General features: G+C 69.9%; 52 protein-coding genes, 6 pseudogenes and 1 riboswitch. Of the genes and pseudogenes, 20 read left to right on the top strand and 38 right to left on the bottom strand.

From position 1 onward, the window contains the following. Positions 1–100: pseudogene (locus tag ACWC9T_RS27445) on the top strand (proton-conducting transporter transmembrane domain-containing protein); the annotation flags it as partial. Positions 101–503: 403 nt separating this feature from the next. Here the strand turns inward: ACWC9T_RS27445 and ACWC9T_RS27440 are convergent. The 7 genes and pseudogenes from ACWC9T_RS27440 to ACWC9T_RS27410 all read right to left on the bottom strand — a co-directional run bounded on the left by ACWC9T_RS27440 (position 504) and on the right by ACWC9T_RS27410 (position 5,490). After that, positions 504–737, bottom strand: coding sequence for a hypothetical protein (locus ACWC9T_RS27440; RefSeq protein ID WP_449823721.1), 234 nt, complete (start codon positions 735–737; stop codon positions 504–506). Positions 738–753: 16 nt separating this feature from the next. Continuing rightward, positions 754–957, bottom strand: coding sequence for a hypothetical protein (locus tag ACWC9T_RS27435; protein WP_449823727.1), 204 nt, complete (start codon positions 955–957; stop codon positions 754–756). A gap of 157 nt (positions 958–1,114) precedes the next feature. After that, positions 1,115–1,621: a hypothetical protein gene (locus tag ACWC9T_RS27430; RefSeq protein ID WP_449823720.1), complete on the bottom strand. Its 507-nt coding sequence runs from the start codon at positions 1,619–1,621 to the stop codon at positions 1,115–1,117. 17 nt (positions 1,622–1,638) lie between these two features. Then, positions 1,639–2,169 carry a hypothetical protein gene (locus ACWC9T_RS27425; protein ID WP_449823719.1) on the bottom strand — a complete coding sequence of 177 codons (531 nt, stop codon included), beginning with the start codon at positions 2,167–2,169 and terminating at the stop codon, positions 1,639–1,641. A 1,236-nt stretch (positions 2,170–3,405) separates the two neighbouring features. Continuing rightward, positions 3,406–3,942: pseudogene (locus ACWC9T_RS27420) on the bottom strand (transposase); the annotation flags it as partial. A gap of 59 nt (positions 3,943–4,001) precedes the next feature. After that, a pseudogene (locus tag ACWC9T_RS27415) lies at positions 4,002–4,319 on the bottom strand (hypothetical protein); the annotation flags it as partial. Positions 4,320–4,581: 262 nt separating this feature from the next. Continuing rightward, on the bottom strand, positions 4,582–5,490 hold the full coding sequence (locus ACWC9T_RS27410) for a transposase (RefSeq protein WP_449823726.1): 909 nt from the start codon (positions 5,488–5,490) through the stop codon (positions 4,582–4,584). Positions 5,491–5,851: 361 nt separating this feature from the next. Between ACWC9T_RS27410 and ACWC9T_RS27405 the strand changes: the two genes are divergently transcribed. After that, the gene (locus tag ACWC9T_RS27405; protein ID WP_449823725.1) at positions 5,852–6,022 is read left to right on the top strand and encodes an IS3 family transposase; all 171 of its coding nucleotides are present in this window, start codon (positions 5,852–5,854) and stop codon (positions 6,020–6,022) included. Between the two features lie 208 nt (positions 6,023–6,230). Here ACWC9T_RS27405 and ACWC9T_RS27400 read toward each other — a convergent pair whose 3' ends face one another. From ACWC9T_RS27400 to ACWC9T_RS27390, 3 genes are all read right to left on the bottom strand, one after another. Continuing rightward, positions 6,231–6,968, bottom strand: a complete 738-nt coding sequence (locus ACWC9T_RS27400; protein WP_449823718.1) for a LysM peptidoglycan-binding domain-containing protein — start codon at positions 6,966–6,968, stop codon at positions 6,231–6,233. Continuing rightward, positions 6,953–7,075, bottom strand: a riboswitch (cyclic di-AMP (ydaO/yuaA leader). Its footprint overlaps the gene before it by 16 nt. A 349-nt stretch (positions 7,076–7,424) precedes the next feature. Next, positions 7,425–7,799: a DUF7586 domain-containing protein gene (locus ACWC9T_RS27395; RefSeq protein ID WP_449823717.1), complete on the bottom strand. Its 375-nt coding sequence runs from the start codon at positions 7,797–7,799 to the stop codon at positions 7,425–7,427. Continuing rightward, positions 7,796–8,341: a serine hydrolase domain-containing protein gene (locus ACWC9T_RS27390; RefSeq protein ID WP_449823724.1), complete on the bottom strand. Its 546-nt coding sequence runs from the start codon at positions 8,339–8,341 to the stop codon at positions 7,796–7,798. The genes ACWC9T_RS27395 and ACWC9T_RS27390 overlap by 4 nt, the downstream gene beginning before the upstream one ends. Here ACWC9T_RS27390 and ACWC9T_RS27385 point away from each other — a divergent pair. Then, positions 8,325–8,529: pseudogene (locus ACWC9T_RS27385) on the top strand (GH25 family lysozyme); the annotation flags it as partial. The gene ACWC9T_RS27390 and the pseudogene ACWC9T_RS27385 overlap by 17 nt on opposite strands. 82 nt (positions 8,530–8,611) lie before the next feature. On the opposite strand, the gene ACWC9T_RS27380 reads toward ACWC9T_RS27385, so the two are convergent. Both ACWC9T_RS27380 and ACWC9T_RS27375 read right to left on the bottom strand, forming a co-directional pair. Then, the gene (locus ACWC9T_RS27380; protein ID WP_449823716.1) at positions 8,612–8,956 is read right to left on the bottom strand and encodes a hypothetical protein; all 345 of its coding nucleotides are present in this window, start codon (positions 8,954–8,956) and stop codon (positions 8,612–8,614) included. 99 nt (positions 8,957–9,055) lie between these two features. Next, positions 9,056–9,685: a maleylpyruvate isomerase N-terminal domain-containing protein gene (locus ACWC9T_RS27375; RefSeq protein WP_449823715.1), complete on the bottom strand. Its 630-nt coding sequence runs from the start codon at positions 9,683–9,685 to the stop codon at positions 9,056–9,058. 201 nt (positions 9,686–9,886) lie between these two features. Here ACWC9T_RS27375 and ACWC9T_RS27370 point away from each other — a divergent pair, with 201 nt between their 5' ends. Both ACWC9T_RS27370 and ACWC9T_RS27365 read left to right on the top strand, forming a co-directional pair. Next, a complete protein-coding gene (locus ACWC9T_RS27370) occupies positions 9,887–10,510 on the top strand; it encodes a LysE family transporter (RefSeq protein ID WP_449823714.1) in 624 nt (207 codons plus the stop codon). A 219-nt stretch (positions 10,511–10,729) separates the two neighbouring features. Further along, entirely contained in the window at positions 10,730–11,452 is a 723-nt protein-coding gene (locus ACWC9T_RS27365; RefSeq protein WP_449823713.1) for a TetR/AcrR family transcriptional regulator, read from the top strand. A gap of 783 nt (positions 11,453–12,235) precedes the next feature. Here ACWC9T_RS27365 and ACWC9T_RS27360 read toward each other — a convergent pair. Beyond that, positions 12,236–12,862 carry a TetR/AcrR family transcriptional regulator gene (locus tag ACWC9T_RS27360; RefSeq protein ID WP_449823712.1) on the bottom strand — a complete coding sequence of 209 codons (627 nt, stop codon included), beginning with the start codon at positions 12,860–12,862 and terminating at the stop codon, positions 12,236–12,238. Between the two features lie 235 nt (positions 12,863–13,097). Here ACWC9T_RS27360 and ACWC9T_RS27355 point away from each other — a divergent pair, with 235 nt between their 5' ends. The 4 genes from ACWC9T_RS27355 (at position 13,098) to ACWC9T_RS27340 (ending at position 16,740) form a co-directional block, all read left to right on the top strand. Continuing rightward, positions 13,098–13,856, top strand: a complete 759-nt coding sequence (locus tag ACWC9T_RS27355; protein ID WP_449823711.1) for an SDR family oxidoreductase — start codon at positions 13,098–13,100, stop codon at positions 13,854–13,856. Beyond that, on the top strand, positions 13,853–14,638 hold the full coding sequence (locus ACWC9T_RS27350; protein WP_449823710.1) for an SDR family NAD(P)-dependent oxidoreductase: 786 nt from the start codon (positions 13,853–13,855) through the stop codon (positions 14,636–14,638). The genes ACWC9T_RS27355 and ACWC9T_RS27350 overlap by 4 nt, the downstream gene beginning before the upstream one ends. After that, positions 14,635–15,612: an NADPH:quinone oxidoreductase family protein gene (locus ACWC9T_RS27345; RefSeq protein WP_449823709.1), complete on the top strand. Its 978-nt coding sequence runs from the start codon at positions 14,635–14,637 to the stop codon at positions 15,610–15,612. The genes ACWC9T_RS27350 and ACWC9T_RS27345 overlap by 4 nt, the downstream gene beginning before the upstream one ends. 186 nt (positions 15,613–15,798) lie before the next feature. Beyond that, the gene (locus tag ACWC9T_RS27340; protein ID WP_449823708.1) at positions 15,799–16,740 is read left to right on the top strand and encodes an ADP-ribosylglycohydrolase family protein; all 942 of its coding nucleotides are present in this window, start codon (positions 15,799–15,801) and stop codon (positions 16,738–16,740) included. Here ACWC9T_RS27340 and ACWC9T_RS27335 read toward each other — a convergent pair. Then, positions 16,724–17,542: an NAD(P)H-binding protein gene (locus ACWC9T_RS27335; RefSeq protein ID WP_449823707.1), complete on the bottom strand. Its 819-nt coding sequence runs from the start codon at positions 17,540–17,542 to the stop codon at positions 16,724–16,726. The two genes, ACWC9T_RS27340 and ACWC9T_RS27335, sit on opposite strands and share 17 nt — an antisense overlap. An 81-nt stretch (positions 17,543–17,623) precedes the next feature. Here ACWC9T_RS27335 and ACWC9T_RS27330 point away from each other — a divergent pair, with 81 nt between their 5' ends. The 3 genes and pseudogenes from ACWC9T_RS27330 to ACWC9T_RS27320 form a co-directional block, all read left to right on the top strand. After that, on the top strand, positions 17,624–18,037 hold the full coding sequence (locus ACWC9T_RS27330) for a winged helix-turn-helix transcriptional regulator (RefSeq protein ID WP_449823706.1): 414 nt from the start codon (positions 17,624–17,626) through the stop codon (positions 18,035–18,037). A gap of 377 nt (positions 18,038–18,414) precedes the next feature. Continuing rightward, positions 18,415–18,894, top strand: a complete 480-nt coding sequence (locus tag ACWC9T_RS27325) for a ricin-type beta-trefoil lectin domain protein (RefSeq protein ID WP_449823705.1) — start codon at positions 18,415–18,417, stop codon at positions 18,892–18,894. Between the two features lie 70 nt (positions 18,895–18,964). Further along, positions 18,965–19,303: pseudogene (locus ACWC9T_RS27320) on the top strand (hypothetical protein); the annotation flags it as partial. Positions 19,304–19,443: 140 nt separating this feature from the next. Here the strand turns inward: ACWC9T_RS27320 and ACWC9T_RS27315 are convergent. The 7 genes from ACWC9T_RS27315 to ACWC9T_RS27285 all read right to left on the bottom strand — a co-directional run bounded on the left by ACWC9T_RS27315 (position 19,444) and on the right by ACWC9T_RS27285 (position 26,309). Next, the gene (locus ACWC9T_RS27315) at positions 19,444–20,280 is read right to left on the bottom strand and encodes a polysaccharide deacetylase family protein (protein ID WP_449823704.1); all 837 of its coding nucleotides are present in this window, start codon (positions 20,278–20,280) and stop codon (positions 19,444–19,446) included. A gap of 233 nt (positions 20,281–20,513) precedes the next feature. After that, entirely contained in the window at positions 20,514–21,791 is a 1,278-nt protein-coding gene (locus ACWC9T_RS27310) for an alpha/beta hydrolase family protein (protein ID WP_449823703.1), read from the bottom strand. A 189-nt stretch (positions 21,792–21,980) separates the two neighbouring features. After that, positions 21,981–23,192 (bottom strand): acyl-CoA dehydrogenase family protein, encoded by a 1,212-nt coding sequence (locus ACWC9T_RS27305; RefSeq protein ID WP_449823702.1) that lies wholly within the window; start codon positions 23,190–23,192, stop codon positions 21,981–21,983. A gap of 3 nt (positions 23,193–23,195) precedes the next feature. After that, a complete protein-coding gene (locus tag ACWC9T_RS27300) occupies positions 23,196–24,224 on the bottom strand; it encodes a phosphotransferase family protein (RefSeq protein ID WP_449823701.1) in 1,029 nt (342 codons plus the stop codon). 266 nt (positions 24,225–24,490) lie between these two features. After that, positions 24,491–25,006: a DinB family protein gene (locus tag ACWC9T_RS27295; RefSeq protein WP_449823700.1), complete on the bottom strand. Its 516-nt coding sequence runs from the start codon at positions 25,004–25,006 to the stop codon at positions 24,491–24,493. A 265-nt stretch (positions 25,007–25,271) separates the two neighbouring features. Continuing rightward, entirely contained in the window at positions 25,272–25,481 is a 210-nt protein-coding gene (locus tag ACWC9T_RS27290; RefSeq protein WP_449823699.1) for a DUF397 domain-containing protein, read from the bottom strand. Between the two features lie 3 nt (positions 25,482–25,484). Further along, on the bottom strand, positions 25,485–26,309 hold the full coding sequence (locus ACWC9T_RS27285; protein ID WP_449823698.1) for a helix-turn-helix domain-containing protein: 825 nt from the start codon (positions 26,307–26,309) through the stop codon (positions 25,485–25,487). Between the two features lie 106 nt (positions 26,310–26,415). Here ACWC9T_RS27285 and ACWC9T_RS27280 point away from each other — a divergent pair, with 106 nt between their 5' ends. From ACWC9T_RS27280 to ACWC9T_RS27270, 3 genes are all read left to right on the top strand, one after another. Next, the gene (locus tag ACWC9T_RS27280; protein ID WP_449823697.1) at positions 26,416–26,763 is read left to right on the top strand and encodes a recombinase family protein; all 348 of its coding nucleotides are present in this window, start codon (positions 26,416–26,418) and stop codon (positions 26,761–26,763) included. Continuing rightward, positions 26,760–27,128: a hypothetical protein gene (locus tag ACWC9T_RS27275; RefSeq protein ID WP_449823696.1), complete on the top strand. Its 369-nt coding sequence runs from the start codon at positions 26,760–26,762 to the stop codon at positions 27,126–27,128. Before ACWC9T_RS27280 ends, ACWC9T_RS27275 begins: the two co-directional genes overlap by 4 nt. A 115-nt stretch (positions 27,129–27,243) precedes the next feature. Then, on the top strand, positions 27,244–28,482 hold the full coding sequence (locus ACWC9T_RS27270; protein ID WP_449823695.1) for a hypothetical protein: 1,239 nt from the start codon (positions 27,244–27,246) through the stop codon (positions 28,480–28,482). 102 nt (positions 28,483–28,584) lie between these two features. Here the strand turns inward: ACWC9T_RS27270 and ACWC9T_RS27265 are convergent, their stop codons facing one another. Beyond that, the gene (locus ACWC9T_RS27265; RefSeq protein WP_449823694.1) at positions 28,585–28,950 is read right to left on the bottom strand and encodes a hypothetical protein; all 366 of its coding nucleotides are present in this window, start codon (positions 28,948–28,950) and stop codon (positions 28,585–28,587) included. A gap of 103 nt (positions 28,951–29,053) precedes the next feature. On the opposite strand from ACWC9T_RS27265, the gene sigJ reads away from it, so the two are divergent. Further along, complete coding sequence (sigJ, locus tag ACWC9T_RS27260) at positions 29,054–29,950, top strand: RNA polymerase sigma factor SigJ (protein WP_449823693.1); 897 nt, start codon at positions 29,054–29,056, stop codon at positions 29,948–29,950. A gap of 141 nt (positions 29,951–30,091) precedes the next feature. Here the strand turns inward: sigJ and ACWC9T_RS27255 are convergent, their stop codons facing one another. After that, positions 30,092–32,095 carry a transglycosylase domain-containing protein gene (locus ACWC9T_RS27255; protein ID WP_449823692.1) on the bottom strand — a complete coding sequence of 668 codons (2,004 nt, stop codon included), beginning with the start codon at positions 32,093–32,095 and terminating at the stop codon, positions 30,092–30,094. 177 nt (positions 32,096–32,272) lie between these two features. Between ACWC9T_RS27255 and ACWC9T_RS27250 the strand changes: the two genes are divergently transcribed. Next, positions 32,273–33,382: a hypothetical protein gene (locus ACWC9T_RS27250; RefSeq protein WP_449823691.1), complete on the top strand. Its 1,110-nt coding sequence runs from the start codon at positions 32,273–32,275 to the stop codon at positions 33,380–33,382. Positions 33,383–33,490: 108 nt separating this feature from the next. Here the strand turns inward: ACWC9T_RS27250 and ACWC9T_RS27245 are convergent, their stop codons facing one another. The 10 genes from ACWC9T_RS27245 to ACWC9T_RS27200 form a co-directional block, all read right to left on the bottom strand. Further along, positions 33,491–34,390, bottom strand: coding sequence for a Gfo/Idh/MocA family protein (locus tag ACWC9T_RS27245; RefSeq protein ID WP_449823690.1), 900 nt, complete (start codon positions 34,388–34,390; stop codon positions 33,491–33,493). A 27-nt stretch (positions 34,391–34,417) separates the two neighbouring features. Then, the gene (locus ACWC9T_RS27240) at positions 34,418–35,098 is read right to left on the bottom strand and encodes an O-methyltransferase (RefSeq protein ID WP_449823689.1); all 681 of its coding nucleotides are present in this window, start codon (positions 35,096–35,098) and stop codon (positions 34,418–34,420) included. Between the two features lie 135 nt (positions 35,099–35,233). Beyond that, positions 35,234–35,908, bottom strand: a complete 675-nt coding sequence (locus ACWC9T_RS27235; protein WP_449823688.1) for a DedA family protein — start codon at positions 35,906–35,908, stop codon at positions 35,234–35,236. Positions 35,909–36,219: 311 nt separating this feature from the next. Further along, the gene (locus ACWC9T_RS27230) at positions 36,220–37,614 is read right to left on the bottom strand and encodes an alpha,alpha-trehalose-phosphate synthase (UDP-forming) (protein WP_449823687.1); all 1,395 of its coding nucleotides are present in this window, start codon (positions 37,612–37,614) and stop codon (positions 36,220–36,222) included. Positions 37,615–37,798: 184 nt separating this feature from the next. Next, positions 37,799–38,890: a sugar phosphate nucleotidyltransferase gene (locus ACWC9T_RS27225; protein ID WP_449823723.1), complete on the bottom strand. Its 1,092-nt coding sequence runs from the start codon at positions 38,888–38,890 to the stop codon at positions 37,799–37,801. Between the two features lie 75 nt (positions 38,891–38,965). Then, complete coding sequence (locus tag ACWC9T_RS27220; protein WP_449823686.1) at positions 38,966–39,919, bottom strand: Gfo/Idh/MocA family protein; 954 nt, start codon at positions 39,917–39,919, stop codon at positions 38,966–38,968. Then, positions 39,916–41,163 (bottom strand): MGH1-like glycoside hydrolase domain-containing protein, encoded by a 1,248-nt coding sequence (locus tag ACWC9T_RS27215; RefSeq protein WP_449823685.1) that lies wholly within the window; start codon positions 41,161–41,163, stop codon positions 39,916–39,918. The genes ACWC9T_RS27220 and ACWC9T_RS27215 overlap by 4 nt, the downstream gene beginning before the upstream one ends. Before the next feature lie 90 nt (positions 41,164–41,253). After that, entirely contained in the window at positions 41,254–42,432 is a 1,179-nt protein-coding gene (locus tag ACWC9T_RS27210) for an MFS transporter (protein WP_449823684.1), read from the bottom strand. Further along, the gene (locus tag ACWC9T_RS27205) at positions 42,429–43,571 is read right to left on the bottom strand and encodes a zinc-dependent alcohol dehydrogenase (RefSeq protein ID WP_449823683.1); all 1,143 of its coding nucleotides are present in this window, start codon (positions 43,569–43,571) and stop codon (positions 42,429–42,431) included. Before ACWC9T_RS27205 ends, ACWC9T_RS27210 begins: the two co-directional genes overlap by 4 nt. Positions 43,572–43,751: 180 nt before the next feature. Next, the gene (locus ACWC9T_RS27200; RefSeq protein ID WP_449823682.1) at positions 43,752–44,474 is read right to left on the bottom strand and encodes a GntR family transcriptional regulator; all 723 of its coding nucleotides are present in this window, start codon (positions 44,472–44,474) and stop codon (positions 43,752–43,754) included. A 379-nt stretch (positions 44,475–44,853) separates the two neighbouring features. Here ACWC9T_RS27200 and deoC point away from each other — a divergent pair, with 379 nt between their 5' ends. Further along, positions 44,854–45,504, top strand: coding sequence for a deoxyribose-phosphate aldolase (gene deoC, locus ACWC9T_RS27195; protein WP_449823681.1), 651 nt, complete (start codon positions 44,854–44,856; stop codon positions 45,502–45,504). Between the two features lie 578 nt (positions 45,505–46,082). Here deoC and ACWC9T_RS27190 read toward each other — a convergent pair. The 3 genes from ACWC9T_RS27190 to ACWC9T_RS27180 all read right to left on the bottom strand — a co-directional run bounded on the left by ACWC9T_RS27190 (position 46,083) and on the right by ACWC9T_RS27180 (position 48,947). After that, positions 46,083–47,015 (bottom strand): MBL fold metallo-hydrolase, encoded by a 933-nt coding sequence (locus ACWC9T_RS27190; protein ID WP_449823680.1) that lies wholly within the window; start codon positions 47,013–47,015, stop codon positions 46,083–46,085. A 49-nt stretch (positions 47,016–47,064) separates the two neighbouring features. Next, entirely contained in the window at positions 47,065–48,285 is a 1,221-nt protein-coding gene (locus ACWC9T_RS27185) for an MFS transporter (RefSeq protein ID WP_449823679.1), read from the bottom strand. A gap of 77 nt (positions 48,286–48,362) precedes the next feature. Then, a complete protein-coding gene (locus ACWC9T_RS27180; protein WP_449823678.1) occupies positions 48,363–48,947 on the bottom strand; it encodes a TetR/AcrR family transcriptional regulator in 585 nt (194 codons plus the stop codon). Between the two features lie 313 nt (positions 48,948–49,260). Here ACWC9T_RS27180 and ACWC9T_RS27175 point away from each other — a divergent pair, with 313 nt between their 5' ends. After that, positions 49,261–49,731 (top strand): hypothetical protein, encoded by a 471-nt coding sequence (locus ACWC9T_RS27175; protein WP_449823677.1) that lies wholly within the window; start codon positions 49,261–49,263, stop codon positions 49,729–49,731. Positions 49,732–49,777: 46 nt separating this feature from the next. Further along, a pseudogene (locus ACWC9T_RS27170) lies at positions 49,778–49,921 on the top strand (mycothiol transferase); the annotation flags it as partial. Here ACWC9T_RS27170 and ACWC9T_RS27165 read toward each other — a convergent pair. Both ACWC9T_RS27165 and ACWC9T_RS27160 read right to left on the bottom strand, forming a co-directional pair. Next, entirely contained in the window at positions 49,873–50,070 is a 198-nt protein-coding gene (locus ACWC9T_RS27165; protein WP_449823676.1) for a hypothetical protein, read from the bottom strand. The pseudogene ACWC9T_RS27170 and the gene ACWC9T_RS27165 sit on opposite strands and share 49 nt — an antisense overlap. 9 nt (positions 50,071–50,079) lie before the next feature. Beyond that, the coding region (locus ACWC9T_RS27160; RefSeq protein ID WP_449823722.1) for a DUF7144 family membrane protein at positions 50,080–50,248 on the bottom strand (169 nt) is incomplete at its 5' end.

Raw genomic sequence — 50,248 nt, 5'->3', positions numbered from 1 at the left:
CAAGCGGCTGTTGGCGTACTCCTCGATCGCGCACGCCGGGTTCATCCTGACGGGTGTGATCGCCGTCAACAAGCAGGGCCTGTCCTCGGTGCTGTCCTACTGCTTCTACTCCTAGAGAGTCTCTATCGAGAACTCTCCCAAGAGGTTCAGCACGATCCTCTCGAGACCTGGGGAATTGACTCGCCGAAATCTGGACAGGTGACTGTCAAGCATATCGGCCAGCACGCACGTTCGAGCATTCCGACCGGCCTCAAGAAACCACAGATAGCATCGGAATGACCGCTCCCCAATCTCCGCACTGAATCCATTCTCAAGAAATGGCATCACGATGTGGAAGCCACGCCGGTCAATCCTCTCAGAAGAAACCAGTGAGTCCACCCCGGTGCGGAACGACGCACTTCTCGGATCCCGGAGCACCTCCACCAGATCCTCGTACGTTGCAGCCCTGACCCCGTAAGCTCCGGGATCCACTTGAGGAGCACGCATCCCAAACCGCCAATCCGTCAGAAGAGATCAAACAGGTCCTTGACGCCGCCGCCCCGGGGGCCACTCCCGCCAAAGTCGTCGAACATACTGTGATCCGCTTGATGCCGCACTACCGACACCTTCGCGGTCCAGTCGATCTTGGAATCAGGGTCATCTGCCCTTCGTTTCAGCTCAGCCACACGGCGATTTCCCTGAACGACGGTGTTGTTCTGGTTGATCGTAATGAACTCACCAGCACGCGGATTGTTCACGGCTTTCAGGAATTCCTCATCCGAAAGATTCCGAAGCGGCACAGAATGCGCCCCTTGTACCGCGCCCAGGCTTGGTCATGCTCAGCTCATGAACCGTTGCCGTGTCGCAGTTGTGAACCAGGACCGGCGTGGCGCCCGCCAGCTCATAGTACGTGTGGAGCTGGTCGACCGTGAGGTTGTAGGCGGTCTGGTGATCGGCCGGTACCTCAACGCCGGCCAGCCCAGCAACCCGTGGAAGGGTGCCGTCGCGAACGCCGCGGTGTACCCGAGCTTCTCAGCAGACGATCTCCGAGGCCGGGTCACCGACTCCGGGCCCAGGCATCGGCGCGGGGCTGGGTGCGCCGCCACTGCGGACCCAGCCCGTTATTGCGAGACCGCTACATGTCCCAGCGATCCTCATTGGCGCGACTGTTCGGCCCGAGGCCACGGACATCGCCCGGTTCCTCGTTCCCCCACAGGTCGGCTGCCCCGTCCAGGAAGCCGCCCGCGTACATCATCGCCTCGACCACCAGCCGCATGGCGGTCTCGTCGAGCTCGTGGAGGAGATCCCGGAGTCTTGCGGCCGTCTTCCCGGCCAGACTCGCCGCCAGGACGAGCACTCCACGGGCCGACTCGCTCAGCTCAGGCCTTTCCTCACGGAAGCCGGGCGCGCCAATCTCATGGTCGTACGCGACCGCCGCCTCCAGGTCGACTTCCAGGCGGTCGAAGTCCTTGCCCGAGACGAGCTCGACATATCCGTGCCGCAGGAGCCACCCCCAGAGCTCCTCGACCTGGAACAGCAACCGATAGGCCGCCTCCACCTGCGTCACCATGCAGGCACCCCGCATCAGCGGCTCATAGAGATCCTCACGATCCGCCGAAAGATTGACCCTGACGTTCTTCACTTCATCTTTCCTTCCGGTTAGTAAGCGGGATCCATCTCGGGGCCCAGCCCCTCCTCAGGGGGACCGGCGCCCGGCGTCGACTCAAAGCCTTCGAACCACCTTTGAACCAGCTCTGGAAAGTCACCTTGGAATCCTGAACTCTGATTCGGATTTCCTTCCCCAGATACCCGCTGGGACCACTCCCGACCGTTCTCCGTGTGAACCTTCTTGGAAGGCTGCGCCTTCACAAAGGGCCCGTGGTGCACATCTCCGGGCTTGATCTTCGGGTCGTTCGGATCTCCCGCCTCGTACATGAACGCGAGCCACTTTTCGCCCGGAATCCTGTACAGGTCTCCGGCGTCCTTCTCCCCGAACTTCCCGGTGGCGGCCCGCTCGTTCAGCGGCGCCCACTCGAATCCGACTGCTTCGGCCAGCGCCCTGAAATCCCCTCGGGAAACTCCGCGCAACGACTGGAAGTCCTTGAGGCTGCGAACCATCCCGGTGGCGGCGCTGACCATTATCGCATGGTGCAGGAAGGTCTGGTTGTCCTCCTCCTTCTCCGGGGTCATCCCGAGCGTAGCCGCCATCTTGCCGTCACAGAACCCGGTGCTGTCGGTCCTGCAGACGGACCGCCGCAAGTGGCATTCCTCCACCGGGTTCCTCGGCTCGTGGCCGAAGCGCTTGAGCTCGGAAGCCCATTCCTGGAGAAATTGTCAAAACCTGTGGATCTGCTAGCTGGTCTGGCGCGGAAGTGATGGTTCGGTGTCGGTGGGTGGGGTCAGCATTGTGGCGAGTCGGTCAACGCCGAATCCGCTGATCAGGAGGCGTTCTTTGTGGCTTCCGGTGAGGCGCTGGGTCCAGTCGACAAACCCGCCGTCCGCGATCTCCAGTTGCTGACCGTGGATGGTTGCGTAGATCTTGTAGCACAGGTCGGTGTAGTAGCCCCGTCCGGTCACCCGGTTAGGATCATCGATGATGTCAATGCCCGGTGTTCCGGCCAGCTCTGTACGTGTGCGGGCCAGGATCGGAGCGGCGGACTCGTCGAGGCAGGTGATGCGGATCTCGGTCTGGCGCACTCCAGCACGTGCCATCGCCCGGACGGCGAAATGTAGGTGCTCGACCAGGTGCTGTTGCTCGAAGGCCCGGCTGCCAGTGTCCCGGCCGGCGGTCACCAGGGCGAATAGTTGGAAGTGGGCGAGCATGCCGGGCGCGTCGAAGTGCTGGGCACGCACGACTCGTTGGCTGGCGGCCATCCGGACCGGCACGGCCGAGCGGGGATCGGCGGCCAGGGCCTGGGATCTCCGCTGGGCTGCCTCCAGGGCCAGGGCATTGGTCGGGTCGGCTGCGACCTCGCTGCCACGAATGGTGGCGACGACCTTGCGCGGGTCGACGGTCGCGACCGCCGTATGCGCTGCCAGGGGGACGAGCGGGGCCAAGGTGAGCATCTGGAAGTCATCCGGCAGCGCCGAGAGCAGGAAGTCTTCGGCTCGTCGTATTTGCGCGAACCCTGTCGGGGCCGGGGTCACGAACCGGTCGGTGCGATAGCGCCGCATCACCTCGGCCGGGGTGAGCCGATCGGCGCGGCGTCGGAAGACTTCCAGGAGTAGTGTGGTCAGATCCGTCCCGGTCAGCCCCTTGGCCAGCAGGTCCAGCAGTTCCGGTCCGCCTGCCTTAGCCAGAACTCGGCGCAACGCAGGACCGGCCGAGTATTCATCGCTCGTCATGGCGGACCAGTATCGCCTGGCCGGAATCGGCGAGACCATCGATTTCCGCGCATCGTGGCAATTATGCCGCGCTCGGTCAGGCTCCATCAGGGCTCCGCGCTCGAAGCGGGCTCCAGCGCGGACGAGCGGGACGAGGTGGGCGCCGTTGACGGCCCGCCAACGGGCCTGGGCCGACTCGACGAGCTTGAACACCATCGCCAGGCCGGCGGCGCGAGAGCCGGCGCCCTTGGTGACTTTCGTGCGGAGCCGGACGGTGGCGAAGGTCGACTCGATCGGGTTGGTGGTCCGCAGATGGATCCAGTGCTCCGCCGGGTAGTCGTAGAACTCCAGCAGCACGTCCTGGTCGTCGGTGATCTTCTTGACGGCCTTGGGGAACTTCGCCCCGTAGAGCTTGGCAAAGGTCTGGACGGCCTGTTCGGCGTGCTCGCGGTCCTCGGCGTTGTAGATGTCCTGGATCGCCTTCTTCGCCGCCGGCTGGGCCGACTTCGGCATGGCGTCCAGGGCATTGGCCGTTTTGTGGACCCAGCATCTTTGTTCGCGCGTGTCGGGGAAGACCTCGCGCAGGGCCTTCCAGAACCCGAGCGCCCCGTCGCCGACCGCCAGCACAGGCGCGCGCATAAGGCCGACCATGTAGGCGTAGTCGTTCCGCTGCTGGGGTCGGAACCCTTGAGGAGTGGGTCGGGGTTGAGGAAGCGTCCGTGGCCGGGGGCGTACTCGCGCGCTCCGAGGTTGGTCAGTCCGGTGGCGGTGTCCAGGGTGCCACCGACGAAGCCCTTGTCACCGGCCCAGCTGCTCGGCGCGGGCTGGGTGCCGCGCGGGTTGCCGAACGGATCGGTGGGACGGCGGGCAGTCGTCTGGGCGGCGTCGGTGCCGGTCTGCACACCGTTGGTGCCATGCGGGTCGGCCGCCTGGTGGACGAGGGCGCCGCCGCCGGTGGCCGTCACCCGGGTGATCGTCAGACCGCCGGGCGAGTTGTAGTACCGGACGTCGGACATCTACCCGGTGCCGGTGCCGGTGTTGAGGGTGAGTTCGTCCGCTCCGAGTTCGAGCGTGGTCGCGCCGGGATCGCGGCGGATCAGCTGGTTGCCGTCCGCGCCGTACAGGTACGACGTCCCGGAGGGCTGGCCGGTCTTGACGACGGAGGCGAGCTTGTCCTCGCCGTTCCAGGTGAGGGTGGTGGTTCCGGTGTTCTCGGTGATCGAGGTAATGTTGCCCAGTGAAGTTCCCCCAAGGCCGGGTAGTTAGCGTTTCCGCAGGTCACGCAAGGGATCTGCGGTCTTGGGCGATAGCCGTGTAGCGGCCTGTGCGGACTCTCTTGATCATTCCTCTCTCAGTCCAGCGGGCGAGTTGTCGGTAGGTGGCGACGAGGGTGACGTCGCCGAGCAGCTCGGCGATCTCCCGTGCGCGCCACAGCCGTTCGGGCTCTGCCTGCAGGATGGCCAGGACGCGAACCATGCGGCTGCTGGTCTTTCCGGGACCGGCGTACTGGGGGACGGTCGTTGTGGGCAGCGCGGGCTGCGGTGGCGGAGGCGGCAGGAGAGTGATCGTCGTCGAGGTCACGGCCCGGCTGCTGTCAGGGCGGCCGTCCAGTTTCCGTTCCGCGTAGCGCGAGATGGGTGACTTCACCTTGCGGGTGCTGACGCGGGACCGCCGGGTGAGCGATAGCGTCGACAGGACGCGGCGGCCGATTGCTCCGATGCCCTGTCCGAGGATTCCTTCCGCGCATACCAGCAGGTCGCGGGCAGTTTGGAAGGCGATGGTGAAGCCGCAGCGGTCGGGATCTGTGCCGGGCTGGGACTCCGCGGCCTCGACCATGGTGCGGCGCAGGAGCTGGTAGAGGGTGAGCAGGGCCCACATCTCCTGCTCGACGCCGGCGGGGTCGTGCGAGCGCAGGACGCGTCCGTGCAGGATGGTGTGGCGCAAGGCGTAGTAGGCACTCTCGTGCTCCCACCGCTCGTGATAGAGACGCACGAGGCGGTCGGCCGGGTAGTGGCGGGCGTCCAGGAGCGTGGTGGCCAGACGGCAGGAGCCCTCGAAGGTGCTGCCGTCCGTGCAGGTGACGCTCACCCGGGCTTCGATGACGCGCACCGGGACGCCGCCGATGACCGAGAGGTAGGAGGAGTCAGCGAGCGGCTTGAGGACCGGTGGCCGGCGGCGCTGGTTGATGCGGCTCAGGACCTGATCGGCGTCAGCGCTCCCAGATGTCCGGGAGCGAACCGGCCCGCGGCCACAGTCACCGTACGGGTGATGGCCGACAGCGCTGGCTGCGAGACAGAATGAACAGGCAACGGAGCTCCTTGCGGGACAAGCTGTCTTGGACGACTGCCTGTACCAACGAGCTCCGTTGCTCTATATCAAGAAACCTTCAACTCCCTTGCGTGACCTGCGGAAACGTTAACTACCCGGCCTTGGAAGTTCCCCGCTGAACTGGACAGCCTGATACTGGGACGGGCTCCCGAGGGCCAGCTACTACGCCTGGCTCGCCGGTCGGCCGGCTGCCGCCGAGCGGCAGCGGACAGAGGACGAACTGGCCGAGGAGATAAGGGAGATCCACGCCTCCTCGCGCGGTGCCTACGGCGCCCCGCGCGTGCACGCCGCACTGCGGCGCAAGGGCCGTGCGATCAACCGGAAGAAGGTCGAGCGGATCATGCGCGAGCGCGACATCCAAGGCGTGACCGCCGCAAACGCCGCCACCTGACGAAGCAACCGCGCCGCGGTCCCGTACGGACCCCGGGTACGCCGACGGCCCGGCTCACGCAGCGCAACGTGAACCGGGCGAGTCAGGTGGCCGCTTGGCAGCCCGTCAGCCGCCGGACATCCGGCTGGCGGGCGGCACTCGCTCAGACCCATCGGTTCGAACAGGCCGATCAGGTCCGATCAGGCCGTACTGATCGGGAGAAGTCCGATCAGTACGCCTGGTGCACCTGCCAGAACGCCCAGGCGGCGTTCGGGCTGCCGTAGACGGTGTTCATGTACTGCAGGGCCCACTTGAGCTGGGTGGCGGGGTTGTTCTGCCAGTCGGAACCGGCCGAGGCCATCTTGTTGCCGGGCAGCGCCTGCGGCAGGCCGTAGGCACCCGAGCTCGGGTTGGTGGCGTGGATGTTCCAGCCGCTCTCGTGGCTGATGATCTGGTCGAACGAGGCCAGCTGGTTCGCCGGGACGATCGAGGCGGCGAGCGCCTGCAGCGCGGCCGGGGTGTTGGCGACCGGGGCGACCGGGGTGGCGGCCGGCTTGGCCGGAGCCGCGGCGGGCTTCGGCGCAGTCGGGGCCTGTGCCGGGGCGGCCACGCCCAGGGTCAGGTGCTGGCCCGGGTAGATCTTGTCCGGGCCGTTGGTCAGCACGGACTTGTTGAGGGCGTAGAGCTTCTGCCAGCCACCCTGCACGTTGTGCGTGGTGGCGATCTTGGTGAGGGAGTCACCGCTCTGGACGGTGTAGCCAGCGGGCGCCTGAGGGGCGGCGGCCTTGACCGAGTGCACAGGGGCGGACTTGACGGGGGCGGCGTTCGCGGCGGTGGCGGCGACCACCGGGATGCCGGCGCCGACGCCGACGACCACGGCGGCCGCGACGATGCGCTTGATGGAACCGGCGGCGAACAGGCTGGGGCGAGCGTTGACGGGCAGCATGAAGTGCGATTCCTCTCCCACGCCTGCGAGGTGAGCTGTCGGGTTCGGGCTGGAGTTGCCCGGCCGCGCAGAGGCGCGGCTTTACCCCTAGCCCCGCCGGAACCAGTCCGGTGAGGCGACTTACCTGTGGGTCCCCCGCCCCTGCCGTGGTGCTTCATGGGTGCACGTGCCCGCCCGATCCGGCGGCAGGATTCGGCGTTCCGGAGAGCGGGGTTCGTTTCGTACAGAGACGAACGAGAAGGACCGTAAACGGCACGGAGCCATCAGCACAAGCCATCGTGAGCTGGGTCACGACTCGGCCGGATTGTCCGAATGATCCACAATGGTGCTTGATAACGATGTGGTTACGACCCTATGAGTGCGCGCCAGCGCCGCCCGCCGGGCTCAGTGCGGCAGCCACCGCCCGATGGTGCGCCGTGCGGGTCGTGGGTTCGGGCTGGCGCGCCCGCCCTTTGGGCATGCCGACCTGAGCGGTAGTCAGCCTGCGTGCCAGCCCTGCGCATCGACGCCGCCCGGCACCCCGGCTGCCGGATCGTACGGGGTGCGGGTGTGGACGAAGCCGGCCTGGTCCACGTCGTCGACCGTGCCGTCGGCCCGGCGCACCACGCGCAGCGGCTCGCCCACGTAGGAGCCGTCCAGCCCGGCCCAGGTCCCGTCCGGCTCGGACTGGAACCGTGAGGTGCGGGCCGCGCCACCCAGCGCTGTGAGCTCCATCACACGGCCGGCTCGCAGGTGCTCGACCGCGCTGGTGCCCCAGTGCCAGGGGCCGATCCGCGCCAGCAGTTCCGGGTCGGCGTCGACGAAGGGCCGCCGGGGCTCGGGGATCCGCAGCTCGTGCTCGGCGATGATCACGTCAGGTCGCGCGGGCCACCTGGCCGAGGCTGAGGCCGGCCGTGGTGCTGGCGAGCGTGACGGCCGCCACATCGTCCTGCTCGCTGACAAGAGCGAGGCGAGGAAGCCGGGCATCGAGCCGCCGTGGCCGACCCGCAGCCGGCCGTCCACGGCTGGAGCTGCAGGCCCAGGCCGTAGCCAGCCGACCCGTCGCCGTCCGACGCGGCGGCCGGCCGGCGTATCTCGGCCGGCACCTTCTCACCCGCGCCACCGGCGAGGAAGGCGGCCCAGCGGCAGAGGTCGGCGGCAGTGGACCAGAGCCGGCCGGCCGGCGCTATCGCGCCGGTGTCGGTGAGCGGCTCGGGCTGCATCACGCCGGCCCACGGGTGCACCGCGAAGCCGCTGGCGTGCGGGGTCTGCGGCAGCGGTGTGATGCGGGTCATACCGAGCGGCTCCAGCACCTCGCGCTGCAGCACCTCCTCCCACGGCTCGCCGCGCAGCTTCTCCACCAGTGCGCCGAGCAGGGCGTAGCCGGGGTTGGAGCACTGGTGGTCGAGCTGCATCGGCAACTACGGCGGCTTCGGCGCCACCAACCCCCCTGTGGATCGCCCGTTACTCCTCGACCGTCGGCACCTTGCCGAACGGCTGGGGCTACCAGACCTTCTGGCAGTGCTCCGACACCGGCACGTTCCCCGGCGACCAGGACCTGTTCAACGGCGCCTCCGACCGCCTGAGCGCGCTCGCACTCGGCTGGAGCCGCGCTCTCGTTCGGCCGCAAAGCCGAAGCGGCTCCCCGCACCCACCGGGGTGCGGAGAGCCGCCCGGCCCGAAGCTCAGCGCGGGTCGACCAGCTCCGGGGCGAACACCGTGCCCAACGGCTCGGGGCCCACGTACTGCTGGCAGTTGCAGGGCCGCGGCTCGTAGCTCAGCGGGCGGCGGTCGGCGTCCCAGGCGGTGGGCGTCTCGACCACCTCGTGGCACCGGCCCTGCTTGTCGTGCTTGGCCAGGTGGTGGGTGCAGCCGCAGACCGGCTCCGGCGGACGGTTGGCCGTCTCCAGGGCGAGCTCCCGGCGCTGGGTGGCGTCGAGCAGCTCCAACTTGCGCTCGTGGCGGACCTTCAGGGACCGGCGGACCTTCGCGGTGACCGACCCACTGCCGTAGAGCACGGCGGGCACCAACCACCACAGGTTCCACAACGAATCCACTGACGCCCCCACTGCTACCGATTCCTGGCGCTGATCATACGACTGACCAGCACGAGCGACCGCCGCCGGGGGTCAGCGGATCACCGGCAGCACCGGCGCCGAACTGCGGCCCGCCGCCGCCTCGATGAAGGCCACCGGATCGGCGACCTCCGCCAGCAGGTCCCGGGTGAAGTCCAGCGCCCCCTCGGCAGGCGCCGGACCGCCGACCGCCGCGATCAGGTCGAGCAGGTGGACGGTCGCCTCCATCAGCGCCACCTCGCCCAGCGCACCCACCGTGACACTGCCGAGCAGCGGGTGCGCCACCACCGTGGAGGGCGGCAGGTCCGCGAGCCCGGCCAGGGCGGCCGGGCCCTCGACGCCGAACCGGGTGATCAGCACGGCCGGTTCGGCCGCCTCGGCCGTCTGCCTGGCCGTCTCGGCGATCTGCCCGGCGGCGGTGTGGGCGATCCCGCCCGGCCGGTTGTACGCCCGCAGGATGCCGGCCCCACTGCTCACCTCGGCCGGCCCGTCCTGCACGGCCGCGCGCAGCCCGGTGAACATCTCCGGCACCGGCGCCACGTGGGCGTACAGCTCCCGGACGGTCCAATCGGTCAGCCGGGTGGCCCGGCCCCATTCCTCGGCGCCCAGGGCCGCGCCGCGCTCCGCCCAGGAAGCCCAGGTGTCGGCCAACAGACTGCGCACGGGGTCGTTCTGACTGCTCATCTACTCTCCTCGGAACGATGGCCACCGGAGTGCCCCACGCTACCCGGCAGCGCCGGAAAACCGGTTGCGGGGGTGCCACTCCGACCCTCACCATCGGCCCGTGACCGACACCCCCGCCCGCCCGCTGACCGTGAACGCCGCCCTTCCCGTCCCGGCCCAGCAGCAGCCCGGCCGTCCCCGGAGGCCCGACCGCGCCCACGCGTGAGCGCCGCGCTGATCGCGGGGCTGCTCGCCGGATACGGCGTCGCCGTACCGGTGGGGGCCGTCGGGGCCTACCTGGTATCGCTCACCGCGCGCGCCTCGCTGCGCACCGGCGCCTGCGCCGCCCTCGGCGTGGCCACCGCGGACGGGCTGTACGCGCTGCTCGCGGCCGTCAGCGGCACCGGCCTGGCACCGCTGCTCGAACCGGTGGCCCGGCCGCTGCAGCTCGCCTCGGCCCTGGTGCTGCTCGCCCTCGCCGTCCGGACCGCCGTCACCGCCCTGCGCAGCCGCCGTACGGCCGCCGCCCTGGCCGCCGAGGCACCGTCCGGGCCCCTCCGGGCCTACCTCACCCTGCTCGGGATCACCCTGCTGAACCCGCTGACCGTGCTCTACTTCGCCGCCCTGGTGCTGGGCAGCGGCCAGGACGGCACCACCTCGGGCCCGCTCGCCCGGACCGTCTTCACCGCCGCCGCCTTCGCGGCCTCCGCCAGCTGGCAACTGCTGCTCGCCTCCGGCGGCGCGCTGCTCGGCCGGGCGCTCACCGGTACCCGCGGCCGTCTGCTCACCGCCCTCGGCTCGGCAGCGCTGGTCGGCTGGCTCGCGGTCCGCCTGCTTCTCGGCTGAACCCGCGACCGACCGGACCTCCCCCCAGGGCGCCGCCGCCGACCACCACCGCCGCCGCCGCTGATTGCGCTCCGTCGCCGACCACGCCCCGGCCGACGCCTGTTTACGCCCTATTCACACCTTGTATCCTGGTTCTGTATCCGCTGCGCTACCTGCCCATCCGCCCGACCGGCCCAGGCACGGCCGACGGGGTTGGCACCGACCCGGAGGAGCGCGGACATGGTTGAGCGGGACGGCCCCGAGAAGCGGGGGCGCCTGAGTCGGCCGCTGGTGCTCGACGCCGCCGTGACGCTGGTCGACCGCGAGGGCCTGGCCGCGCTGACCATGCGCAGACTGGCGGCCGAGCTCGGGGTCGAGTCGATGGCCCTGTACCGCTACGCCCCGGGCAAGGAGGGCCTGCTCGACGGCCTGATCGAGGCCTACTTCGCCGAGGTCAACGCCCGACTGCGGACCAGCGCCCACACCGGCCCCCAGGAGTCCGAGTGGCGCCTGGAACTGCGCCGGATCGCCCGGGCCTTCGCCGCCGCCGCGCACGCCCACCCCGAGATCCTGCCGCTGGTGGCGACCCGCCCGCTCGCCGTCCCGATGGCCCGACGGCCAGCACCGGTGCTCGAACTCACCGAGCACATCCTCTCGGTGCTCGGGCGGGCCGGCTTCGACGACGCCACCGCACTGACCGCCTACCGCACCTTCGTCGCCTGGAACCTCGGCTGCACGCTGGTGGACAAGCGCCAGGTGGTCGACAACCCGGACGAGCCGGACCCCCTCCTGCGGCTGGGCCTGCACCGGCTGCCCGCCGCCGAGTACCCACGGCTGCGCGCCCTGGTGCCCCGCTTCGCCGACTTCGACGACGAGCGCGAGATGCTCGCCGGCCTCGACAGCCTGCTGAACGGGATACCCGAGCCACCCCTTGACGCGTTCTACGGCGACGGCACATCCTGAGGTATACGAGGTACACGTCGGACATATCCGCTCAGACGAACGGCGCCGCCCGGGCCGGTGTCGGCACCAGTGACCGCTTCGCCGCCGCGGTCCCGCACGGCGTGGCCGCCGGTCGGCAGCCCGTGCCGGGAGTTACGTATGTCTCATGTCGTACGTCAACCTGGCCCGGCCTGATGGTCCGGGTTGCGGACGGGTGCGGGTGGCCGCATGGGCCTCCCGCGTCTGAGAGCCGCCCTCAGACCGGCTCCGGGACGCATGACCGACGCCCCGCCCTCCACGCGGCCTCGCCCTTACGGGCGATCCGTCGTCCACCGCCCGGAACACCCACAAGCCATAGTGCCCGACAGCGGGGCGCCCGCCACGAACGGTCGTGGCGGGCGCCCCAACTGCTGCGCTCAGGCGGCCCGGTGGAAGAAGCTCGATTGCCGGAAGGGCATCACTGCGCCTCCCCTTCTCCGACCGCCCGGGTCGCGCCGCGACGCGCGGCACGCGCGTCCCCGTGCCGCCGCACGATGGCGGTGGCACGACCCGACCCGACCCGGTCCGGCCCGGGTCGGGGGTGTGCTCCCGTCGGCGCCGCCGGTCGGTGGCATGGCCGCCGCGGGAGGGGTGCTCTGCTTCGATCCGCGGTGTCGGGACCGCGGTGGGACTGCGCCGGGCGGGCCCGCGGTGTCGAGCGCGTACGAGGCACACATACTTCGTACGCGGGTCTCCTCGCACTTCCAGTGCAGGTCAAAATCGGGACCGGCCACAGCGCCCAGACCGGGCCGGGCCTGACCCGGGTCAGACCCGGGCGCCGAGCATCCGCAGCACCAACTCACCGTAGCGCCGGCCGAGTTCCTCCGGACTCTCGGAGGAGCGCTCGGTGTACCAGCGGGAGACGTCGATGCCCAGCGAGGTGACGGCTCGGGCCGCGGTGCGCACCTCCGAGACCTGGAACTCGCCCGCCGTCACGCCCGCCTCGATCAGCGCGCTGACCTCCCGCTCGATGTCCAGGCGCAGCGCCGCGACGACCGCGTAGGCGTCCTCGGGGAGCGCGTGCAGCTCGTAGTTGACCACCCGGCCGACGGTCCGGGCCCGAGCGTGCCAGATGGTGAACTGGTCGACCAGGCGCCGCATCCGCTCGGCCGGGCCGCCGTCTCCGGCCGCCGCCGCCCGGACCAGTGCGAGGGTGGCGGCGTGCCCGGCCTGGCTGATCTCGGCGAGCAGGGCGGCCTTGGACTGGTAGTGGATGTACAGCGCGGCCGGGCTCATCCCGGCGGCGGTGGCGATGTCCCGGGTGGTGGTGGCGTGGAAGCCGCGCTCCGCGAACGACTCGACGGCCGCCTGGAGCAGCCGGTACGCCGCCTCGGGGCGGGTGTCGGCGCCGGGCAGGGTCGGCCAGAGGTCGGCGATGGGCGTGCTGGTCATGGCGTCATCCTCCCAGAGAACTCGCACAGGCATTCCCGCCGACCGTTCGTCGGGCCGTCGGCCGGTGGCCCGGGGCCGCCGGACCGTCGGGTCGATGGCCAGTGGACCGGCGGGCTGCCGCGTCCGCCGACTGTTGACAGGTTCCCGCACCGACAGCATGCTGAGCAAGCGCTTAGTCAGCGACCGTCCTCAGGATTCGGGATTCAGGATCCTCGCGCGAAAGGCAGGACCCTCCGTGGTGCACTCCTTCAAGGGCCGGGTGGCCGTCGTCACCGGATCGAGCCGGGGCATCGGCCTCGGCATCGCCCGCGAGCTGGTCGATCGCGGCGCCAAGGTCTGCCTCACCGCCCGCAACCCGGAGCCGCTCGCCGAGGCCGTCCGCGACCTGGGCGGCCCGGACAACGCGATAGCCGTCGCGGGCAAGGCCGACGACCCGGCCCACCAGGAGGAGGCTATCGCCCGCACCCTGGAGGCGTTCGGCCGACTCGACCACCTGGTCAACAACACCGGCATCAACCCGGTCTACGGGCCGACGCTGGAGACCGACGACGCGGCCGCCGCCAAGATCATGGCCGTCAATGTGCTCGGCCCGCTGGCCTGGATCCGCCGGGCGCACGCCGCGTGGATGGGCGAGCACGGCGGCGCGGTCGTCAACGTCGCCTCGATCGCCGGCATCCGCTCCTCCGCCGGGATCGGCATGTACGGCGTCAGCAAGGCCGCGCTGATCCGGCTGACCGTCGAGCTCGGCGCCGAGTTGGGCCCGCAGGGCATCCGGGTCAACGCCGTCGCCCCCGCCGTGGTCAAGACCAAGTTCGCCGAGGCGCTGTACGAGGGCCGGGAGGAGGAGGTCTCCAAGGCCTACCCGCTGGGCCGGCTCGGCGTCCCCGAGGACATCGCGGGCGCGGTCGCCTTCCTGCTCTCGTCCGACGCCGGCTGGGTCACCGGCCAGACCCTGGTGGTGGACGGCGGCGTCACCCTCGGCGGTGGCCTGTGACGAATCCACTCGAAGACCAGGGCGTGGTGGTGACCGGCGCCGGCCGGGGCATCGGCGCCGCCCTGGCCAGGGCCTTCGCCGAGGCCGGTGCCCGGGTGGTGGTCAACGACCTGGACGCCGAGGCCGCCCGCAAGGTCGCCGAGGACTGCGGCGGCACCGCCCTGCCCGGGGACGCCGCCTCCGCCACCGGCCTGGCCACCCTGGTCGGCCGGGCCCGCGTCACGCTCGGCGAGATCGACGTGTGGTGCGCCAACGCGGGCGTCGCCCCGGTCGGCGGCGCCGACGCCTCCGCCGCGTCCTGGGCGAGCGCCTGGGAGGTCAACGTGATGGCGCACGTCCGGGCCGCCGAACTGCTGCTCCCCCGCTGGCTGGAGCGCGGCAACGGCCGCTTCGTGGCCACCGTCTCCGCGGCCGGGCTGCTCACCATGCTCGGCTCGGCCCCGTACGCGGTCAGCAAGCACGGCGCGCTCGCCTTCGCCGAGTGGCTCTCCGCCACCTACCGCCACCGGGGCGTCAAGGTGCACGCACTCTGTCCCCAGGGCGTGCGCACCGACATGCTGGCCTCGACCGGACCGGTCGGCGAGGCACTGCTCGCGCCGACCGCGCTGGATCCGCAGGACGTCGCCGAGGAGGTGATGGACGCGCTGCGCCACGAACGCTTCCTGGTCCTGCCGCACCCCGAGGTCGCCGACTACTACCGCGTCCGGGCCACCGAGCCGGAGCGCTGGATCGCCGGGATGAACCGGCTCCAGCAGGGACTGGAGAGGAGCGAGGCGCTGTGAGGGCCTGGCAGGTGGGTGAGCTCGGCGAACCGGCCGCGGTGATGCGGCTCGCCGGGGACGTGCCGCAGCCGGTGTCAGGACCGGGTCAGCTGCTGGTCCGGGTCAGGGCGGCGGCGGTGAACTTCCCGGACGCGCTGATGGTGCGCGGGCACTACCAGGTCCGCCCGCCGCTGCCGTTCACGCCCGGCGTGGAGCTGTGCGGCGAGGTCGCGGACGGCGCCCGGCGGGGCGAGCGGGTGATCGGCAACCCGGTGCTGCCGCACGGCGCCTTCGCCGAGTACGCGCTGCTGGACGCCGCGGCCTCGTTCCCGGCGCCCGAGGCGCTGGACGACGCCGAGGCGGCCGCACTGCACATCGGCTACCAGACCGCCTGGTTCGCGCTGCACCGCCGGGCCCGGCTGCGGGCCGGGGAGACCCTGCTGGTGCACGCGGCGGCCGGCGGGGTCGGCAGCGCGGCGGTCCAGCTCGGCCGGGCCGCCGGGGCCCGGGTGATCGCCGTGGTCGGCAGCGCGGCGAAGGCGGACACGGCACGCTCGCTGGGCGCCGACCTGGTGGTGGACCGGACGGCCGAGGACTTCGTCGCCGCCGTCAAGCAGGCCACCGGCGGGCGCGGCGCGGACGTGGTCTTCGACCCGGTCGGCGGCGACGCCTACACCGGCTCCGCCAAGTGCGTCGCCTTCGAGGGCCGGATCGTGGTGGTCGGCTTCGCCGCCGGCCAGATCCCGGCGCCGGCGCTCAACCACGCCCTGGTGAAGAACTACTCGATCCTGGGTCTGCACTGGGGCCTCTACAACACCCATGACCCGCGCGCCGTCCGCTCCGCGCACGACGAGCTGACCAAGCTCGCCGAGCAGGGCGTGGTCCGGCCGCTGATCAGCGCCCGGGTGCCGCTGGCCGGCGCCGCGGACGCCGTCCAGCGGGTCGCCGACGGGCTGAGCACCGGCCGGATCGCCGTCCTGGTGCCGCAGGGATAGCCGCTGCCACGGGGCGGGGGAGTAGGGCGTGGCTGACACGCCCTACTCCCCCCGCCCTGCGGCCGTTCCGGGAGCCCCGGCCCGGTGCAGCGCCCGGGAGACAGGTCCTGGCAGGCCTGACGGTGCCGCCTCCGTGCGGCCGGGAATCCGGCTGCACGAGGGCCTGGGCCCTGCCAGGATGCCGGGATGACATCGTTTTCCGCCGCTCGCGACTCATTGGAGGGCCTGGCCCTCGGGGATGGATTCGGGGAGCGCTGGTTCCCGCTCTTCCGGACGCCCCGGGAGGCGTTCGACCAGATCCGGGCCCGGCGCACGCCGCAGGAAGGGCCCTGGCACTGGACCGACGACACCGCGATGGCGCTGTCGGTGTACGGGGTCCTCACCGCCTTCGACGCGGTGCACCAGGAGCGCCTCGCCAAGGCCTTCGGGGCTGCCTACCTGGCCGACCAGGGCCGCGGCTACGGCTACGGCATGCACCTGCTGCTGCCCAAGCTGGCCGAACAGCCAGGGAATTGGCGCACCGAAGCGCGCGAGCTGTTCGACGGTCAGGGCAGCCTCGGCAACGGTGCGGCCATGCGGGTGGCACCGCTGGGTGCCTGGTTCTGCGCGGATCTCGACGAGGCGGAGGAGCAGGCGGCGCTGTCCGCCGAGGTCACCCACGCACACCCTGAGGGCGTGGCCGGGGCCGTCGCCGTCGCCCTGGCGGCGGCCCTCGCAGCCCGCGGCCGCACCGGGTCCGCGCCCACCGGCACCGAGCTGCTGGCAGCGGTGGCCGACCGCACCGCCGCCGGCGCCGTCCGCGACGGGCTGCACCGCGCCGCCGAGCTGCCCGCGGACACCGAACCCTGGCGGGCCGCCGACCTCCTCGGCAACGGACAGCGGATCAGGGCCAGCGACACCGTCCCCTTCGCCCTGTGGTCCGCCGCGCACCACCTGGACAGCCTGACCGACGCATTGTGGACCACCGCCGAGGGCCTCGGCGACGTGGACACCACCTGCGCCATCACCGGCGGCGTGGTCGCGGCCCGCACAGGACTGGCGCACGTGCCGCAGGTCTGGCTGGCCTGCCGCGAACCGCTACCCGACTGGGTCGCGAAAGCCGCCGCCGAGGTCAGCACCCCGCGATGACCTCCAGGGCCGGGCGGGGTGGGCGACCGAGCAGCGCCGCCAGGTCGCCCGGCCCGCCCGGCCCGGCCAGGAAGCCGTGCGCGATCGCCGAGTAGGTGCCCACCACCATCGGTACCTGGAAGTCCAGCGCGTCCGAGGCCGCCACCGCCGCCCGGGCCTCGCCCAGCCGGCCCGGGCGGTACTCGGCGCCGAGCACCTCGGCCACCTCCGCGCCGCCCACCGCCCGCTCCCCCACCAGCTCGTACATCCGGCCCGCGTGCGCGGCGGGCGCCAGGGCGACGTTCACCGCCACCTCGGCGAGGTCCGCCCGGGCCACCGCCGCCAGCCGCCCGTCGCCGAGCGGCGCGGTGATCACCCCGTCCGGGCCGGGCGCGGCGATCGCGGCCAGGAGCTCCGCGTAGAGGCCGTTGCGCAGCACCGTCCAGCGCAGCGAGGCGGATTCGCGCAGTCGGCGCTCCGTCCAGCGGTGCGCGAGGGCGTACGGCAGGTGGTCCCCGTCGCCGGAGAGGCTGGTGTAGACGACGTGCTCGACGTCCGCCTTCTCCGCCGCCTCGATCGCCGCACCGTGTCGGGCGACCACCACGTCGTCCTCGGCGGCACCGGCCGAGATCAGCAGCAGGGTCGTCACCCCGGCGAAGGCCTCCGCCAGGGTCGCTGGCCGGTCGAAGTCCACCAGCCGGCAAGGGATTTCGGCCGGCACCCGCTCGGGTGTGCGGCTCCCGGCGACGACGCCCGCGCGCCCGGCGAGGCGCTCCAGCACGAGGGCGCCGAGCCCTCCGTTGACACCGGTGACGAGCAGCATGGTTCCCCTCCGGGGATGATCGGCCGTTGGCTACGCGACCATCCTCGATAGCCTGGGTGTCAGGCGTAAGGAGGCACTTCCATGTCAGTAGGGCACACCGCGGTAACCACCCCCCGTCCCGTCATCTGGTGCGAGGACGGCGTGGACTGCGGGATTCGCGACCTGCTGAACCGGCTCGGCGACAAGTGGTCGGTGCTGGCCGTGGTCGAACTCGCCCAGGGCGTACGGCGGTTCCGCGAGCTACAGCGGGCGCTGCCGGGGATCTCCCAGCGGATGCTGACCCTGACGGTGCGCCGGCTGGAGCGTGACGGCCTGGTGTCGCGGACCGTCCACCCGACCGTCCCCCCGCAGGTCGAGTACGAGCTGACGCCGCTCGGGCACAGCCTGACCCACCTGGTGCGGGCGATGGTGGACTGGTCCTACGACCACCACGACGCGATCGTCGACTCGCGCCGGGCCTGGGACGAGGCCAACCCGGACTCGGAGCTGCGCTAGTACCGTGAGCGCGAGGCGTCGCGTGGTCAAGTCGACGAGCCACACCTTGATCTGGTGACACTATCCCCATGCCATGTGGTCGGTCGCGCGGAGCACCCGACCGACCACACGGCATCGAGGCAGCGTGCGTTGATGCCGCGACTTGAGAGAGAAGGAGAAACGCATGGCGACGTTCGTCCTTGTGCCCGGCGCCCTGGGGCGCTCCACTTGATAAACGCCAGATCGCCCATGATGCCCCGTTCGAATGAATGCACCGCACGCGCCATGAGGTTCGCCGACGAGCAATGCTCCAATTGCCATGCACTCGGGCCTGAGCTGTGACACCACCCATGGTCGTGCGCGAACCGCACGGCCCGCAGCGAGAACGGAACTGCCCCATGGCAATCGCCATCCGCAAGACGCTCGCCGTCGCCACGCTGGCGCTGACGGCCTCCTTCCTGCCCGCCGGTCAGGCGGGGGCCGCCGACACCGCCCACCCGTCCCCGCGCACCCCGGGCCTCTACTGCCTCGCCAACGCCTGGCAGACTCCGGGCGTCTCCACGAAGCCGTGCAACTCCAGCGACCTCGGCCAGCACTGGACCGTCTCGGGCGAGCAGATCTCCCTCAGCAACGCGCGGGGCTACTGCCTCGCCAACACCTGGGGCACCCAGAGCGTCTCGACGAAGCCGTGCGACCCCGATGACCAGGGGCAGTACTGGACCGTCTCGGGCGAGCAGATCTCCCTCACCTTCGCGCCGGCCTACTGCCTCTCCAACGCCTGGCAGACCCCGAACGTCAGCACGAAGCCGTGCAACCTCGCCGACCCCGGGCAGCACTGGGTGATCTTCAACGACCAGATCAGCCTGGCGCTCGCCTGATAACCCACTGCCGTGCCACTGTGCGGGAAGTCGGCCGGGCCGACTTCCCGCACAGGGCTGCGCACGTCCGCTGGTAGTCGCATGGCTGCGGTCGGCGTTCGAACAGCACGACGAGGACGTCGTCGAGTACGTGGTGCCCACCCTGGTGGCCACGATGCGCATGATGTCCAAGACCTTCCGTCCCGAGGTCATCCCCACCATGGCCGGCCTGCTCATCGCTGCGGGCACCGGCCTGAGCCCGAACCTGTGGCGCGCGCAGTACGGCCCGTGGACCGCCGCCGAGATGAATCCCCTGGAGGCCACGGCCGTCCTGCTCGCGGAACACGTCAACCGGGTGTCCGGCAGCAACGATCCCAGCTTCGCCACGCGCTTGATCGCCGAGGCCCTGTCCGAGGCGGATCATGGCTGATCGGCGTTCCACGTTCACCTCCGTGTTCACGGCCCGGGCGGGTGAGCCCGCACCGCACGCAAGACCGCATGGGCTCGCGATCGAGACGACGTCGAGAAGACACGGCAAAGGCCATCGGCCGTTCGCCATCGGACGACGTGTCACGGGGTGGTTCGGACCGGGAAGCCGGTGGGGCGGCCCTGCGCCTTCAGCCAGCCGAGCACCTGGCCGAGGGCCTCGACGGTCTGCTGACGGTCGCCGCCGCCATCGTGGAACAGGATGGTCGGGCCGTTGCCGATCTCCTTCTTGACCGTGTCGACGATGGCAGCCGTGCCGGGCTCGGTGAAGTCCTTCGAGTCGACGTTCCAACCGAGCGGACGCATGCCGTTCGCGGCGGCGATGCGCCGGCTGTCGGGGGTGAACGAGCCACCGGGAGCCCGGTAGTACAGCACCTTGGCGCCGCCGCCCGCGGCGTCCTCGATCATCTTCTTCGCGTCCAGGATCTGCTTCTCCTGGTAGGCGACGGGCTTCTTGTCCATGGACGTGTCGTGGTCCACGGTGTGATCGCAGAGCCGGTGGCCACCCGCGATGACCTGCTTGACCAGGTCGGGGTGGGCCTTGGCCTGCGGTCCGATCATGCAGAACGTCGCCTTCACCCCGTACTGCTTGAGCACATCAAGGACCTTCGGGGTCCAGACGGGGTCAGGGCCGTCGTCGATGGTGATGTTGACGGCGCTGCCTCCGGCCTCGGAGGCGTGGGCTATGCCGTCCGGTATGTGCTCGTGCTGCGTACCGCCACCGTTGCCCTGGGCGCCGTCCTGGCTGCCGTGGCCGCCGGCGGTCGCGCCCCCCTCATGTGCGACGTTCTGAGGGTGGGCGGAAATTGACCCGGTGACCGTCGGAACCGCCCAGGCGGTCGCCGCCACGGCGACGACCGCTACGGCGACGGCCACCCGCGACCGGTTGCCCTGATTCCCCATGCGCGCCTTGAAGTCCATCGACGACCACTCCCCCCGACTACAACTGCATGGTCTCCAAGGTCAATGACGTGAACTGAATCGGAAGGGTTCCCTCGGTTCAACGCGCGCAGCCGATCAGTGGCGACCCGCTGTTGTGATCTCGGGCGGTTGCGTCTCGGCACCACTCACCGGGGTCGTGTCGGGTCCTTGCGGAGAAGCTCTTCAGCAGTGCAAGTCCGATCAGGCCCCGGACGAGACAGGCACCGAAACCTTTAGCGCTCGTACACCATCTCCGGGAAGCGCGCCGAGGGGCCGTCCAGCAGGTGGTCGTCGTGGCCGCGCAGCCAGCGGTCGAAGAAGGAGGCGACGTAGCTGCGGGTGGCCAGCTCGGCGCGGTCGGGTCGGACGTCGCCAACGTCCTCGGCCAGCTTCTCCGGGCTGATCGCGCCCTGCCGGGCGAGCTGCGGGAGCAGGGACTGCGCGTCGGTGTACGACCCGTGCCGGGAGCCGTCCATGGTCAGGTCGGCGTGCCAGCCGGTGCTGTGCTGCCACAGGGCGTCCCAGCCAGGCTGCTGGTGGTAGCTGCCGGAGTCGTCGCTCCGGGTTCCCATCAGCAGGAAGGGGCGGTCCAGGCCGTCCTTCGCGACGCTGGGCAGGAAGACACCGTTCTTGCCGTCCGGTCCGGGGAAGTGCAGCTGCCCGTCCAGGTTGATCCCGGCCGCGATCCGCGGGTCGTCGTGCATGGTTTGCAGGGCGGTGAAGCCGCCCGCCGAGTGGCCGACCATGCCGATCCGGTCGAGGTCGAGCGAGTCGGCGAGCCCGGCCGGCAGGCTCCGGTCGCGGCGCAGCCCGGCGAGCTGGTCCAGGACGAAGCGGGTGTCGTCGACGCGGGTCTGCAGCGAGGTGCGCAGCACCGCCCCGATGTCGAGGTCGGGCTTGCCCATCAGCTCGGGGAAGACGGAGGTGGCCAGGTCGCCGCCCGGGAACTGGACCTCGGAGGCCTCCCAGGTGTGGTCGACGGTGACGACCACGTAGCCGCGCGAGGCGAGGTCCTCGACCAGGGCGGTGCCCCAGGTGCGCGGGTCGCCGAGGCCGGGCGAGTACAGCACGACGGGGCGCTTGCCACCAGAAAGGGCTGGCGCGTCGGCGCGGGCGTGGGTGCGGACGTCGGCCCAGTCGGTGCGGCCGGCTTCGAAGCCGTAGTTCGCCCGACCGACGCTCCCGGCGCTGCCGAAGTGCGCGGCCGCGGCGGGCTCCATGTAGCGGGCACGGTCGCCGCCGGTGGCCGGACGGGCGGTCGGGTACCAGAAGCTGATCGCCAGCTCGCGGGGTTTCCCCGGCTTCAGCGGGTACTCCCGGTCCTCGTCGGTCAGGTGCAACGAGGTGGTGCCGATCGGGTACGGCCCGGTCGGCCGCGGCAGCCACGCCGTGGCCTGCCGCTGGCCGCCGGTGTCCTCGGATGCCGCCACCGCCCCGGGCGCGCCCGCCACGCCCAGGGCCGCCGTCGCCGCCAGCAGTACCGCCGCCACGGCCCGTCCACGCCTGCCCATTGCCGTCTCCTCGTTCTGATCCGTTGACGCAGGAGACGCTAAGGGCGGGGACGGGCCGAAGCCGTCATACCGGGGAGCCAACTCACCCATGAGTACCCAGGTATGACATCCGTTGCCATCCGGACGCACGACGGCCGTCGGCGGGGCCCGGCCCGGGCAGTTGGTGCCCGGGCCGGGCCCTTCCCCGCCCTAGCGGTACTTCTTGAGCTCCCGGCGGGCCAGCGAGCGCTTGTGCACCTCGTCCGGCCCGTCGGCGAGGCGCAGGCTGCGGACGCCGGCCCAGAGCTGGGCGAGCGGGGTGTCCTGGCCGGTGCCGCCGGCGCCGTGGGCCTGGACGGCCTTGTCGAGGATCCACTCGACGGTGGTCGGGGTGGCGATCTTGATGGCCTGGATCTCGGTGTGCGCGCCGCGGTTGCCGACGGTGTCCATCAGCCAGGCGGTCTTAAGCACCAGCAGTCGCAACTGCTCGATGCGGACCCGGGATTCCGCGATCCAGTCCTGGATCACACCCTGGTCGGAGAGCGGGCGGCCGAAGGCGACCCGCGCACTGGTCCGGCGGCACATCAGCTCCAGCGCCCGCTCGGCCATGCCGATGGCACGCATGCAGTGGTGGATCCGGCCGGGCCCGAGCCGGGCCTGGGCGATGGCGAACCCCGCACCCTCCTCGCCGATCAGGTTCTCCACCGGCACCCGGACGTCCTCGAAGAGCACCTCGGCGTGGCCGCCGTGGTCGGAGTCGTCGTAGCCGAAGACCGTCATGCCGCGCTTGAAGGTGACGCCCGGGGTGTCGCGCGGGACGAGGATCATGCTCTGCTGGCGGTGCGGCTCGGCGGTGGGGTCGGTCTTGCCCATCACGATGAGAATCCTGCAGTCCGGGTTCATCGCCCCGGTGATGTACCACTTCCGGCCGTTGATCACGTACTCGTCGCCGTCGCGGACGATCCGGGTGGCGACGTTGGTGGCGTCCGAGGAGGCCACGTCGGGCTCGGTCATCGCGAAGGCGGAGCGGATCTCGGCGTCCAGCAGCGGGCGCAGCCAGCGCGCCTTCTGCTCGGCGCTGCCGAACTCGGCGAGCAGTTCCATGTTGCCCGTGTCGGGAGCCGCACAGTTGAGCGCGGGCGGGGCCAACTGGGGGCTGCGGCCTGTGATTTCGGCGAGCGGGGCGTACTGGAGGTTAGTGAGACCGGCGCCGTGCTCACCGGGGATGAAGAGGTTCCAGAGGCCCTGCTTGCGCGCCTCGGTCTTGAGTTCGGCGATCACCCGCGGGACGGCCCAGGGCTCGCGGGCCGGGTCGGCCAGCTGCGAGGCGAGGACGGCCTCGGCCGGGTGGACGTGCTCGTCCATGAAGGCGAGCAGCTGCTCGCGGAGTTCGTTCGTCCGGGCGTCGTAGGCGAAATCCATCGGTCAGCTCTCCTTGAGGGCGCTCAGTCCGTGTCGGGCGAGGATCGGGGCCATCTCACCGGCCCGCTCGAAGCCGGCGCCGAGGGTGCGGCCCTGCTGGAAGCGGAAGTAGATGCCCTCGGCGACGGCGGCGAGCTTGAAGGATGCGAAGGCTACGTACCAGTCGAGGTCCTCGGCCTGTCGGCCGGTCAACTCGGCGTAGAGGGAGACGATTTCGTCGGGCTTCGGGAAGCCCGGGGCGGTCATCGCCGAGGGGATGATGCCGCCGCCGACGCCGGCGAGTTCGGCGTACATCACCAGCAGGCCGATGTCGGTGAGCGGGTCACCGAGGGTGGACATCTCCCAGTCGAGGACGGCGGTGATCGTGTCGTTGTCGTCGACCAGGACGTTGTCCAGCCGGTAGTCGCCGTGCACCAGGGCGGGCGCGGGCGAGGTCGGCAGCCGCTCGGCGAGCAGGGCGTGCAGCCGGTCGAGCTCGGGCAGGTCACGGCTGCCGGAGGCGGCGAGCTGCTTGGACCAGCGGCGCAGCTGGCGCTCCAGGTAGCCCTCGGGGTGTCCGAAGTCGGCGAGGCCGACGGTGGCCGGGTCGATCCGGTGCAGGGCCGCGAGCGTTTCGACCAGGCGGCGGCCGAGCGCTCGCACCCGGTCCTCGCCGAGCTCGGCGAGGGTGTGGACGTCCCGGTGCGCGGTGCCGGTGACGTACTCCATGAGGTACCAGTGCGCGCCGAGCACGTCTTCGCTCTGGTCGATCAGCAGCATCCGGGGAACGGGTACGCCGGTGCCCCGGAGGGCAGACATGACGCGGTGCTCGCGGCCCATGTCGTGGGCGGTCGCGAGGACGTGCCCGAGCGGGGGACGGCGCAGGACCCAACGGGAGACGCCGTCGGTGAGGACGTAGGTGAGGTTGGAGCGGCCCCCCTCGATGAGGTCGGCCCGCAGCGGGCCCTGGACGGTACCGGGCAGCTCGCGGCCCAGGTGGGTGCGGAGGCGAGCCAGATCCAGGCCGGGCGGGTCGGCGGGGGTCTCGGGCATCGGGCGACTCCTCGGGATCCTGAGTGACTAAGCGCTTGCTTAGCATTCCGCCGCTGGAGGCCCCTGTCAATGGCACCCTGCACGCGACGAGCCCCCGAACCGTGCGGCTCGGGGGCTCGTCGGGTGGGTCGAAGCGGCTGGGCCGGCATTCGGTTGCGCTCAGACAAGGCACAGCCCCGCGGTCCGACAGGAGCCCAGCACGCCACAACACCGCGCTGCCGTGCGGAGCGGAGGCCTCACCGGAACCGCACAGCAGCTGGCGGCTACTAGCCGGTGACGCCGTCGGTGAGCTCTCGGACGATGTCCAAGTGGCCGGCGTGACGGGCGTACTCCTGCAGGACATGGAACAGGATCCAGCCCAGGGTGGGCCGCGGGGCGCCGTCGTCCGGGAAGCGGCCGCCGGCCTCGGCGATGGTGGACAGCGGCGTACCCGACGCGACGGCTCGGGTGTACTCGCCACCCGCGTGCAGCGCGGTGAGCAGATCGGCAGCCGTCTCCTGCGGGCCGACGTACCAGCGGTCCGCCGGGCCGCGGTCGCCCCAGGGTGCCGGGACCGGCTCGGCCCGGAAGCCCCAACGCAGCCACCGCTGCTCCATGTGTACGAGGTGCTTCAGCAGTTCGAGCAGGGTCCACCCGGAAGGGAGCCGACTGACGCGCAGCTCTGCGTCGGACATTCCCTCGATCTTGGCGCCGATCACGGAACGGTAGTAGTCGAGATAGTCCAGCAGCAGCGCGCTGGGATCGGAGAGTTGCTGGTCCGGCTCGGGTATGGCGGAAGTCATGGCTCCGAGTCTGTCACTGCGCGGGCCGAACCCCGGAGAACTCTCCGTTTGTCGATTGGCTCCATGGCCATCGCGGGGCGCGCATCGAGTCTTTGACTACGGGGCGGGTGGGCGCCGTGAGGAGCGAGCCCCGGGTCTCCGGCCCGTGTCGGCGCGACGCCGCTGCGGCCCCGAGAAAGCGACGGAGGCCGCCGCCCCTGTGGGATGGCGGCCTCATGGAGAGGGATTCGAGGGTGACGCCAGCTGATACGGCTTCCCGTTTCCCCTAGATGTCGCCGAACTCACCGGCGGCGGTCGCCGCGACGAAGGACGTCCACGCCTCGGCCGGGAAGACGAGCGCGGGCCCTTCCGGATCCTTCGAGTCACGCACGGGCACGACGTCGGGGAAGTCTGGCGAGACCTCTACACAGGAACCGCCGTTACCGGAGTGCGACGACTTGAACCAGGAAGCTCGGGACAGGTCTGGGCCGGTCATGGGTCAAAGTTCCTTTCGGGCCTTGCGAATCAGATCGAGGGAAGCAGCTCGAGTCAGCGCTTCCACCTGCAACCGATCGTAGGCCCTTTCCCATGCCCTGACAGTCCCGTCCTCCCGCACGACATAGCCCTGATCCGCAGCCTCCGTGTAGCCGACCACAGACCGGTCAGCGAACGTCAACAAGGTGACGAAGGAACGGAATGGGGTGTGCTCAGCCAAGCCGAACGGCGCCACCTGAAAGATGACGTAGGGCTTGGACGCCATATCGGCCAGGTGATCAAGCTGCGCGCGCATGGTCTCGGCGCCGCCCACCGGGCGACGGATACCACTCTCATCTATCACCGCGTGAATGACCGGTGGCTCGGCACGCTTCAGAAGCCGCTGTCGCGCGACGAGGAACCTCACTCGCTCCTCAGCCTGGTCTGACGTACTGCTTCCACGCTGCACTGCTGCCGCTTCGATCGCTGAAGCGTAGGCCTTGGTCTGGAAGAGCCCAGGGATGAGGTTTGGTTCGAAAATCCTGATCTCAGACGCACGGGCCTCCTGCCCAGCGTGCTCCGGGAAGCCCTCCAGAAACCCCTTCCGTCTCATCCCGACCCACATCAGCTCAAGCGTCTGCCCCGTCCCGAGCGCCTTGTCGGCCGCTCTGACGAAGTCTCGGCTGGTGGATTTGCGGCCTGTTTCCACCGCCGAGATATAGCTGTCCGAGTACCCCATGGCTGCGGCCAGGTCCTGCTGGGTCCAGCCCAACGCCTCCCGCGAGCTGCGAAGTAGCGCGCCGAAGGACTCACGCGGAGACGACGTTGGATCAAGCTCTCTGCGGTTCACAGCACACGCCCAATTCCACTTGAAACACAGGCAAGTTGAACGATTGCCAAGCTTAGCCGACAGTAGGCACCATCGGTAGTCGTATCGCTACAGAGAGGAGCGAGCGGTGAGCTGCCCCACGCCCCCGCAGACCTTGCACCGCCCCCAGGTGGTCATCTACCTCGCCAAGACCAACTCCCGCTTCCCCGAGCGCGAGTTGCGCCAGTGCGAGGCCTACGCCCACGCCTTCCGCTGGGACATCTCACTGATCGTCGTGGACGACGAGGTCGACGCGAAGGGGCCCGAGCACCGGCCCATGCTCCAGGCCGCCCTCCAGCGCCTCCTGGAAAACCGCGCCGGCGCGATCCTCATCCCCAGCAAGGCGACCATCTCCCCCATCGACGGCGAGTTCAACGATTTCGCCGAGCGCGTCGAGAAGGCCTCCGGCTTCATCCAGGTGGCGACCCGCCGATGACCAGCCGCTACACCGCCATCCCCGCCGAGGCCCCTCACGGTGCCTCGTACCAGGTCTGGGTCATCCGCGACCGCAGCACCGACCTCCTCGTCAAGGCCCTGCCGCCGGCCGACGAGCCGCTGCGCTTCTACTCCTACGCCCACGCCCAGGCGTGGATCCGCAGGAACGAGCCGCGCAGCACGTTCGAGATCCGTCTCATCGACTCCAAGAGCCCGCACTTCCTCCAGCTGGAGTGCTGGGGGCTCTGGGACCTCGACCGGCACGACTACCTGCGCATGCCCGGTTCCACCCACCGGATCCGGCGCTTCTACACCCGCGCCGGCGCGGAGGCCTTCGAACGGCATCTCAGGCATCGTGCTACGTAGAAGAGTTCACAGTCGGCCGATGCAACCTTATGTGCCCCGTCAGTCATCGATCTAAGTGATCCACCGATCGAACTGTAGGGCTATTTGCGGAGGTACTGTGCGGAATGCTCGCGGCATGACCGGTCTGCTGGCGGTGGGGGTCCTCGCGGCCCTCACCCTGGCCACGGGAGGGCCCGACTCTCAAGGCAGACCCACCGCCGCCGGCACCACTCCCGCGAGCCCCGACCCCAGCCCGACCGAGGACAACGCTCCCTCCCCCACCCCGACCGCGACGCCGACCTGGGACGGCCAGGTGAAGGTGCTCGGTGACGGCTCCACCTCGTACACCGGCCCCCAGCCCAAGCAGCCCACGCCCGAGAAGCTCAAGCCGGGCGAGAAGCCGCCGCAGTTCGTCGTCTTCTCCTGGGACGGCGCACTGGAGGGCGACGACCACCTGTTCTCCCGCTTCCGCAAGCTCGGCGGGGAGAACAACGCCCAGATGACCTTCTTCCTCAGCGGCATCTACACCCTGCCCAAGTCCAAGCGCACGCTCTACCACCCGCCGCAGCACGACGCCGGCGACTCCCTCATCGACTTCGCCACCAACGACCACATCAAGGACACCCTGGAGCAGCTGCGCCTGGCCTGGCAGGACGGCAACGAGATCGGCACCCACTTCAACGGGCATTTCTGCGGTCCCAAGGGCGGCGGAGACTGGAACACCGCCGAGTGGAAGAGCGAGCTCGACCAGTCCATCTCCTTCGTCACCAACTGGAAGACCAACACCGGCTACAAGGACCTCCCTCCCCTCCCCTTCGACTACACCAAGGAGTTGGTCGGCGGACGCGCCCCCTGCCTGGAGGGCCAGAAGGCCCTGCTCCCGGCGGAGAAGGCGGCGGGCTTCCGGTACGACGCCAGCTCACCGGGCGAGTTCCAGGTCTGGCCTGTCAAGAAGGAGGGCATCTGGAACTTCCCGCTGCAGATGCTGCCCTTCCCCGCCAAGTCCTCCCAGGGCCTCTCGATGGACTTCAACTTCCTCGCCGGCCAGTCCGGGAGCAGCACCAAGGGTGACCCGAGGAAGTACGCCGACTGGGAGAAGGAGGCCCGGGAGAGCTATCTCGCCGGCTTCGAACGGGTCTACAACGGCAGCCGGGCCCCGCTCTTCATCGGGAACCACTTCGAGGACTGGAACGGCGGCATCTACATGCAGGCCATCGAGGACGTGATGAAGAGCGTCTGCAAGCGGGAGGGCGTCCGCTGCGTCTCGTTCCGCCAGGTCGCCGACTGGCTGGACGCCCAGGACCCGAAGGTCCTCGACAAGCTGCGCGCGCTGGACCCGGGGCAGCCGGGCGACTGGTCACGCCTGGTCAAGTGAGCGGTCCCGGGCGGCTGCGGGCGCCGCAGCCGCCCGGGAGACTACGGTTTCGGCTCAGCAAAGTTGATGATCATTGATCACATTGCCAGCCGCAATCGCTGTTCAGCGTCGCGCCAGCGCCAGCATGCTCAGCCCGAACATCAGGACCCCCAACGGGAGATGGACCGCCGGTACGTGCGCGATGCCGAGCACGACCTGCACCGAGGCGAGGACCAGGAAGCCGGACGCCTGCCAGACCGGCCGGAGCGAGCCGCCGCCCGGCTTCCACGCCAGTACCGCCGCCAGCACGTACAGCATCGACGCCCCGTACATCACGCGGGCTCCGACGCTGTGCAGCGTCTCCCCGTAGGACGAGGTGAGCAGCAGCCCGGCGGAGACCGCTTGCAGGAAGATGGTCAGGGTCTGCAGGGTGATCGCGATCCGCAGGAACGGAAAGCTGTGCTGCGCCGTCGTCGCCTGGGTGGCCATGTCGCGGTCCTCTTTTCCGCCCGGTGGGGGCAGTGGATCGATAAGGTCTCACCAGCCCGACGACGCGGGCCTGCGAAAGGTAAGGCGAGGGGCGGCCGGGGGCATGGCACCAGCTGATACGGGCGGCAACGGGATAGCCGGCGAGCGGCGTCAACTGCTCAACATCGCCTACCGGTTGCTCGGTTCGCTGGCCGAGTCCGAGGACGCCGTCCAGGAGGCCTACGCGCGCTGGTACGCGCTGCCGCAGGCCCGGCAGGAGGAGATCCTGTCCCCCGGCGCATGGCTGACGACGGTGACCGGACGCATCTGCCTGGACCTGCTCGGTTCGGCGCGGGCCCGGCGTGAACGCTACGTCGGCGCCTGGCTGCCCGAGCCCCTGCCCGACCATGCCGAGCGGGTCGGCGACCTCGCCGACCACATAGTCCTGGACGAGTCGGTGACCATGGCCTTCCTCGTCGTCCTGGAGACGATGACGCCCGCCGAGCGGGTGGCCTTCGTCCTGCACGACGTCTTCCGCTACCCCTTCGCCGAGATCGCCGACGTCCTCGGCCGCACCCCCGCGGCCTGCAAGCAGCTGGCCGCATCCGCTCGACGGCGGGTGGGCCTCGCACCCACCCCGGCGACGGCAGCCGGGCAGGCCGGGCGGGCCGACACGGTGCGGCGCGTCAAAGAGGCCTGGGAGACCAGGGACATCCCCGCCCTCGTCGCCCTCCTCGACCCGGCCGCCGTGATGACCGCCGACGGCGGTGGCCTGGTCGGCACCGTCCTGCGCGCGGTCGAGGGCGGCGCGCGCATCGCGCAGTACATGATCGCCATCGCCGACAGGGCCCCGGGGCTCGAACTCCTGGAGCGCTCGGTCAACGGCACGCCGGGCCTGGTGGCCCAGCGAGGCGGCGTCGTCATGACGGTGGCCTCGTTCGAGGTCGCCGACGGCCGCGTCACGCGGATCTGGGCGGTCCGCAACCCGGAGAAGCTGCGGCCGTGGACGCGGGAAGGCTAGACCGGATCAGCGGACGGTGACCTGGATGCTCTTGGTGACGGTCGCGCACCGGCCGTTCGGACGCGGCGCCGGCTGGGAAGGCAGGCGCTGCGGTCCTGGAACTCCCAGGTCAGCGTGGTGGTGCCGGGGGAACCGTCCTGGCTAGCCGGCCGCCTTCATGAACGAGGTCCAGATCCGGGTCGGCAGCTCGGAGTCCGGGGTGTCCGGGGTGGCCCCGCCGATGCCCTCCAGCGAGAGCAGCTTCATGTCCTTCAGGTCCGCCCGGAAGACCGTGACCGCCGTGGCCAGCCGCCCGTTGTAGCCGACGGACCACCCCGCCGTACGGTCCACGGTGGTACCGGGCTTCGCCGCCAGGTCGGGGCCGGCCTCGGCCACCGACTTGGCGCTGCCGCCGCGGACCGCGCCCTTGAGCGCCGCGTCGACGTCCCCCGCGGCCGCCGCGCTCAGCGCCTGGACGGCGGTCGGCAGCCGCAGCGGGAGCGGCGCGCCGTTGCGGGTGATCCGCAGCACCGAGTAGGGGTCGGTGTGGCTGCCCCGGGCCGCGAAGGCGGCGTAGGCGTCGGCGGCCCTGATCGCGCTCGGCGTGGAGTTCCCGACGCCGAAGGCCGGTACCAGCTCGCCCATGCTGCTCGGCAGCACCCCCAGGTCGGCGGCGGTCTGCTGCACCTTGTCCAGGCCGACGTCCATGGCGAGCTGCATCATCGGCCCGTTGACGGACTGCTCCACCGCGCTCCGCAGGCTCATCGGACCCCAGTTCCGCTTGCCGTCGTTGGCGGTCTTCACGATCTTCCCGTCCCGGCCCCAGTACGGTCCCTCGGGGGTCATCACGTTCACCCCGTTGTCGCCGTCGTAGCTGGTGCTGGGCGTCACCGGGGTACGGTTGCCGCCCCGTTCGCGCTGCACGCCCTGGCTGAGTCCGGCCGCGTACACCAGCGGGGTGAAGGCCGAACCGATCGGCACCGTCGAGGTGTTGGCGTTGTTGAAGCCCTGCTTCCGGTAGTCGGGCCCGCCGTAGAGGGCGACGATCCGTCCGTCCAGGGCCACCGAGGCGGCGCCGACCTTCAGCAGCTTGTCGGCCGCCCGGTTGTCCGGGTCGATCCCCTTGGTGGTGTCCTGCACCGCTGCGGCCAGGGCGTCGACCTTCGGCTTCTCGAAGGTGGTGTGGATCTGGTAGCCACCGAGGTCGAACTGGGCCGGGGTGATGTCGGTGTGGCCCTCCACGTAGCTCCTGGCCATGTCCACCAGGTAACCGACCTGGCCACCCAGCCCCGCGCCCTTGGGCTGCGGCCGGGGTTCGGGGAACACCGTGTACCCGGCGCGCTCGGCGGCGGACAGTTTGCCGGCCTTCACCATCCGGTCCAGGATCCAGGACCACCGCTCCTCGGCCCGCTCGCGGTTGTCCGCGCTGATCGCCGGATCGTACTGCCCGGCCCCCTTCAACAGGGCCGCCAGGAAGGCCCCTTCGCTCGGGTTCAGCTGCGAGACGTCCTTGCCGTAGTACGCCGCCGCGGCCCGTTCGATGCCGTAACTGCCGCGCCCGAACCAACTGGTGTTCAGATAGCCCGCCAGGATGTCCTGTTTGCTCATCCTGCGGTCCAGCTTGATCGCGATCACGACCTCGCTGAGTTTGCGGGAGATGTCCTGGCGCTGGTTCAGGTAGATGTTCTTGACGTACTGCTGGGTGATGGTCGAGCCACCCTGGGTGTCGCCGCCGGAGGCCATCTCGTAGACCGCCCGGCCGATGCCCGTGAGCGAGATCCCCGGGTCCGAGTAGAAGGTCTCGTTCTCGGCGGACAGCACCGCCCACTGCACCGGCTCCGGCACCCGGTCGAGCGGCACCTCCTGGCGGTTGGTCTCGCCGATCCGGGCCATCTCGGTGCCGTCCGCCCAGAAGTAGACGTTGTTCTGCTGGGTGGCGAAGGCGTTCAGGTCCTCCGGTACCTCGGTGGTCGTGTAGAACCAGGCCGCGAGGCCAGCCAGCACCACCGTCCCGACCCCGGACACCAGGAGCAGCTGCCGCCAGGACGGAATCCAGCGGCGGACCCCGCGCCGTCCTCTGCGCGGATAGTCGATCCGCCGCAGCGGACGCCGTCGCCGGCGTCCGCGCTTCTCCTCCGCGGCTTCCCCACCCTGGTGTGCACGCATCCGGTCTCCGATCTCGTGGGACAGACCCCTCCATTCAGATAGACGCGTTTCGAGCCGTCCGACGACGGCCCGAAACCGGTGTGATCATGGTCATATCGCGTACCACGGCCGTACGCCGCACCGCCGTCGACGGCGCCCGGCCCCACGATCGCTCCCCGCGACCGCCAGAATGGCGCCATGAGGTTGATCCACACGCTGCTCGGCGTACTCGTCCTGCTGATGGTCGTCGGCAGCATCCTGCGCACCCTGGTCGTCCCGCGCGGGCTCTACTCGGCCCTGGTGTACCGGCTCTGGGCGGTGCTGCGCACCGCGCTGCGGCTCTGGGCCACGCCGTTCGGCGGCTACCGGGCGCAGGACCGCGCGCTGACCTGGCTGGCACCACTGGTGCTGCTCGGCATGCTCACGGTGTGGCTCAGCGGGATGCTTCTCGCCTACACGCTGCTGCTGCACGGCACGTCCGACTTCGACTGGTCGACGGCCATCCGGGAGGCCGGGTCCAGCCTCTTCACCCTCGGATTCGCCAGCGGCGAGCGACTGCAGCTGTCCGCGATCGACTTCATGGCCGCGGCCAGCGGCCCGCTGGTGATCGCCCTGCAGATCGCCTACCTGCCCACCCTCTACGCCGCCTACCAGCGGCGCGAGACCGAGGTGACGCTGCTGCAGTCCCGGGCCGGCGAGCCCGCCTGGGGCCCGGAGCTGCTGGCCCGCCAGTCCCTGGTGGACACCGAGACGGCGCTCCCCCAGCTCTACCGGGACTGGGAGCGGCTGGCCGCCGACATCGGCGAGAGCCACTCCAACTACCCGGTGCTGCTCTCCTTCCGCTCCCCGCAGCCCAACCGCAGCTGGGTGGTCGGTCTGATCGCGGTGATGGACGCCGCCGCCCTCCACCTCGCCCTCTGCCCACGCACGGCCCCGGCCGAGGCCCGGCTGGTGCTCCGGGCCGGCTTCACCGCGATGCGTGACATCGCCCGCTCACTGCGCGTCAACTTCGACGCCGACCCGGACCCGGCCACCCCGATCCGCCTCACCTACGCCGAGTACCTGGGCGCGGTCGCCATGATCACCGCCTCCGGCTTCCCGCGCGAACGCCCGGTCGAGGACGCCTGGCGGCACTTCCACGGCTGGCGGGTCAACTACGAGGCCCTGGCCTACGAACTGGCCCGCCGCAGCGACGCCGTCCCCGCCCTGTGGACCGGCCCACGCGACTTCCACGCCCCGGTCATCCCCCCGGCCCGCCCCACCGACCGCCGCCCGGACGCCCCCCGGCCCACCCTGCCGCCGGCCTGACCGGGCCTCGCCGACGCCTGCCGGCGGGGTTCCAGCGACGAGGCGGATGCCGCGTGACCGAACCGTGCTGGTCGAAGTGGAGAAGATCGCGAACACACGGGAGCGGCCTCAGACCGCCACCGGGCCGCCGTTGGCGAGGGAGCGCTCGGCGGCGGCCAGGACCTCCACCACCCGCAGGCCGAAGTCCGCCCCGCAGGGGTGCGGCTCACCGGAGGCGGCGGAGGACTGCAGGGCGTCCAGGGCGCGGTGCAGGGCGGCGGTCGGGCCCTCGCCGCGCTCGGGCAGGTGCGCCACGCCGTGCTCGCCGCGCAGCTCCATGGCGACGCCGCCGCCCGCCGTCGGGGCGGTCAGGCTGAGCGCGAGGGTGCTGGAGGCGCCGCCGGCGTGCCGCAGCACCAGGTGGACGGTGTCCAGCGGACCGGCGACCGCCGTCACCTCCGTCGCGTCGCCCAGCACCGGCAGCAGGACGGAGAGCGCGTGCGGGCCGACGTCCCACAGCGAGCCCTTCTCCCGGCGCCACGGCGAGGCCGCGTATGGGCTGGTGCTGCCCGGGACGAACACCGAGCCGAGCCAGTCCGAGCGGCCGGTGAACCAGCCGCCCAACTCGGTCTGCCGCTCGATCCACGGGATCTGCTCGCCGCCGAAGCGCACCGTGAAGAACACCACCGAGGCGACCTTGTGCTCGCGCACTGCCTCGGCCACCGCGCGGGCGTCCGGCACGGCGAACGCGACCGGCTTGTCCAGCAGCAGGTGGCAGCCGGCCTCTGCGGCCCGCACCGCCAGGCCGGCCTGGACGGACGGGGGCAGCGCGATGGAGACCGCGTCCACCTCGGCGAGCAGCCGGTCGAGGTCGGCGTACCCGGACACGCCGTGCGCCGCGCCCAGTGCCTCGGCCGCCTCCGGTCGGCGGCCCCAGACGCCGGTGAACTCCAGCCCGGGGTGCTCCGCCAGCACGGGCGCGTGCACCCGCTCCGCCCAGGTGCCGGTGCCCAGCAGTCCGATCCGCACGATGCCTCCGCTCGTTCTGTTTCTGGTTCAGCCCTGTACGCGGGCCAGCGTGAAGCCGTCGTAGCCCTTGCTGCCGACCGTCTGCACCGAGGTCGCGGTGACCCTCGGCTCGGCCGCGATCAGCTCGTGCAGGGCGCGGGTGGCGACGACCGCCGGGTCGGTGCTGGCGGCGTCGGCGACCGCGCCACCGCGCACCACGTTGTCGACGACGATCAGCGAGCCTGGCCGGGTCAGCTGGAGCGCCCGGCGGAAGTACTCGGGGTTGCTCGGCTTGTCCGCGTCGATGAAGACCAGGTCGAAGGGCTCCCCGCCCTGCTCCACCAGCGCCGCCAGCGAGTCGGCGGCCCGGCCGAGCCGCACCTCGGCGACCTTCTCCAGCCCGGCGCGGGCCAGGTTGCCGCGCGCCACCTCGGCGTGCCCGGGGTCGAGCTCCAGGGAGATCAGGGTGCCGTCCGCGGGCAGCGCCCGGGCCAGCCAGATCGTGCTGTAGCCGCCGAGCGTGCCGACCTCCAGGATCCGGCGCGCGCCCTGGGTCAGCGCCAGCAGGTGCAGCAGCTTGCCCTGGTTGGGAGCCACCGCGATCTTCGGCAGCCCGGCCGCGTCGGCGGCGGCGGTCGCGGCCTCCAGTGCCGGGTCGTGCCCGACCAGTTGCTCGGAGAAGTACGCGTCCACGGCGTCCCACGTGGACTGCTGCGTCGGCTGCGTCATCGGGCCCTCCAGTGGTGCAAGATCGGCAGGTTCCCGCCGATGCTACTCCGGGGCCCGACAACGCCGGGACGACTACTCACGACGTTCCGGACGACCACTCGCTACGTTCCGTGACGGCGCTGCACGGTTACGCCGCTACTCCGCGACGGGAGCCTTGACGGTCTGCGCCGCCTCGGCGGCCTTGGCCGCCTCCTCCGCCTCGATCTTGGCGTGGGTAGTGGCGGCCCGGCGCTTCATCACCCAGGCCGAGGTGGCACCGACCAGGACCGCCGCCGCCAGGCCCGCCCACGAGAACCGGGAGAGCCACGGCTCGATGGCCTTGCCCACCTTGAAGACCAGCAGCGTCGTGCCGCCGGCCCAGATCACGCCGCCCAGCACGTTGGCGATCAGGAACTTCCAGTACGGCATCTTCAGCGCGCCCGCCAGCGGACCGGCGAAGATGCGCAGCAGGGCGATGAAGCGGCCGAAGAAGACCGCCCACATGCCCCACCTGTGGAAGGAGCGCTCGGCGGTCGCCAGGTGCGAGGGCCCGAAGTGCTTGGGGAACTTCCGTCCCAGCTTCTCGAAGAGGGGCTTGCCCCCCTTGCGGCCGATCGAGTAGCCGATCGAGTCGCCGATGACCGCCCCCGCGATCGCGCAGGCCGCGATCCCCCACGGGCTCACCACGCCCTTGACCGCCATCAGGGACGCCGTGACCAGCGCGATCTCACCGGGCAGCGGGATGCCCAGCGATTCGATCCCGATGATCAGGCCGATCAGGGCGTACACCGCGGTCGGCGGAACGCTCTCGATCCAGGCGTCGATGTGCAAGGCCAGTACCTCCGTGGCAGGTCGGAACCGGTCCCGGCCCTCGCAGGAGCCGCATGCCGTCCCGGCGGTTGTCCGATGGCGGCACCAGGCCGCTCCCCCAAGTCTCCCCGGGGCGCAGCCTAACGTGCCGGGCGGCACGTCCCCCGGCCGATCACCCGTCGTTACGACGTACACCCCGAGGCCATGGTTCCAGGCTGACCAGCATTTCTTCAAGATTCGGCAAAACGCGGCGCGACCATTGACGGCCGCTTCCTGATCCCGCGCCCGAGCGGCTGTTACTCCCGGGGCCGTCCGCCGTCGCCTCCTTCCTGTCAGCCCTCGCGCAACGCCTGTAGCTGCTGGAGGAACCACTGCTGTGGCGGCAGCGCAGTCGCCGCCACAGCCAGCTGCTTCGTACGCTCCGCCCGCTCGTCCGCCGGCATCGACAGCGCCTCGTGCAGCGCGTCCGCCGTGCCACAGACGTCGTACGGGTTCACAGCCACCACGTTCTCGCGCAGTTCCTCGTAAGCCCCTGCCTCGCGTGAGAGCACCAGGGCGCACCCGGCGTCGGAGACGACCGGAACCTCCTTCGCGACCAGGTTCATGCCGTCCCGGACGGGGTTGACGAGGGCCACGTCGGCGATCCGGTACGCGGCGAGCGAGCGGGCGAAGTCATCCTTGACGTGCAGTACGACCGGGGTCCAGCTGTCCGTCCCGTACGTCGAGTTGATCTCCTCCGAGAGCCGGGCCACCTCCGCCGTGTAGTCCCGGTAGACGGCCACGTCCTGCCTGGACGGGTAGGCGAACGCCACGTGCACCACCCGCTCCCGCCACTCGGGGCGGGCATCGAGCAGCTGCCGGTACGCCAGCAGCCCGCGCACGATGTTCTTCGTCAGCTCGGTGCGGTCGACCCGGATGATGATCTTCCGGTCGCCATCGCCCAGCTGCCCGCGCAACGCGGCGATGTGCTCCTCGACGTCGGGCTCGTGTGAGCGCCGCAGCAGGAAGTCGGCGTCGGCGCCCAATCCGTGCACCGCGACGCGGGTGCTTCCCACCCCGTCTTCCAGGAGTTCCGCGCAGCAAGCAGTGAAGGCGTCCGCCCACCGGCGGGTGAGGAAGCCGAGCCGGTCCGCCCCCAGCATCCCCCGCAACAACTGCCTGGCGATGTCGTCCGGCAGCATCCGGAAGTAGTCGACGGGCGCCCACGGCGTGTGCGAGAAGTGACCGATCCGCAGGTCTGGCCGCAGCTCCCGCAGCATCGCCGGCGCCAGCGCCAGGTGGTAGTCCTGCACCAGCACCGCGGCCCCGTGCGCGGCCTCGGCCGCCAGTGCCTCTGCGAAAGCCCGGTTGTAGTCCTCGTACGACGCCCACTGCTGCCGGAACTCCGCATCGAAGACCGGTTCGAGGGGTGTCTGGTACAGCAGGTGGTGGAGGAACCACAGCACCGAGTTGGCAACCCCGCTGTACGCGTCGGCGAAGACACCCTCGTCGATGTCCAGCATCCGTACTCCCGGCTCGCCCACGCCTCGGTGCACTGCCGCCCGGTCGCCGTCACCGAGTGCCGAACACACCCACAGCGCGTCCGCATCCGTACCGACCGAGGACAGCCCGGAGACCAGGCCGCCTCCGCCCCGCTTCGACTCCAGCGTTCCGTCCTCCTTCAGGACATAGGAGATGGGGCCGCGATTCGACGCGACGAGCACCTTGGCCGCTCGTGTGTGGACCATGTCACCGAACCTAAGCGTGTTTCAGAAATGGATCAAGGTCAGGGTGTGATCGGGCAGATCGATCGATGACGAGTGGGCAGGCGATCGAAGTTCCTGGCAGACAGGGTGATCTCGCTCGAGCCCCTGTCTGCCAGGAGCTTCATGGCCCGTACGGTCGATCCACCTCGACACACCGGCTCTGCGGTCAGGTCGGCAGGAGCCGTGCGACCGCGGGTTCAATCCGAGCGCCCTGCGGGATCACAGCCCCGTCGGCGACGACGCTGCGGGCGCCGATCACGGCCCTGCGGCCGATACGGGCCGATGCGCCGATGTGCGCTTCGGCGCCCACGATGCAGTCGACGAGCACACTTCCCGGCCCGATCCGGGCCGCCTCATGACATATCGCGCCGTCCAGGACGGAGCCGGCGCCGACGACTGTGCCGGCGCCGACGACTGATCCGTTCGCCAGCGTTGCGCCCGCTCCGATCACCACTCCGGCCCCTACGTACAGGGGCCCCACCAGGGTGGCGTCCGGCGGCACCAGCACCCCGTCCTCGAACCAGACGCCTGGAGCCACCTCAGGGCAGTCCAGTTCGACTCGCACCTTCCCGGCCAGCGCGTCCGCCTGGGCGCCGTGGTATCGATCGTGGGTGCCGACGTCCTCCCAGTACGCGTCGGTGGGGCAGCCGTAGATCGGCGCGTCCTTCTCGACCAGACCGGGAAACACGTTCCGCGCCCAGTCCACTGCCTGACCGGCGGGAATCCGGTCGAGGATCCCGGGCTCCATCACGTAGATCCCGGTATTGACCTGGTTCGATGGCTCGGTACCGGCTGCCGGCTTTTCGATGAATCGGTTGATCCGACCGTTCCGGTCGGTGGTGACCACTCCGAACCCCAGCGGGTCTGCCACTTCCGCAAGACCTACGGTCACCAGCGCAGAATTCCTCCGGTGGCTCTCGATGAGCTCTGACAGATCGCAATCCGTCAGAGCATCCCCCGAGATCACGAGGAAACTGCCGCCGCGCAGGTGTTCCACCAGTACTTTGAAGCCCCCGGCAGTTCCCAGTGGGGCTTCTTCCGTCACGCATGATATCGATAGATCGAAACCATCGAGCCCGTCCAGATACTCCTGGATCTGCCCGGCACGGTACTGCGTTGTGACGATCGCTTCTTTAATTCCGTGCCGTTCGAGCAGGCGCAGCACGTGATACAGGATGGGCTGCCCGGCAATTGGTATTAATGGTTTCGGGAGACTCGCCGTCAGCGGAAGTAACCGAGTCCCCCGGCCACCGGCCATAACCACGGCCTTCATACTTTCTCCATCCTTCTGATTGAAGCCGACCAACAGGGGCGAATCAAACGATGGGTGAACTCATACTGCGGCGCGCACGTCGTCTATGACCTGGGCTATCGCCCGCGACTGGGCCAACCGGACCAGCCGGCTCTCCTGACCCTGAATCGCACGGGTCACGTCCTCAACCATCAACCGATACGGATCAATTGCGTCATAGGAGCCTGAGAAATCGGCTCCGGAAGATCGCGTGACTTCAAGCACCGAGGACCGGGCGCCCGCGGTGAAGGCGGGGGAGACGAGCTGGATCCCCCCTGCTTTCCCGCTGATCTCGAAGGTTTCCGTCCAGTTGCCGGTGAGTCCGCTGAAGACATCTGCCGAACCGCCGCCCGGGAAATCCAGGACAAAAGAGGTCAGTCGATCAGCGGATTCCGGGGCCCAACGCTCCTGCCTGGCCTCGCGCACCACCGGCTGCCGCCATCCGAACGCGGCGAGCGTGGCGGAAATGGCGTAATATCCGACGTCATACAGCGCCCCACCGCCCAGTGCGGGGTCGAGGCGATAGTTTCCTGCGGCGGGAGCGATTCCGTCAAAGAACGCGGCGACATGCGTGACCTCACCGATGGCACCCAGCTCGAGCAATGACTCCATTTCCCGGGTCCGCGGGTGCCAGCGATTCCATGCGGCCTCCACCAGAATTTTGCCCGCAGCATCGGCCGCGGCTGCCATGGAATCGATCTGCGCGGCGGACAGACCTATCGGCTTCTCGCAGACCACGTGCTTTCCAGCCCGAAGCGACTCCTCGACCCAGTCGCGGTGGGCACTGTTGTGCAGTGCGATATATATGACGTCCACATCGGGGTCGCCAAGGAGGTCCCGGTAAGTGGAGTACGTCTTCCCCGGCCTCAGAGATGCGGCGCGCTTCAGGTCCCGGGATGCCACGGAATGGAGAGCGGCGTCCGCGGTGGCGTGAACCGCCGGCGCCAGGCTCGATGCGGCGATCGAGCCCGCTCCCAGAAATCCCCAATTAATCACGTCGACTCCTGGAGATTCTCGGCGTGGATGAGGTCGAGGACCAGAGAGCTCCAGCCGAAGGATTGTGCGCCGTGCCCGGCCGCGTCGTACGGCCCGTAGCACTCACGCATTCCGGCTCGCGCCACGAGCTCTACGGTCCGTTCCGCCAGAGTCGTCGCCGCATCCGCGTAACCCCGTGCGCGCAGCCCCCAGTACAAGTACCAGTTCAGGTTGAGCCAGCTGGAACCCCTGAATATGGCTTGGGTGCTGAAGTCGTGATCGAAGGAGGGCTCGGTCGCGGCCACGCTGGAGATCGGAAACCGGTGCCAGAATTCCCGCTCATTGAGCAGGTGTTCCTCGATGACGCGCTTGGCGTGATAGTTGGGAATCGAATCCAGGATGATGGGGAAGAGGGAAGTGGCCGTGAGCACCTCCACGCGGGAACCAGACACCTGATCCACGTCGAAGAAAGCGCCTGCCTCGTCGTCCCAGCAGTGGCGCAGCAGTGACTCAGAAATTCCTTGCGCGCGTGCCGAGAGAGCGCTCGACGTTTCGACGGACAGCCCTGCCGCAATCGCGAGCCGTGAAAGCGAAAAGAGCCCGTCCGCGTAGATTGTGTTGACCAGGACGTCATTCCATACGAATGCTCGATGTTCCCTGAGACGGCTTTCCGGTGTCCGGTCTCCCGAGTAGGAGCCGATCAGTTCACGCATAGCCTGGTGCCAGTCGCCGGCTATCCGGTCGGGTGCCGACGCATGGATGCCCAGAGCACGGTCGTATTTGGGGCTTATGTCGATCCCCGACTCATCCGGCTGGTAGATCTCGAGCAGACCGGTTTCCGGGCTCGTTCGGTTCTCCGCCAGCCAGGAGAAGAAGGCGAGGGCCGGGGGCAGAACCTCGGCGAGCCAGTTGTCGTCCGCGGTCGCCTCGAAGACCCGCTCTATTGCTCGGGCCAGTACGGGAGGGGCGATGGTGACCGATCGCCACTCCTCCCACAGGTCGATACGGAACTCTGCCGTGGCCCGTGCACGGAGGTCGTCCTGCCAGAGCACCATGTGGGGGATGAAACCCGTAGGTGTCACCGCCGAGACGAGGGAGCTGATCTCGTCGCGTGCTCTTTGGGTGTCCACCTGAAGCAGCGAGATGGCGTGATAGCTGCTGTCCCATGCCCACTGGAACGGATAGGTGTCAGGCGACGGGCAGGTGTAGTCGTATGGCAGGCCGACTCCTGCGGAGTACCCCGACCGATGATTTCTCTTCAGCATCTCCTGAGCAGCCCTGGCTGCCTGAGCGACGTGTTGGTTATTTTTCACCGATCCCCCGCTGGATATGAAATGACATGACATTACATGAATTCAGCTTGTGCGGGAATTCCGCGATGTTGCGGCACGTCCGAGGAAGAGCAGGACGACCGCCGCCGCCAGCAGTACGGCCTCGACCGCGAAGGAGCGGCTCACCCCGAACCGGTCGGACAGCGCTCCGAGCATCAGCGGAGCCGCCATGATCGACATCGCGACGATGAGTTGCACTCGAGCGGTGGCCTGGCCCGTTCTGCCCTGCGCGGCCACTACCGCGAGCGACAGCGTCAGCGGGAACAGGTTGGCGATGCCGAGCCCGGCCACCAGCAGTGCCACGAGAGCGATCGAAGTGGTGCTGCTCGCCCAAAGCGCCAGGAAACCCACCGTCGTGACCCCCAGTGCGGCGAACACCAGCTGGGTGGTGGTGGCGCGGCTGGCGGACAACCGACTGCCGGCGAGCCGGCCGAGCAGTGTGCCGCCGTAGAAGAGGCTCATCGCCGTGGTGGCCTGTCCCTCAGTGAAGCCGATACTGCTGGTCAGCTGTGGGGACCCGTAGAAGACCAGGCAGAACTCGGCTCCGACCGAGACTCCGCACAGTGCCGCGAGCAGCCAGTAGGAGGCCGGGAGCCGCCCTGGCGACGCCGCGCCCCTGGCCGCCGCCTGGTAGGACCCCAACGGCTCCTGACGGAACGTCATGTACAGGCTCATCGCGATCACCAACGGCAGCAGCATGCTCGGGCCCCAGCCGGCACCGGCCGCCCGGAACGCTCCGATCACCAGCGGCGCCGCCAGTGCGGCCGCGCTCGCGCCCGCGTTGGCCTCGACGATGGCGCACTCGCGGAGGGGGCCGTGATGCTGCGCCAGAACGGTAAGCACAGTGGTCTGTACCAGCCCGCCCCCCACACCCATCACCGCCGCGGCGGTCAGTGTGACCTCCACACTTGGGGCCGCCGCAAGCAACATCGCGCCCAGCACCAGTACGGACAGGGATGCCCAGAAGACGCTGCGGTACCCGAACCTGCCGATCAGCCGTTCTATGAGCGCGTTGGCGAGGATCCCCCCGGCGGCGAACACCGTCGAATGCGCGCTCATCATCGCATAGGAGAGTTCGAGGTCATGCCGGAGCAAGGGCAGCAGCGGGCCCAGGGAGTAGAGAACGTAGGCGTAGACAGCAAGTCCACCGTAGGCCAGGCGAGTTGTCCGGTCCCGGACGAATAAGGCTGCCTGAACCGTCATATCCCGATACCGACTTCTTCTCCGCGGACCTCGGCGGACACGGAATGAGCGGCCAACAGCACCTCAGGAGCGAGCATGGAGGTCTTCATGGACGCTCCCTGCCCGTACTCGGTGAAGGCTCGCAGCACACCGGATTCGTCATTGATCGACACGCGGGTGGTCACCAGGGGACGGGCGTCCACCAGGCCGGTCTCGATGAGGCGCAGGGCGACGCTGGAGACATTGGCCGACCTGGTCATGGGGAAGAGGCGTACGTCGAAGGGGGTGGCTCGCAGCTTCAGCCCCTTGGCCAGAATCATCCAGGTGTTGATCTGCTGAGGCACCGCGGTGGCCCCGTACAGAACGTACTCGCCGCCCGGCCGCAGGAGCCCCATGGCCAGCTCGCGGATGTCCTTCTCTCCCGGCTTCGCGGCACCGATGTGCGGGAGGGCGTCGAAGACGTAGTCGGCGTACTGGTCGTGGTGTTCACGGACGAATTCGTCGAGCGCGGTGAGCTGCGTGTCCGTGTTGAAGGCCAGCCCGGCACCGTAGGTCTGGGCCAGGTCGAGCCGCGCCTGGTTCTGGTCGAGCACCATGACCGATCCCGCCCCCAGGTATCGGTTGAGGACCTGGACGGCGAGGAGCGCGCTGGGGCCGCAGCCGAGGACGACGCAGGTGTCACCGGGCTTCGGAGGGTTCAGGAGCAGGGAGCGCAGCACCGAGGTGAGGGGCTCGACGATCGTGGCCAGGTCGGAGGGCACGGATTCGGGAAGGATGACGGCCGCCGCCTGGTCCGCGTCATAGAAATTGCGCTCGGTGTACCAGGATGTTTCCATGCCCCGCCGGCCGGGGAAAATCGGCCGCAGCGCCCGGTATTCGGCCATTCCACCGAAATCGGTCTGTCCCCAGTAGCAGACGCGATCGCCCACCTCCACGGATCCCTGCAGCTTGCGTCCGACCTCCAGAACACGGCCTACATACTCATGTCCAGGTATGATCGGCCAGGATTCGGGAAAGAGGTGCCCTCGGAAGTAGGACACATCGGTCGAGCAGATGGATACAGCCTCGGTGCTCATCAGGATCTCGTCCGGCTGACACACTGGATCAGGGACCGTGGCACGCTCAATAAACCCAGGGGCAGGCATCAGATATGCGTACATGTCACTCCTAGAAGTTAACGCCGGTACGTCCGGGCCGGGCGTACCGGCGAAAAGGTGTCGATGCGCGATCGTTTCACTGATGAATCTTCCAGATTTTGGCATGCCTGTAAGCCCACCAAAATGATTGGCGAGAAGATTCTTGCGTTCTTTTCGGTTCTTTACTCGGGAGGCTGCGGGAGGCTACTCGCCCGAAGTGTCCACCTGGAAGGCGACGTCCAGCACATATCGACTGCCGACATAGCGGGACTCGGTGAGTTCGACGGGACGGTCCTCCTGGTCCAGAACGAGGCGCTTCTCGATGAGTAGCGCGGTCCCGGCAGGAACGCCCAACAAGTGGGATTCGAGATCGCCGGCGACGTCCGCCCCGATCGACGAATATCCACGCTGGGGGTACCTCCCCAGGCCGATCAGCGCCTCATGCATCGAGTGAGTGGCCGCGTCCACCTCCAGGAGGCCCGAAAGCTCCCCTGGGAAGACCGCTCTTTCCAGAGCCACCGGAATTTCGTCCGCAAGGCGGACGCGGGTGACGGCGATGACGTAAGCGGGCTCGGCCAGCTGTAGACGATGGATTTCATCCGGCTGCGCTTTCCTGGCTTCTGATGAAATGAGCTTCGACGAGGGTCGGCGTCCACGTCGACGCATTTCCTCACTGAAGCGAACCAAGTTTTCCGCACGCCGTCGGGCGGGTGGCTCGGCAACGAATGTACCTCTGCCGGACACTCTGTAGATCAATCCTTCGGCGACCAGGCTCTGCAGGGCCGCGCGTGCAGTCATACGACTGACTCCAAATTCGGCACACAGGTCGCTTTCCGAAGGCAGCGGGTCGTGGGCCCGCCTCTGCGCGATTCGCCCCCTCAATTCCTGCTCAATTTGATAGTACCGCGGGGCAAAGTCCGCACCCATAGGTTTCCCTCCTGAATAGAAGCATCCGTATAGCTGTCTAGTCAACCGCCCCCAAAACGCGCGACGCACGCCCTGGGCGTGACCTGCATCACTCCATGAGGCCCGCCTACGGGGGCGGCATCAAGGGAAATCGCAGGTCAGTCGACAGGTCGGTCGACAGTCGGTCGAACTGTCTAGACAGCTAGCCCGCCTAGCCTTATGGTGCCAGAGGCGCGCTGATGCCGCTCCTACCGTCAGGTCAACCGCCGCCGCAGCCTTCAGGCCGGTCGCCGATGTCCTGAGGTGTCCTGATGACCCATGCACAGCCCCGATCACCAACCGCCACCCTAGGGACAGGCCCGTGAACACCGCCAGCCTCACCGTCGCCCGAGTCGCCAAGATGATCGACCACTCCCTCCTGCGCCCCGAATTGACCACGCGCGACGTGTACGACGGCTGCGCGCTGGCCGCCCAGTACGACGTCGCCTCGGTGTGCGTGAGGCCGGCCGACGTGGAACTGGCCGCCAAGGCTCTGACCGGCACCGCCGTCCAGGTCGGTACCGTGGTCGGCTTTCCCCACGGCGGGTCGGTGTCCGCGACCAAGGTCGCGGAGGCGCGTACCGCGCTCGAGGACGGCGCGCGCGAGCTGGACATGGTCCTCAACATCGGCCGGTTGCTGAGCGGTGACGACCAGGCAGTGGCTCACGACATCCGCGCCGTCGTCGAAGTCGCCCGGACCGGCGGGGCCTTGGTGAAGGTGATCTTTGAGAACGCCTACCTCACAGACGAGGCGAAGGTCCGCGCCTGTCATCTCGCAGAGGACGCCGGCGCGGACTACGTGAAGACGTCCACCGGCTTCGCCTCCAGCGGTGCCACGCTGGAAGACGTGCGGCTGATGCGCTCCTCGGTCTCCGAACAGGTCAAGGTCAAGGCTGCCGGAGGCGTGCGCACCCTCGATGTCCTGCTTGCCATGGTCGACGCCGGGGCCTCGCGGTTCGGTGCCACCACCACCGCCGCCATGCTTGACGATCTCGCGGCTCGCCTCGCCTGACCGACCACCCCGACTTCGTGTCCCTCGGGGCCGACACGTGACAATCGGCGCCGGCGGCCACGGATTCCCGGGCCGGCGAGCATGATGGCGGCGGCGATGCCGGTGCCGACCGGGACGAACAGGAAGCGGCGGCAACGGCAGCCCGGCGCCGAGGCGGGCCTCGGCGAGTCCGCGGCCTGTACGTCTTCAAAGTGATCTCCGGCTGTCCGGGCCGGTCGAAGCACCGTCAATCGGAGCGTCACTTCGTTTGCTGCCGATGAGCGACCGCGACTGGGCCGAGCCGCGCTACCCCAGCTGGACTTCGACCACATCGCGCAGGATGCCGAACGCAGGCCGGCGTTCCAAGCTGAGCACCCAGTCGCTCCGGGCATCGGATGAGCGCCCGACGCGTTGACGCATGCCGCACACCGGTAGCCTCTCCGCCAGCCCGAACCGGGATCGACAGTCTCTCAGCCGGGCGAAGTACCGGTAGGGATCGGCGGCGAAGTCCTCGGACAGGATGCTGAAACGCGGATCGAGACGGACATGGTGGCCTCTCAGCCGGAAACCGGAACAGCGGGGGCGATGGGATCCGGCGATCAGACCCCGGCGGCCGAGATCCCCCTCCCCGGCTCAGCGACCAGCCGGTACCGCCCGTCCTCCTTCCGGACCGTGCCGCCCGTCGGCTGCGGGAAGTGGGTGCCCAGGAGCAACGCGTCGGTGTCCGCCAGGGCGTCGAGCAGCCGGCCGCGGGTGCGGACCGCCTGGGCGGCGTCGATGTCGACGCAGCTGTTCACGTGGGGGTGGGACAGCTGTACGGGGTGGTGGATGCTGTCGCCGGTGATCAGCGCCCGGCGGTCACTGCCACGCAGTTCCACGGCGACCTGCCCCGGGGTGTGGCCCGGGGCAGGGGCCAGGAAGACGCCCGGCGCCACCTCGTGCCCCTGCTCGGGCACGTCCACGAGGTCGTACTGTCCGGCGTCGCGGACGGGGGTGACGGAGTCGCGGAACATCTGGCGGCGGGCCTCGTCCAGGTCGGTGGCGGCCCAGTGGTCCCATTCGGTGCGGCTGGTGAGGTAGCGGGCGTTGGGGAAGGTGGGGACCCAGTCCTCGCCGACGAGGCGCGTGTTCCAGCCGACGTGGTCGGTGTGCAGGTGCGTGGTGATCACCAGGTCCACGGACTCGGGCGGGAAGCCGGCCGCCGCCAGGCGCTCCAGGAAGTCGGTGTCGAGACCGTTCCAGGCCGGGTTGGCGCGTGGCTTGGCGTTGCCGATGCCGGTGTCGACGACGATCCGCAGCCCGCCGACCTCCACCGCGAAACTGTGACTTGCCAGACGGGGGACGTCGGCGTCGGCGAAGTCGGGGCGCAGCCAGGACGCCTCGTCCAGCACCTCCTTGGTGGCGTCCGGCAGCAGCCAGGGTCCGGTCTGCCGTGGCAGTTCGATCTCGTCGACCCGCCGTACGGCGATGTCGCCGAGGCTCCATCCCGTGCTTGCGAAGGGGGTGGCCTGACGGGGCGTGGCGGTGCTCATCGGTGGGTCCTTTCGGGCGGGCGGGGCGCTCCGGGCAGGCAGGGCTCGGTCAGGCGTTGCGCGGCTGCCACACGGCGCGGGTGAGGCCGATCAGGGTCAGCAGGATGACCGTCACCGCGTAGAGCGAGACGGCGGTCTGCAAGCCGTACAGGTTGGTCAGCAGGCCGGCGAGGACGGCGGGGATGCTCATGGCCAGGTAGCTGAGGACGTAGTAGGCGGCGAGCGTGCCGGCGCGTTCGCCCGGGGCGGCCGGGGGCAGCAACAGGCGCAGGGCGCCCTGGGCGACGGCGCCGAAGCCCGCGCCCGCCAAGGCGGTGCCCGCGAACAGCGCGGGCAGGCTGTGCAGGTGCAGGCCGCTCAGGGTCAGCAGGGCCCCCGGGGTCAGAAGCGCGCTGCCGGCGAGGCTCACGGTGCGGGCGGGCAGCGCCCGGGCGGTGTGGCCGGCGAGGCCGGCCGCGGCCGTCAGGGTGAAGAAGACCAGGCCTCCGGTTGCGCGGGCGGCGTGCGGGGCGACGAGCCGGGCAAGCGAGGGGCCGAGGGAGGAGTAGAAGCCGCCCAGTGCCCAGGCAGCGACGACGCCGGGCGCGGCGAGTGCCATGGCCGGCCGGGAGGCGGGGGCGACGGTGATCGCGGGGCGCAGTGAGCGCCAGGCGCCGGGGTTGGGGCGGACGGTCTCGGGGGTGTGCAGGACCGCGGCGGCCTGCGCGGTGAAGAGCAGGAGCAGCAGCAGGTAGACGGTGCGGGTGGGGGCGGGGGCGTACTGCACGAGGGCGGTGGCGGCCAGCACGCCGACCGCCATGCCGGCCACAGGGGTGATGCCGTTGGCGGCCGTTGCCCGGCCCGGGCGGTTGGGGTCCTCGAAGTCGAGCAGGGCGGCTCCGGCGGCGCTGGTGGCCACGCCGGTGGCCAGGCCCTGCAGAATCCGGGCGGCGATCAGCGCTGGCACCCCCTGGGCGGTGGCGAAGACAGCCATCGCGATGCTTTCCGCCAGCAGCGCCCCGGCGAGGACCGGGCGCCGGCCCAGGTGGTCCGAGAGCGTGCCCGCGGTCAGCAGTGCCACCAGCAGGGCGAGCGCGTAGGCACTGAACACCACGGTGAGCGTCATGGCCGAGAAGTGCCATGCGGCCTGGTAGAGCGCGTAGAGCGGGGTCGGTGCGCTGGAGGCGGCCAGCAGGCCGACCAGGACCGAGGCGTGGAGCCGGAAGGCACCGCGGTGGCTCAGCACGGGCGGGCGGCGGGGATGGGACGGCAGGGCTGTGACGCTGGTCATGGAAGCACCTCCGGAACCTTAAGGCGAGTGCTTTGCATTAAGCACTCTAGGCCCGCGCCAGCCCGAAACGCAAATATTTAGCTTTTAGGAGGCGGGAGGGGCGCGGCACGGCCGAGCACCGCCGCCACCAGGTGGCTGGCGTAGGCCGCGGACAGGTCCGAGGGGCGGAACAGGATCCGATACATCAGGGGGGCGACGACGACGTCCAGCAGGGTCTCCACGTCGGGCACGGCCTCCCCCCGCCCGGCCGCGCGCACGCCGATGACCTTCAACTGCTCGGCGGCGTAGTCGGAGCATCGGGCCGCGTTGCCCTGCTCGGGGTCGCCCAGAAGGGCGTCGCGGATGTACGTGCGGCCCGCCGTCGAGGACATCTCCTCGGCGAACTGCACCGTCCACGCCTCCAGGTCCGCCCGCAGGCTGCCGTGGTCGACCGGCGGGGTGTCGGGGCGCAACCGCTCGACGGCCACGTCTGACAGCAGTTCCCGCAGGTCCCCCCAGCGCCGGTAGACGGTGGACGGCGTGACTCCCGCGCGGGCGGCGATCAGGGGCACGGTGAGCGCGTCCCGCCCCAGTTCCTCCTCGAGATCTCGGACGGCCTGGTGCACGGACTGCTGGACGCGGGCGCTGCGCCCGCCGGGGCGTGTGGTCGCTCGGGCACTCATGCGCACAGCTTAATGCGAAGAAGTTGCGTCTGGTGGCTGTCGGCTCAGTCCAACCGTCTCCTCAACCGCTTCCACCAGCACACCGTGGGCCGGCCCGACACCGACGACACCTCCACCATCTCCACCCGCATCGCACGGTGGCGCCGCAAGCTCGGGCCAACGCACCGGGAGACGACCGCCACCGTCCGCCAGATCGGCTACCTGTACGACCCGCGGCTGCCCGCCACGCTGAACACCGCCCGATCGGCAGGCAGGGCCGATGGGCCCACGGCAACGACCCGACGGCCGGGCCATGATGGACAAGGAGGTCCCGATGGCGAGGCTGAGACTTCACCCGCAGACCGGAGAGGGCAAGGTGCTGCTCGGCATCCTCCTGCTCATGCTGCTGGAACTGGTCGTCCTCACGACCACCCCGGTGCACGAGCGGTCGATGATCGGCGGCGTACTGCTGGGAGCCGGGACGGCGGCGTTCATACTCGCGCTGGCAGTGCTGCACCACCGCCACCGGGCTCGCCGAAGGCTGCCGGAGATCGCGAAGACGGACTGGTTCAGCGCGGACACCGTGGCAGGATTCCCGATGGAGGAGCTCCGCCCGTTGCTGCTGGGCCCCAATGCGCCGAACCTGAACCGCCTGTACACCGCATGGATCATGGCCACCCACGGTCACGACGCGGCCTGGATCAGCCATCACCTCGACCTTCCGCCCGCCACCGCCCACCTGCTCGTCGATGCGGCCCGGCGCCACGGCGCCGTGCCCGGTAGCCCTGAGCACAGCAAGGACTGATCCGGCCCGCCCGCCGCCGACCGGACCGAACACTGCAATCAATGCCGCCGAGTCCCTCGACGTCACCGGGCGGTACCGAGACGACGTCTTTTCCCTCCGTTACATCCTCACCCACGTGGAGGAGTACGCGCGGCACAACGGTCACGCCGACCTCCTCCGCGAGCACATCGACGGAACCGCCGACCAGTAACAGGGCAGGAAGACGAGCCGGAGTGCGGCCAGCGCGAGGTGGTGCGGGACGAGGAGCAGCCACTTGACCAGCCGCAGCCAACGCGACAGCGGCTCGTCGAGCACCGCCTCGACCCGCACCGACCCGTTCACCGCCGTGGTCGTCGCCATCGGGGTCGGCTACCGCGTCACCCCCTCGTGCCCATGGTTGCCCCAGTGCACGCAGAGCGCGTAGATCGCCAGGATGTCCAGCGCGATGATCAGCACCGACCAGAGCGGGTAGCTGGCCACCACCCACATGTGTGAGAAGGCGTTGAGCGACAGCACGGCCACGCCGACCCAGCGCGCC

The sequence above is a fragment of the Kitasatospora sp. NPDC001159 genome (assembly GCF_053598235.1).
Note: the sequence above shows the minus strand (reverse complement) of the source record. Positions and strands in the feature narration are given on the sequence as shown.

Coding starts and splice junctions, on each gene's coding strand:
- ACWC9T_RS27255 (WP_449823692.1), bottom strand. CDS start 32,095: ATGCGTGCACACCAGGGTGGGGAAGCCGCGGAGGAGAAGCGCGGACGC.
- ACWC9T_RS27295 (WP_449823700.1), bottom strand. CDS start 25,006: ATGACTTCCGCCATACCCGAGCCGGACCAGCAACTCTCCGATCCCAGC.
- ACWC9T_RS27335 (WP_449823707.1), bottom strand. CDS start 17,542: ATGCTGCTCGTCACCGGTGTCAACGGAGGGCTCGGCGCCCTCGTGCTG.
- ACWC9T_RS27210 (WP_449823684.1), bottom strand. CDS start 42,432: ATGACGGTTCAGGCAGCCTTATTCGTCCGGGACCGGACAACTCGCCTG.
- ACWC9T_RS27425 (WP_449823719.1), bottom strand. CDS start 2,169: ATGACCCCGGAGAAGGAGGAGGACAACCAGACCTTCCTGCACCATGCG.
- ACWC9T_RS27190 (WP_449823680.1), bottom strand. CDS start 47,015: ATGAGCACCGCCACGCCCCGTCAGGCCACCCCCTTCGCAAGCACGGGA.
- ACWC9T_RS27375 (WP_449823715.1), bottom strand. CDS start 9,685: ATGAGCAGTCAGAACGACCCCGTGCGCAGTCTGTTGGCCGACACCTGG.
- ACWC9T_RS27340 (WP_449823708.1), top strand. CDS start 15,799: ATGACATCGTTTTCCGCCGCTCGCGACTCATTGGAGGGCCTGGCCCTC.
- ACWC9T_RS27215 (WP_449823685.1), bottom strand. CDS start 41,163: ATGCTGAAGAGAAATCATCGGTCGGGGTACTCCGCAGGAGTCGGCCTG.
- ACWC9T_RS27175 (WP_449823677.1), top strand. CDS start 49,261: ATGGCGAGGCTGAGACTTCACCCGCAGACCGGAGAGGGCAAGGTGCTG.
- ACWC9T_RS27290 (WP_449823699.1), bottom strand. CDS start 25,481: ATGACCGGCCCAGACCTGTCCCGAGCTTCCTGGTTCAAGTCGTCGCAC.
- ACWC9T_RS27240 (WP_449823689.1), bottom strand. CDS start 35,098: ATGACGCAGCCGACGCAGCAGTCCACGTGGGACGCCGTGGACGCGTAC.
- ACWC9T_RS27325 (WP_449823705.1), top strand. CDS start 18,415: ATGGCAATCGCCATCCGCAAGACGCTCGCCGTCGCCACGCTGGCGCTG.
- ACWC9T_RS27250 (WP_449823691.1), top strand. CDS start 32,273: ATGAGGTTGATCCACACGCTGCTCGGCGTACTCGTCCTGCTGATGGTC.
- ACWC9T_RS27270 (WP_449823695.1), top strand. CDS start 27,244: ATGACCGGTCTGCTGGCGGTGGGGGTCCTCGCGGCCCTCACCCTGGCC.
- ACWC9T_RS27180 (WP_449823678.1), bottom strand. CDS start 48,947: ATGAGTGCCCGAGCGACCACACGCCCCGGCGGGCGCAGCGCCCGCGTC.
- ACWC9T_RS27205 (WP_449823683.1), bottom strand. CDS start 43,571: ATGTACGCATATCTGATGCCTGCCCCTGGGTTTATTGAGCGTGCCACG.
- ACWC9T_RS27300 (WP_449823701.1), bottom strand. CDS start 24,224: ATGCCCGAGACCCCCGCCGACCCGCCCGGCCTGGATCTGGCTCGCCTC.
- ACWC9T_RS27225 (WP_449823723.1), bottom strand. CDS start 38,890: ATGGCCGGTGGCCGGGGGACTCGGTTACTTCCGCTGACGGCGAGTCTC.
- ACWC9T_RS27365 (WP_449823713.1), top strand. CDS start 10,730: ATGGTTGAGCGGGACGGCCCCGAGAAGCGGGGGCGCCTGAGTCGGCCG.
- ACWC9T_RS27275 (WP_449823696.1), top strand. CDS start 26,760: ATGACCAGCCGCTACACCGCCATCCCCGCCGAGGCCCCTCACGGTGCC.
- ACWC9T_RS27265 (WP_449823694.1), bottom strand. CDS start 28,950: ATGGCCACCCAGGCGACGACGGCGCAGCACAGCTTTCCGTTCCTGCGG.
- ACWC9T_RS27230 (WP_449823687.1), bottom strand. CDS start 37,614: ATGGTCCACACACGAGCGGCCAAGGTGCTCGTCGCGTCGAATCGCGGC.
- ACWC9T_RS27360 (WP_449823712.1), bottom strand. CDS start 12,862: ATGACCAGCACGCCCATCGCCGACCTCTGGCCGACCCTGCCCGGCGCC.
- ACWC9T_RS27310 (WP_449823703.1), bottom strand. CDS start 21,791: ATGGGCAGGCGTGGACGGGCCGTGGCGGCGGTACTGCTGGCGGCGACG.
- deoC (WP_449823681.1), top strand. CDS start 44,854: ATGATCGACCACTCCCTCCTGCGCCCCGAATTGACCACGCGCGACGTG.
- ACWC9T_RS27390 (WP_449823724.1), bottom strand. CDS start 8,341: ATGCAGCTCGACCACCAGTGCTCCAACCCCGGCTACGCCCTGCTCGGC.
- sigJ (WP_449823693.1), top strand. CDS start 29,054: ATGGCACCAGCTGATACGGGCGGCAACGGGATAGCCGGCGAGCGGCGT.
- ACWC9T_RS27305 (WP_449823702.1), bottom strand. CDS start 23,192: ATGGATTTCGCCTACGACGCCCGGACGAACGAACTCCGCGAGCAGCTG.
- ACWC9T_RS27315 (WP_449823704.1), bottom strand. CDS start 20,280: ATGGACTTCAAGGCGCGCATGGGGAATCAGGGCAACCGGTCGCGGGTG.
- ACWC9T_RS27200 (WP_449823682.1), bottom strand. CDS start 44,474: ATGGGTGCGGACTTTGCCCCGCGGTACTATCAAATTGAGCAGGAATTG.
- ACWC9T_RS27185 (WP_449823679.1), bottom strand. CDS start 48,285: ATGACCAGCGTCACAGCCCTGCCGTCCCATCCCCGCCGCCCGCCCGTG.
- ACWC9T_RS27165 (WP_449823676.1), bottom strand. CDS start 50,070: ATGGCGACGACCACGGCGGTGAACGGGTCGGTGCGGGTCGAGGCGGTG.
- ACWC9T_RS27330 (WP_449823706.1), top strand. CDS start 17,624: ATGTCAGTAGGGCACACCGCGGTAACCACCCCCCGTCCCGTCATCTGG.